The 57,671-nt window shown below is 72.8% G+C and carries 43 protein-coding genes (1 of these 43 running past the window's edge); 20 read left to right on the top strand and 23 right to left on the bottom strand.

The features are described from left to right. Positions 1–364 carry the 5' portion of an aminopeptidase P family protein gene (locus ACFQ53_RS08665; RefSeq protein WP_377858191.1) on the bottom strand. The gene continues 1,235 nt to the left of window position 1, outside the view, so only the first 364 of its 1,599 coding nucleotides appear in the window; the start codon lies at positions 362–364; its stop codon lies beyond the left edge, outside the window. Between the two features lie 94 nt (positions 365–458). On the opposite strand from ACFQ53_RS08665, the gene ACFQ53_RS08660 reads away from it, so the two are divergent. Further along, positions 459–1,346, top strand: coding sequence for a PHP domain-containing protein (locus ACFQ53_RS08660; protein WP_377858188.1), 888 nt, complete (start codon positions 459–461; stop codon positions 1,344–1,346). Further along, positions 1,343–1,975, top strand: coding sequence for a MarC family protein (locus ACFQ53_RS08655; protein ID WP_377858185.1), 633 nt, complete (start codon positions 1,343–1,345; stop codon positions 1,973–1,975). The genes ACFQ53_RS08660 and ACFQ53_RS08655 overlap by 4 nt, the downstream gene beginning before the upstream one ends. Before the next feature lie 170 nt (positions 1,976–2,145). On the opposite strand, the gene ACFQ53_RS08650 is transcribed toward ACFQ53_RS08655, so the two are convergent. The 4 genes from ACFQ53_RS08650 to ACFQ53_RS08635 form a co-directional block, all read right to left on the bottom strand. Further along, positions 2,146–3,129, bottom strand: a complete 984-nt coding sequence (locus tag ACFQ53_RS08650; protein WP_377858183.1) for an NAD-dependent epimerase/dehydratase family protein — start codon at positions 3,127–3,129, stop codon at positions 2,146–2,148. A gap of 10 nt (positions 3,130–3,139) precedes the next feature. Then, positions 3,140–5,023 carry a DEAD/DEAH box helicase gene (locus ACFQ53_RS08645; protein ID WP_377858180.1) on the bottom strand — a complete coding sequence of 628 codons (1,884 nt, stop codon included), beginning with the start codon at positions 5,021–5,023 and terminating at the stop codon, positions 3,140–3,142. Positions 5,024–5,231: 208 nt separating this feature from the next. After that, complete coding sequence (locus tag ACFQ53_RS08640) at positions 5,232–5,453, bottom strand: DUF3107 domain-containing protein (protein WP_152353481.1); 222 nt, start codon at positions 5,451–5,453, stop codon at positions 5,232–5,234. Positions 5,454–5,606: 153 nt separating this feature from the next. Then, entirely contained in the window at positions 5,607–6,311 is a 705-nt protein-coding gene (locus tag ACFQ53_RS08635) for a TetR/AcrR family transcriptional regulator (RefSeq protein WP_377858177.1), read from the bottom strand. A gap of 279 nt (positions 6,312–6,590) precedes the next feature. Here ACFQ53_RS08635 and ACFQ53_RS08630 point away from each other — a divergent pair, with 279 nt between their 5' ends. Further along, positions 6,591–10,100: a PD-(D/E)XK nuclease family protein gene (locus tag ACFQ53_RS08630; RefSeq protein WP_377858174.1), complete on the top strand. Its 3,510-nt coding sequence runs from the start codon at positions 6,591–6,593 to the stop codon at positions 10,098–10,100. Next, positions 10,097–13,708: an ATP-dependent DNA helicase gene (locus ACFQ53_RS08625; protein WP_377858171.1), complete on the top strand. Its 3,612-nt coding sequence runs from the start codon at positions 10,097–10,099 to the stop codon at positions 13,706–13,708. Before ACFQ53_RS08630 ends, ACFQ53_RS08625 begins: the two co-directional genes overlap by 4 nt. A 9-nt stretch (positions 13,709–13,717) precedes the next feature. Here the strand turns inward: ACFQ53_RS08625 and ACFQ53_RS08620 are convergent, their stop codons facing one another. Beyond that, on the bottom strand, positions 13,718–15,175 hold the full coding sequence (locus tag ACFQ53_RS08620) for an FAD-binding protein (RefSeq protein ID WP_377858168.1): 1,458 nt from the start codon (positions 15,173–15,175) through the stop codon (positions 13,718–13,720). A gap of 332 nt (positions 15,176–15,507) precedes the next feature. After that, positions 15,508–16,710, bottom strand: a complete 1,203-nt coding sequence (locus ACFQ53_RS08615; protein ID WP_377858166.1) for a phosphotransferase — start codon at positions 16,708–16,710, stop codon at positions 15,508–15,510. A gap of 123 nt (positions 16,711–16,833) precedes the next feature. On the opposite strand from ACFQ53_RS08615, the gene nudC reads away from it, so the two are divergent. The 3 genes from nudC to ACFQ53_RS08600 all read left to right on the top strand — a co-directional run bounded on the left by nudC (position 16,834) and on the right by ACFQ53_RS08600 (position 20,665). Continuing rightward, positions 16,834–17,754 (top strand): NAD(+) diphosphatase, encoded by a 921-nt coding sequence (gene nudC / locus ACFQ53_RS08610; protein ID WP_249480593.1) that lies wholly within the window; start codon positions 16,834–16,836, stop codon positions 17,752–17,754. A 130-nt stretch (positions 17,755–17,884) separates the two neighbouring features. Then, complete coding sequence (locus ACFQ53_RS08605; RefSeq protein WP_377858161.1) at positions 17,885–20,014, top strand: ATP-dependent DNA helicase UvrD2; 2,130 nt, start codon at positions 17,885–17,887, stop codon at positions 20,012–20,014. A gap of 348 nt (positions 20,015–20,362) precedes the next feature. Further along, a complete protein-coding gene (locus ACFQ53_RS08600; RefSeq protein ID WP_283257967.1) occupies positions 20,363–20,665 on the top strand; it encodes a WhiB family transcriptional regulator in 303 nt (100 codons plus the stop codon). A 171-nt stretch (positions 20,666–20,836) separates the two neighbouring features. Here the strand turns inward: ACFQ53_RS08600 and ACFQ53_RS08595 are convergent, their stop codons facing one another. Continuing rightward, complete coding sequence (locus ACFQ53_RS08595) at positions 20,837–20,995, bottom strand: DUF5679 domain-containing protein (protein ID WP_193636287.1); 159 nt, start codon at positions 20,993–20,995, stop codon at positions 20,837–20,839. A 544-nt stretch (positions 20,996–21,539) separates the two neighbouring features. Here ACFQ53_RS08595 and ACFQ53_RS08590 point away from each other — a divergent pair. Beyond that, complete coding sequence (locus ACFQ53_RS08590; RefSeq protein WP_377858157.1) at positions 21,540–22,190, top strand: SprT-like domain-containing protein; 651 nt, start codon at positions 21,540–21,542, stop codon at positions 22,188–22,190. Positions 22,191–22,228: 38 nt separating this feature from the next. On the opposite strand, the gene ACFQ53_RS08585 is transcribed toward ACFQ53_RS08590, so the two are convergent. Further along, a complete protein-coding gene (locus ACFQ53_RS08585; RefSeq protein ID WP_377858154.1) occupies positions 22,229–22,942 on the bottom strand; it encodes an NUDIX domain-containing protein in 714 nt (237 codons plus the stop codon). Further along, positions 22,926–24,434: a zinc-dependent metalloprotease gene (locus tag ACFQ53_RS08580; protein ID WP_377858152.1), complete on the bottom strand. Its 1,509-nt coding sequence runs from the start codon at positions 24,432–24,434 to the stop codon at positions 22,926–22,928. Before ACFQ53_RS08580 ends, ACFQ53_RS08585 begins: the two co-directional genes overlap by 17 nt. 177 nt (positions 24,435–24,611) lie before the next feature. Here ACFQ53_RS08580 and ACFQ53_RS08575 point away from each other — a divergent pair, with 177 nt between their 5' ends. From ACFQ53_RS08575 to ettA, 3 genes are all read left to right on the top strand, one after another. Then, entirely contained in the window at positions 24,612–25,832 is a 1,221-nt protein-coding gene (locus ACFQ53_RS08575; RefSeq protein ID WP_377858149.1) for a PDZ domain-containing protein, read from the top strand. A gap of 50 nt (positions 25,833–25,882) precedes the next feature. Beyond that, complete coding sequence (locus ACFQ53_RS08570; RefSeq protein WP_377858147.1) at positions 25,883–26,578, top strand: HAD family hydrolase; 696 nt, start codon at positions 25,883–25,885, stop codon at positions 26,576–26,578. 251 nt (positions 26,579–26,829) lie between these two features. Then, entirely contained in the window at positions 26,830–28,509 is a 1,680-nt protein-coding gene (gene ettA / locus ACFQ53_RS08565; protein WP_377858144.1) for an energy-dependent translational throttle protein EttA, read from the top strand. A 152-nt stretch (positions 28,510–28,661) separates the two neighbouring features. On the opposite strand, the gene ACFQ53_RS08560 is transcribed toward ettA, so the two are convergent. Then, on the bottom strand, positions 28,662–29,267 hold the full coding sequence (locus ACFQ53_RS08560) for a GNAT family N-acetyltransferase (protein ID WP_377858141.1): 606 nt from the start codon (positions 29,265–29,267) through the stop codon (positions 28,662–28,664). 183 nt (positions 29,268–29,450) lie between these two features. Here ACFQ53_RS08560 and glgP point away from each other — a divergent pair, with 183 nt between their 5' ends. From glgP to ACFQ53_RS08540, 4 genes are all read left to right on the top strand, one after another. Next, positions 29,451–32,093 (top strand): alpha-glucan family phosphorylase, encoded by a 2,643-nt coding sequence (glgP, locus tag ACFQ53_RS08555; protein WP_377858138.1) that lies wholly within the window; start codon positions 29,451–29,453, stop codon positions 32,091–32,093. A 286-nt stretch (positions 32,094–32,379) separates the two neighbouring features. Then, the gene (locus ACFQ53_RS08550; RefSeq protein ID WP_249480584.1) at positions 32,380–33,243 is read left to right on the top strand and encodes a carbohydrate ABC transporter permease; all 864 of its coding nucleotides are present in this window, start codon (positions 32,380–32,382) and stop codon (positions 33,241–33,243) included. Positions 33,244–33,255: 12 nt separating this feature from the next. Then, complete coding sequence (locus ACFQ53_RS08545) at positions 33,256–34,089, top strand: carbohydrate ABC transporter permease (protein WP_377858134.1); 834 nt, start codon at positions 33,256–33,258, stop codon at positions 34,087–34,089. A 161-nt stretch (positions 34,090–34,250) separates the two neighbouring features. Then, positions 34,251–35,594: an ABC transporter substrate-binding protein gene (locus ACFQ53_RS08540; protein WP_377858131.1), complete on the top strand. Its 1,344-nt coding sequence runs from the start codon at positions 34,251–34,253 to the stop codon at positions 35,592–35,594. Between the two features lie 23 nt (positions 35,595–35,617). On the opposite strand, the gene ACFQ53_RS08535 is transcribed toward ACFQ53_RS08540, so the two are convergent. Then, the gene (locus ACFQ53_RS08535; protein ID WP_377858128.1) at positions 35,618–36,625 is read right to left on the bottom strand and encodes an acyl-CoA thioesterase; all 1,008 of its coding nucleotides are present in this window, start codon (positions 36,623–36,625) and stop codon (positions 35,618–35,620) included. Positions 36,626–36,670: 45 nt separating this feature from the next. Here ACFQ53_RS08535 and ACFQ53_RS08530 point away from each other — a divergent pair, with 45 nt between their 5' ends. After that, positions 36,671–37,153: an acyl-CoA thioesterase gene (locus ACFQ53_RS08530; protein WP_377858125.1), complete on the top strand. Its 483-nt coding sequence runs from the start codon at positions 36,671–36,673 to the stop codon at positions 37,151–37,153. Here ACFQ53_RS08530 and ACFQ53_RS08525 read toward each other — a convergent pair whose 3' ends face one another. Then, positions 37,154–38,545 carry an MFS transporter gene (locus ACFQ53_RS08525; RefSeq protein WP_377858255.1) on the bottom strand — a complete coding sequence of 464 codons (1,392 nt, stop codon included), beginning with the start codon at positions 38,543–38,545 and terminating at the stop codon, positions 37,154–37,156. Positions 38,546–38,980: 435 nt separating this feature from the next. Between ACFQ53_RS08525 and ACFQ53_RS08520 the strand changes: the two genes are divergently transcribed. Next, on the top strand, positions 38,981–39,661 hold the full coding sequence (locus tag ACFQ53_RS08520) for a TetR/AcrR family transcriptional regulator (protein ID WP_377858123.1): 681 nt from the start codon (positions 38,981–38,983) through the stop codon (positions 39,659–39,661). 10 nt (positions 39,662–39,671) lie between these two features. Here ACFQ53_RS08520 and ACFQ53_RS08515 read toward each other — a convergent pair whose 3' ends face one another. The 4 genes from ACFQ53_RS08515 to ACFQ53_RS08500 are packed head-to-tail and all read right to left on the bottom strand — an operon-like array spanning position 39,672 to position 43,569. Then, positions 39,672–40,217: a globin gene (locus ACFQ53_RS08515; protein ID WP_377858120.1), complete on the bottom strand. Its 546-nt coding sequence runs from the start codon at positions 40,215–40,217 to the stop codon at positions 39,672–39,674. Positions 40,218–40,263: 46 nt separating this feature from the next. After that, positions 40,264–41,208: a mechanosensitive ion channel family protein gene (locus ACFQ53_RS08510; protein ID WP_377858117.1), complete on the bottom strand. Its 945-nt coding sequence runs from the start codon at positions 41,206–41,208 to the stop codon at positions 40,264–40,266. Between the two features lie 58 nt (positions 41,209–41,266). Then, positions 41,267–42,394, bottom strand: a complete 1,128-nt coding sequence (locus ACFQ53_RS08505; protein WP_377858247.1) for a FecCD family ABC transporter permease — start codon at positions 42,392–42,394, stop codon at positions 41,267–41,269. A 5-nt stretch (positions 42,395–42,399) separates the two neighbouring features. Further along, positions 42,400–43,569 (bottom strand): FecCD family ABC transporter permease, encoded by a 1,170-nt coding sequence (locus ACFQ53_RS08500; protein ID WP_377858114.1) that lies wholly within the window; start codon positions 43,567–43,569, stop codon positions 42,400–42,402. A 244-nt stretch (positions 43,570–43,813) separates the two neighbouring features. Between ACFQ53_RS08500 and ACFQ53_RS08495 the strand changes: the two genes are divergently transcribed. Beyond that, entirely contained in the window at positions 43,814–44,824 is a 1,011-nt protein-coding gene (locus tag ACFQ53_RS08495; RefSeq protein WP_377858111.1) for an iron-siderophore ABC transporter substrate-binding protein, read from the top strand. A 133-nt stretch (positions 44,825–44,957) separates the two neighbouring features. On the opposite strand, the gene pepN is transcribed toward ACFQ53_RS08495, so the two are convergent. Together pepN and ACFQ53_RS08485 are read right to left on the bottom strand one after the other, a co-directional pair. After that, positions 44,958–47,519, bottom strand: a complete 2,562-nt coding sequence (gene pepN / locus ACFQ53_RS08490; protein ID WP_377858108.1) for an aminopeptidase N — start codon at positions 47,517–47,519, stop codon at positions 44,958–44,960. Between the two features lie 113 nt (positions 47,520–47,632). Continuing rightward, positions 47,633–48,292, bottom strand: coding sequence for a DUF402 domain-containing protein (locus tag ACFQ53_RS08485; RefSeq protein ID WP_249480573.1), 660 nt, complete (start codon positions 48,290–48,292; stop codon positions 47,633–47,635). A gap of 412 nt (positions 48,293–48,704) precedes the next feature. On the opposite strand from ACFQ53_RS08485, the gene ACFQ53_RS08480 reads away from it, so the two are divergent. Beyond that, positions 48,705–50,813: a VWA domain-containing protein gene (locus ACFQ53_RS08480; RefSeq protein ID WP_377858103.1), complete on the top strand. Its 2,109-nt coding sequence runs from the start codon at positions 48,705–48,707 to the stop codon at positions 50,811–50,813. A gap of 81 nt (positions 50,814–50,894) precedes the next feature. Here the strand turns inward: ACFQ53_RS08480 and ACFQ53_RS08475 are convergent, their stop codons facing one another. The 4 genes from ACFQ53_RS08475 to ACFQ53_RS08460 all read right to left on the bottom strand — a co-directional run bounded on the left by ACFQ53_RS08475 (position 50,895) and on the right by ACFQ53_RS08460 (position 56,763). Further along, positions 50,895–51,398, bottom strand: coding sequence for a DNA-binding protein (locus ACFQ53_RS08475; RefSeq protein ID WP_377858100.1), 504 nt, complete (start codon positions 51,396–51,398; stop codon positions 50,895–50,897). After that, a complete protein-coding gene (locus ACFQ53_RS08470; RefSeq protein ID WP_377858097.1) occupies positions 51,395–52,975 on the bottom strand; it encodes a protein kinase in 1,581 nt (526 codons plus the stop codon). The genes ACFQ53_RS08475 and ACFQ53_RS08470 overlap by 4 nt, the downstream gene beginning before the upstream one ends. 117 nt (positions 52,976–53,092) lie before the next feature. Beyond that, positions 53,093–54,931 (bottom strand): ABC transporter ATP-binding protein, encoded by a 1,839-nt coding sequence (locus tag ACFQ53_RS08465; RefSeq protein WP_377858094.1) that lies wholly within the window; start codon positions 54,929–54,931, stop codon positions 53,093–53,095. A gap of 8 nt (positions 54,932–54,939) precedes the next feature. Continuing rightward, positions 54,940–56,763: an ABC transporter transmembrane domain-containing protein gene (locus ACFQ53_RS08460; protein ID WP_377858091.1), complete on the bottom strand. Its 1,824-nt coding sequence runs from the start codon at positions 56,761–56,763 to the stop codon at positions 54,940–54,942. 262 nt (positions 56,764–57,025) lie between these two features. On the opposite strand from ACFQ53_RS08460, the gene ACFQ53_RS08455 reads away from it, so the two are divergent. Next, the gene (locus ACFQ53_RS08455) at positions 57,026–57,634 is read left to right on the top strand and encodes a DsbA family protein (protein WP_377858088.1); all 609 of its coding nucleotides are present in this window, start codon (positions 57,026–57,028) and stop codon (positions 57,632–57,634) included. Positions 57,635–57,671 lie beyond the last annotated feature (37 nt).

The following is a 57,671-nucleotide window of genomic DNA, read 5'->3' as shown; positions in this document are numbered from 1 at the left end:
CCAGGCCGCTGAAGTAGACGAAGCCGGTGTCGGGGCGGAACGGGTAGTCGGTGTCGTTCGCGCGCACCTTGAACACGCCCGCGGGCAGCACCATGCGCGTCGCCGGCAGCTCGTCGACCAGCGCGTCGCGGCGCGCGGGGGTGAAGTCCGCGACCTCACGGCGCTCGGCCGCCGGGACGGTCTCGTCCCAATCGGCGGCGATGAACGCGCGGAAGGCCTCGTTGGTGGGGCGCTCGGAGCGCGAGTCGCCGCGGGAGGCGAGCTCCTCGGCGCTCGGGCCGGGACCGTCGGCCGGGGCCTCCTGGGCCGCCGGAGCGGGGGTCTCGCGCGAGGTGGGACGGGGCACATCGTTGTTCTGGGTCATCACCCGCGCATCGTCTCACGCGGCGCGCGCCGGGGTCGGAGGGCGGCCTGCGGATCAGGTCTCCGCGCGGGCACGGGGCTGGCAGGATGGGCACATGGCCCACCTCCCTTCGGGACTCGCCGCCGAGTCCCGCATCGACCTGCACGCGCACACCCGGTGCTCCGACGGCACCGACGACGTCGACGCGCTCGTGCGGCATGCGGCGGAGGCGGGCCTGGACGTCGTCGCGCTCACGGATCACGACACGACCGCGGGCTGGGACGAGGCCGTCGAGGCATCCCGCCGCCACGGCGTCGCGGTCATCCCCGGCATCGAGGTCTCGACGGAGTGCGAGGACCTCTCGGTGCACGTGCTCGCGCTCCTGCCGAACCCGTCGCCGAGCACGGAGCTGCACTCCCACATGGAGCGCGCCCGCGAGTCGCGCGCCACCCGTGCCCGGCGCATGGTCGAACGTCTCGCCGCCGACCACCCGATCCGCTGGGAGGACGTCGAGGCGCAGGTCGCGGGTGCGAGCACGACCGTCGGACGTCCCCACATCGCCGACGCGCTGGTGGCCCGCGGAGTGGTCGCCGACCGCACCGAGGCCTTCGGCGATCTGCTGAGCTCCTCGAGTCCGTACTACGTGCGCTACTGGGCGCCCGAGCCCGCCCAGGCGGTGCGTGCGATCGTCGCGGCGGGCGGCGTCGCCGTGGTCGCCCATCCCGGCGCGCTCACCCGCGGGAGCACCATCCCCGAGGACCTCCTCGAGGAGATGGTCGCCGCGGGACTGGCCGGCATCGAGGTCGATCACCGCGAGCACGATGATGTCTCGCGGGCGAGACTGCGCGCCTTCGCCCGATCCCACGAGCTCCTGGTCACCGGGGGCAGCGACTACCATGGCGCGGGCAAACCGAACCGGCTGGGCGAGAACCTCACCCGTCCGTCCGTGCTGGCCGCTCTGATCGAGCGCGCCACGAGCAGAACCGAGGTCCTCCTCCCGTGAACGTGGTCGATCTGCGCTTCCTCGCGGGAGTGTTCGTCACGCTGTTCGTGATCGTGGATCCGCCGGGGACGGTGCCGATCTTCCTCTCGCTCACGCGCACGATGACGTCGAAGCAGCGCTCGCGCGCGGCGATGGTCGCCGTGGGAGTCGCGATCCTCATCATCGCGTCCTTCGCCGTGTTCGGCCGCTTCATCCTCGCCTACATGCACATCTCGCTGCCGGCGCTGCAGTTCTCCGGCGGCCTGCTCCTGCTGCTCATCTCCCTGCAGCTGCTGATGGGCAAGGAGGGCGAGCTCGCCCAGAGCAGCGGAGTGAACGTGGCCCTGGTGCCGCTGGGCACCCCACTGCTGGGCGGTCCCGGCGCGATCGTGGCGATGATGCTGTTCGTCGACCAGTCCCACGGCGAGCTCCCGCGCGTGAACGCGCTGATCATCGCGCTCGTGGTGATGGCGGTCGTGCTGTACGTGTTCATGCGCTTCGCGGACGTCATCGCGAAGATCCTGGGCGACGGCGGCGTCACCCTGGTCACCCGGATCTCCGGCGTGCTGCTCGCGGCGATCAGCGTGCAGATGCTCTTCGACTCCGTGCACTCGTTCCTGGAGACCTGGGGCGTGATCGCCGCGTCCTGACGCGCGCGCCGTTCCAGGCCGCGCCGAGTCGTGAGAGGCACGAAACGGTTGCCAAGGAGGGTCTTGGCAACGACTTCGTACCGTTCGTCGCCCCGTCGCCCCGTCGCCCCGTCGCGCTCGATCGGGGTCCGGTCGCGCTCGATCGGCGTCCGGCCCGGCTCGACCGAGGGTCAGTCCCCGTCGAACTGCGCAGGCAGCTCCCAGGTGCCGTCGGTCCCGCGTCGGGCGATCGAGCGCACCCATCGGGCCGTCCGCGTCAGGGTCGCCGTCGGCTCCGGGGGAGTGCCGACGAGAGTGCGCAGCGCGCCGAGGTCGAGCTCCTGCCCGGTGGCCCAGGCCCCCGGGAGCGCGCCCGTCTCGCCGTGCGCAGCGGGGCGCACCTCGACTCCGCTCGTGCGTTCGTCCTCGAGCGCGTCCGCGAGGATCCTGGCCGCCTGGAGGTTCGTCACCGAGGGCGCGTCGCCGACGTTCACGACGCGGTCGGAGGGCCGATGCAGGCAGGCGGCGACGGCCTGTGAGAGCGATGACGTGGAGGTGAGGGTGCCGAGGTCGTCGGCCCGCTCGACGGCCAGCTCCCGCGCCCCCTCGAGCACGGAGCGCACCAGCGGCCACTCGCGCACGCGGCGCGTCGAGGGGCCGTGGACGCGAGCCGCCCGCAGCACGCTGACGCGCTCCCCGTGCGCGGCGAGGACTCGCTCGGCCTCGGCCTTGTTCGCCCCGTAGCCCAGGCGCGAGGCGTACGGCTCGCCGTGGTGCTCCATCGTCGCGGTCGTCTCCGGCGTGGGCCCGGGCCACCGCGGCGCCTCCTCGGAGTTCGCGTGGCTGCCGGCGGCGTCGACGTAGACGGCGCGGGAGGACAGCATGATCGTGCTTCCGCTCGCGTGCGACCAGCGGGCGAGATCGGCCGCATGGCTCGGGGTGAAGCACTGGCCGTCGACGATCCCGTCGACCCCGTCCCCGACGAGCGCATCGATCCCGCGCGCATCGTCGCGGTCGAGCGTCAGCACGCGGATGCCGAGCGCGCACCAGTGCGGCGGGGCGAGCTCGGGACGACGGCAGGTGACGGTGACATCGGCCCCTGAACGTGCGAGATCCTCGGCGGCAGCGGCGAGAGTGCCGGTGCCGCCGAGGATCAGGCAGGCGGGGGAGGTCATCGGAGCCGGGTCAGGACTCCGGGCCGCCCTCGGAGGCGTGGCCCGACTCGGAGCGTCCGCCCGTGCTGCTCTGCTCGCCCTGCTCGCCGTGGCGACGACCGCGGCCGCCGCGGGAGCGCCGACGACGCGGGCGCGAGGACTCCTCGCCGTCGCGGCCGGCCTTGTCGGGACCGTTGTTCGCGGAACCGCCGGACGCGCCGCCGTTCTCGGAGCCGGAGACGACCTCGCCGTTCACGCGACGGGTGCGGGTGCGGCTGCGCGAGCGGCGCGGTCGGTCCTGCGCCGGCTTCTCGGAGTCGGAGCCCTCACCGGAGCCCTCGGTGCGAGCGGGGCGCTCGGAGTCGCCGCGCGAGCGCCCGCCGCGTCCTCCGCGACCGCCCTCGCCACGACCGCCGCTCCGGCCGTCCTCGCGACCGCCGCGACCGCCTCTGTCGCGCCCCCGGCCGCCGCGCGAGGAGTCCTCGCGACGCGACTCGGGACCGCCCAGGTCCTCGATCTCCTCGGCATCGAGGCCCTCGCGGGTGCGCCGCTCCTTGGGGAGGGTGCCCTTCGCGTCGGTCGGGATGTCGAGGTCGGTGAACAGGTGCTCGGAGGTCGAGTACGTCTCGACGGCCTCGGTGGACTCCAGCCCCAGCTGACGGGCGATGAGCGCCCAGCGCGCGAGGTCCTCCCAGTCCACGAAGGTCAGGGCGGTGCCCTTCTTGCCCGCGCGGCCGGTGCGGCCCGTGCGGTGCAGATACGTCTTGTCATCGTCCGGGCAGTTCCAGTTGATGACGTGGGTGACGTCCTCGACGTCGATGCCGCGGGCGGCGACGTCGGTCGCGATCAGCACGTCGATCTTGCCGGTGCGGAACGCGCGCAGCGCCTGCTCGCGGGCGCCCTGACCGAGATCACCGTGCAGCGGCGCCGCGGCGAAGCCGCGGTCCATGAGGTCGGTGGCGACCTTGTCGGCCTGGCGCTTGGTGCGCATGAACACGATCGTCAGGCCGCGGCCGCGGGCCTGCAGGATCCGTGCCAGCACCTCGATCTTGTCGAGCTGGTGGGCGCGGTAGATGACCTGCTTGATGTCGGCCTTGGTGCGCGAGGCGTCGCCCGGGTCGTGGGCGCGGATGTGCGTGGGCCGGCTCATGAAGCGGCGGGCCAGGGCCATGATCGGACCGGGCATCGTCGCGGAGAACAGCATCGTCTGGCGCGTCGTCGGGACGGCCTTGAGGATCTTCTCGATGTCCTCGAGGAAGCCCAGGTCGAGCATCTCGTCGGCCTCGTCGAGGACCGCCGTGCGGACCTGCGACAGGTCCAGGTGGCCCTGTCGCATGAGGTCGATGAGGCGACCGGGCGTGCCGACGACGATCTCGATGCCCTTGTCGAGGGCCTCGATCTGCGGCTCGTAGGCGCGGCCGCCGTAGATCGTGAGCACGCGCACGGGGCGCTTGGCGGAGGCCGCCTGCAGGTCGGACGCGACCTGCACGGCGAGCTCGCGCGTGGGCAGCACGACGAGGCCCTGCGGCTTGCCGACCGGTCGGCTCTGCGGGTTGTCCTCGCCGGGGGCGACGACGCTCTGGAGCATCGGGATGCCGAAGCCCAGGGTCTTGCCGGTGCCGGTCTTCGCCTGGCCGATGATGTCGCGCCCCTTGAGCGCGATCGGCAGGGTCATGGCCTGGATCGGGAACGGGTGGGTGATCCCCTTCGCGGCCAGCGCCTCGACGATGTCCTCGCGGACGTCGAAATCGGCGAAGGTCTGCGTGGGAGCGGTGTCCTCGACGGGTGCGGCCGCGTCGGCCGTCGCCTCGGGATCGGGGGTGCCGGAGCTCTGCTCGACGGCGATGGAGGAGGCCGGGGTGTCGGGCGCGATCGCGCCGGTGGCCTCAGGGGTGTGCGGGGTGGATTCGGGCACAGTTCATCTCTCTGATCAAAGTGGTGCCCCACCATCGTAGCGTTGTGCGCTCCGTCACCCGATGGGGCGGGGCAGGCCGACGCGGCAGGCCGACGCCCGGGCCGGAGCGGAACGGCTCCGGACGCACGACGGCCGACGGCGCGGGCATCTCGCCCTGCTGCCGTCGGCCGTGCCGCTCGACGCGGTCGCCGCGGGGTCAGCCCGGGAATCAGCCCAGGAAGCCGACCCGCTTCTGGGTGGGGCTGGAGATCTCGGCGTAGGCGATCTTCGCGCCCGGCACCAGGACGGTGCCGCCCTTGGAGTCCTTGAGGGTCGCGATCGAACCGTCGCCCAGGGCGGTCTCGAGCGCGGCCTGCACCGACTCGGCGCTCTCCTCGGTCTCGATCACGAGCTCGCGAGGCGCGTGCTGGATGCCGATGCGGATGTCCATGTGAGGTCCTTCCCTCGTGCGTGCGGTCGATCCGGGAGTCTATCGCCGCATGCCCCGCCGCGGGCGGGTCGCGGGGCTCTGCGCGGTGCGCTGTGGGGTGAATCCGCCGTCGGCGGAATCGAGGGCGGGGCCGGCAGGGAGCACCGCGAGGTCTCAGACCAGCTCGCGCGCCCCGTCGGCCGCAGGGGAGTCCTCCTCGAGGCCGGCGATGCCCGAGGCCACGAACCGCGAGAGCAGGTCGAGCTCCGCGGACGACGGGTCCGCCGGTCCGGGCGGTCCTGTCCTCTCCATGGCGGTCCCTTCCATGGCGGTCCCTTCCGCGGCGATCCCCTCCTGGCTCTCGGGGCGCGCTTCCGCGGGACGCAGCACGTCGCCCGCCGCGAGGGCGATCAGGCAGCGACCCAGCAGCACGGCCGTGCGGTCGGGCAGGACGGGGCGGTGCACGAGGGCCTGGGCGAGGGTGCGCGCGAGCTGGGTGCGGAAGACCGAGACCAGGGCGCTCACCGGACGGGACACGGACTCCTCGCTCAGCAGCAGGCGCACGCCCAGGTGGTCGTCGGCCAGACGCTGCACGCGACGGATCGCTCCTCGCGCGCGCTCCTCGGTGTCCCCGGTGAGCGGCGGCAGCGAGCGGGCGGCGGCGACCACGCGGGCGCCCACGCCCTCGACGACCATGAGATACAGCTCTTCCTTCGAGTCGAAGTGCTGGTACAGGACCGGTTTGGTGACGCCCACGGCACGCGCGATGTCCTCCATCGAGGTGCTGCGGAAGCCGTGCGCGACGAAGGCGTCGGTGGCTGTGGCGAGGACCAGCGCACGGCGCTCCGACTTCGGCATCCGCTGCGTGGACCGTGCCATCTGTGGCTCCTCCCGGCAGAGGTCGACCCTCGGCCCTCATGTCGATGCGCGGTCGCGACCCCTCCCGCACGACCTGCACCACTCATTCTAGGGCATTTGTCCGGTACGCCGGGCTTGCCGGGATCGCGCGTCGTCGGGCGGCGCGCGGCGAACGGCGCGAGAGGGGGATGCGGGAGCACGTGCGACACCGCGGGGGCCGAGCTCGAGGAGCGCCCGGACCCGGTCCGCGGACCTCGCGCGTGGTCTCGGATGTCCGGCCGCTGTGGTCCACTGGGTGACGTGCAGAAGACGGAGGCGGGACCAGGGATCGGCGAGCTGCGGGTGCTGCCGCCGGACCCCCGGCGCCTGCCCGCCCTGCTGCGACCGCAGGACCTGGATCCGACGCAGCGCGAGGCGCTGGACGCCTTCCTCGGCGGGAGCGATGTGCTCGTCCACGGCGCACCGGGCACCGGACGCACCGCTCTCGCGCTGGCCGCCGCCCTCGCGCGCACGAGCGCCGACGCGCGCGGAGGAGCGCGCGACGAGGAAAGAGATGCGCGCGGCGGGGAGGGCGCCCACGGCGCGGCCGGCGGCGGTGACCGCGAGAGGGAGATCCTCCTGCTCTCCCCCCGCCGCGCGGCCGCCGATCCGCTGCGCGATGCGGTCGCCCTCGCGGGCGGCGCCTCCGATGCGCGCGGCCCTGCGGTGCGGGTCGCGACCCCTCCGGCCTTCGGGTTCGCCCTGGTGCGCGCCGCCGCCCTCGAGGACGGCAGGGGAGAGCCGACGCTGGTCACCGGCGCGGAGCAGGACGCCCTGCTGGGCGACCTGGTCCTCGACCGCGCGGACTGGTCGCTCGACGTCGACGCCGCCACCCGCACCCTCGCAGGCTTCCGCACCGAGCTGCGCGACCTCATCACCCGCGCCCAGGAGCTGGGCATCGGCCCCTCGGCACTGCGCCGGCTGGGCCACCGTCGGGGCCGCACCGCCTGGCTCGACGCCGCCGACATCCTCCGCGAATATCTCGACGTGCTCGATCTGCAGTCCCAGGCCGCTCTGGACGCCGGGCCGCGCCTGGACTCCGGCGCGCTCGTGCGCCGCGCCGCCGGCCTCGTCGAACGACTCGACCCCCGCCTGCTGCCCTCCGCCGTGATCGTCGACGACGCCCAGGACCTCACCGTCGCCGGCGTCTCCCTCGTGCTCGCGCTGGCCCGGGCCGGCTCCCGCGTGCTCGTGACCACCTGCCCCGACGTGATGGTCGACTCCTTCCGGGGAGCGGTGGCCGACGCGGCGGCACGGATCGAGGCGGGCCTCCCTCGCGCCGCCCGCACGGTCCTGCTCACCTCCGCCCACCGCTCGGCGTCGCCCCGCGCCGCCCTCGACGCCCTGCGCGGACGGCTCCCGCTGGCCGGTGCACCCGCCGAGGTGCGTCGGCCCGCCGCGGAGCCGGCTGCCGAGCCCGCGGAGCGCGTCGTCCCCGCAGGGCTGTCCGTGCTCACCGCGTCGGACCCCGAGGAGGAGGGGCGCGCGATCGCGGGCGCTCTGCGCGATCTGCACCATCGTGGGGACGTCCCCTACGACGAGATGGCCGTGGTCTGCCGCTCGGGCGGGATCGTGCGCGAGGTCGCCGACATGCTCGCCCGCCACGGGCTCGCCGTCACCACCCCGCAGCGCCTGCCCGCCCTGCGGGAGGAGCCCGTGGTCACCGACCTTCTGCGCATCGTCGAGCTCGCTGTGAGCGGCCCGGCGACCGGTGCAGCGAGCGCGCGCGGGACGTCTCCCGCGGCGGACCCCACAGCGGAGGACCTCGCTCCCGCGCTCACGGCGGCCGAGGCCGCGAAGCTCCTGCGCGGTCCCTTCGGCGACGCCGACGATCTGCGCCTGCGCAGGATCCGCCGCGCGCTGCTCGATGCCCGCCGCGCCGACCCCGCCGATCACGAAGCACCTGCGGACCCCGCCGACCCCACGGCCACTGCGGACCCCCCGATGGTCACCGGCTCGAGCGCGCTGCTCGCCCGAGCGCTCGTGGCCGAGGAGACCCCCGCGGGCCTCGAGGACGGCGGCCGCACCGCCACCCCCGTGCTGCGCATCCGCCGCATGATCCGGGCCGTGCGCGACCTCGGGCCCGCCCCCGCCGCGGCCGACGCCCTCTGGGCCGCATGGGAGGCCGCGCACCTGGCCGAGGGCTGGCAGCGCGCGGCCCTCGGCGAGGACGCGGAGGACGTCGACGGCGCTCGCGCCCGTCTCACCTCCCACCGCCTCGACGCGGTCGGGGCCCTGTTCGCCGCCGTCGATCGCTTCACCGAGCGCCGTGGGCAGGCCGATGCGCTCGTCTTCATCGACCAGATCCGCACCCAGGCCGTCGCCGAGGACACTCTCGCGCCGCGCGCCGAGGCCGCCGGGCGCGTCGCGGTGCTCACCCCTGCGCAGCTCGCGGGCGCCGAGCGCGACACGATCGTGCTCGCGCGCGTCCAGGAGGGCACCTGGCCCAACGTCCGCCTGCGCTCGACGCTCTTCGGCGCCGCCGAGCTCAGTCTGCTCGGGTCGAGGCCCGACGGCGAGGAGCTGCCGCTCGAACCCGCGGCCCTGCGCGCCGTCCAGCGCGAGAGCGTCGTGGCCGACGAGGTCCGCCTCGCGCTCAGCGCCCTCACCCGGGCGCGTGAGCGCGTCCTGGTCACCGCGGTGGACGGCGGGGAGCTCGCGCCGTCGGCCCTGGTCCCGCTGCTGCAATCCCGTGCCGGCGAGGGCTGGCTCGATCCCGCCGTCCTCACCGAGGACCCGGGACCCGCGCCCGACGCGCGCCGCCTCGTCGCCGCCCTGCGCCGTCGCCTGCTGGACGCGGAGGAGGCATCGGGGAGCGGGACGAGCGCCCAGGCCGCGGTGCTCCTGGAGAGCCTGCGCGCCGAGGGCGTGCCCGGCACCGACCCGTCGACCTGGTACCACCAGGACCCCAGCGTCGACGAGCCCGTGAGGCAGAGCGGGGCGCAGGTGCGGCTGAGCCCGTCGGCCCTCGAGCGCGCCCACGCATGCCCGCTGGCCTGGCTCCTCGAGCGCTCGGGCGGCTCGAGGCCCTCGGGGCCCGCCCAGCTCGTGGGCACCGCCGTGCACCGCCTCGCCCAGGAGAGCCCCGCCGGCGTCGCCCCGGACCGCGTCGAGGACGTGGTGGTGCGCCTGCACATGCTGCTGCGGCCCCTGCAGCTCGAGGACACCTGGTCCGGACGGCGCACCCTGCGCCGCGCCGAGGACTCCGTGCGCCTGCTCGAGGAATATCTGCGCACCGCGCCGCCCGCGGCCGCGATCGAGGCGCCCTTCGAGGTCACCCTCGGCGACGTCGTGCTGCGCGGCGCGATCGATCGCATCGAGGGCGAGGCGCGCGCGAGCGCCGAGCAGGACACGGGACCGGACGGCGCCGGGCAGAGCCCCGCCCGCAAGGACATCGGCTCGCTGCGCATCGTCGACCTCAAGACGGGACGCGCGGCGAAGAGGGCGGCCGACGTCGAGGAGGACCTGCAGCTGGGCGCCTACCAGAGCGCCGTCGCCTCCGGCGCGCTGGCCGAGACCCTCGGGGTGGACGCCCCGCAGCGACTCGCCGGAGCCCAGCTCGTCTACGTCGGCACCGGAGCCGCGAAGCCGGTGCTGCGCACTCAGAGCGCGCTCGGCGCGGCCGAGGACCCGGACTGGTTCCACGCCATCGTCGAGGACACCGCCCGCGAGGTCTCGGGGGCCCGCGTCACCGCCCGCCGCAACGCCCACTGCGACAACTGCGCGGTGCGCCGCATCTGCCCCCTGTGGGCCGAGGGGGCCGAGCTGTGAACACGCCCCGCCCCAGTGCCGCCCGGCCCAACGCCTCCCGGCCCAGCACGCCCCGCGCCAGCACACCCCGTCTCAGCGCGACCCACCTCGCCGCGCTCATGGACCGCCCCGCGCCGACCGACGAGCAGATCGCCGTCATCGAAGCCCCTCTCGCTCCCATGCTCGTCGTCGCCGGGGCGGGGAGCGGCAAGACCGAGACGATGGCCTCGCGCGTGGTCTGGCTGATCGCGAACGGCCTGGTCGAGCCGCGCCAGGTGCTGGGCCTGACCTTCACGCGCAAGGCCGCCCACGAGCTGGCAGAGCGCATCACCGGGCGCCTCGGCACCCTCGCGACCGCACTGCGCGCCGACGGGCTGCCCGTCCCGCGCGGCCTCGAGCGGGCAGGGGACGACCTGCTGGGTCAGGAGGTCCAGGTCCACACGTACAACGGCTTCGCCCTCGATCTGGTGCGCGAGCACGCGCTGCGCGTCGGGCTGGACCCCGAGTTCTCCATGATGTCGCCCTCGGCCGCCTGGCAGCTCGCCCACGAGCTCGTCGAGGCGGCGGACGACTCCCTGGACCTCGACGCCTCGCCCGCCTCGCTCACCGCGGCCCTCGTCTCGCTCACGTCCTCGCTCGCCGACCACCTCGTCGGACCCGAGGAGCTCGCCGCCGAGCTGCGCGCGATCCGCGACCACCTCAGCCAGATCCCCCTCCAGGTCAGCGGACGTCGACGCACGACGCCCAAGGACGTCGCCGGCGTCATCTCCGCATGCGAGCAGCGTCTCGAGCTGATCCCTCTGCTCGAGCGCTTCGCGGCCATCCGCACCGAGCGCAGCGCCCTGGAGTTCTCGGACCAGGTGCACCTGGCCGCGCGCATCGCCCGCGAGGTGCCCGAGGCCGGCCGCCTGGCCCGCGAACTCCACCCCGTGGTGCTGCTCGACGAGTTCCAGGACACCTCGATCGCCCAGCTGCGCATGCTCGCGGACCTCTTCGGGCCGGGCCACGCCGCCTGCGCCGTCGGCGACCCGCAGCAGGCGATCTACGGATGGCGCGGCGCCTCGGCCGCCTCCCTCGACGGCTTCGCGCGAGCCTTCGCGACGCCGGCCGTCCCGGGCGCCCCGGGCACGCCGGGCGCCCCCGAAGCACCGGTCCTGCAGCGCACCCTGTCGACCTCCTGGCGGAACGACCGTGCCGTCCTCGACGTCGCCAACCGCATCGCCGCCCCGCTGCGCAGCGCCTCGACGGCGATCACCATCCCCGAGCTGCAGGTGCGCCCGGGCGCCGGCGAGGGGACGGTGCACGTCCACGAGGCCGCCGACGAGCGCTCCGAAGCGCGTGCGATCGCCCGCTGGATCCTCGCGCGGCGCGGTCGGGCAGGCGACGCGACGGACGCGAGGGCCCACCCGTCGGGTGCCGCGGGAGAGGGCGGGCCGGCGTCGGAGCCGCTGCCGAGCGCCGCCGTGCTCGTGCGTGCGCGCAAGCAGATCCCTCCGATCGTCGAGGCGCTCGAGGAGGCAGGACTCCCCGTGCAGGTCATGGGCCTGGGCGGTCTCCTGGACCGGCCCGAGGTGGCCGACGTGCGCGCCCTTCTCGAATGCGTCCACGACCCCGGCCGCGGCGACTGGCTCATGCGTCTGCTCGCCGGGCCCCGCTTCCGCCTGGGTGCGCGCGACATGTCCGTGCTCGGCCGCTGGCGCGAGCAGCTCGCGGCGCGCCGGCGTCGCGCCGCAGCGGGTCCGGACGCCGCGGGCGCGGACGCGACGGAACGCAGCGGCGCGGCGGGCGTCGCCGCGACGGGCGTCGGAGCGGCCGACGGGGCGGACGAGATGACCCTCATCGACGCCGTCGACGATCTCCCCGCCCCGGACTGGACCGATCCCGACGGCCGCTCCCTCGGCGTCACCGCCCGCGAGCGCCTGCGCGACCTGCAGGGCATCCTGCGCGGCCTGCGCCGCCGCCTGGCGCTCCCCCTGCCCGACCTCATCCAGGAGGCCGTGCGCGCGCTCGACCTCGACCTCACCCTGCTCTCCCAGTCGCCCACCGACCCGCCCCTCGGCGGGCTCCCGGCGCTGCGCGAGCACGCGGCCGCCTTCGAGCGCACCGCCCAGCGACCGGGCCTGGGCCCCTTCCTCGCGCTGCTCGAGATCAGCGAGGACCAGGAGGCGGGACTCGCCATGGGAGCGGGTCAGGCCGATCCCGACCCCGATGCGATCACGGTGGTCACCATGCACTCCGCCAAGGGCCTCGAATGGGACCTGGTCGCGGTCGCGGGGCTCAGCGAGGGCTCCGTCCCGTCCTACGACCTTCGCCGCGCGAAGACGACCGAGGACGGCAGCGTGCGCGTGGCGGACTCCGGGTGGACCGGGAAGCTCGCCGAGGCCTCGATCCCCAGCTCCCTGCGCGGGGACGCCGACATCCTGCCGCAGCTCGACTGGGCGAGCGCCGACACCCAGGTCGATGCCGAGTCCCTGGTCCAGGAGTTCCGCTTCGCCCAGGGCGAGGAGACGCTGCGCGAGGACCGGCGGCTGATGTACGTCGCGGTCACCCGTGCCCGGGAGGACCTGCTGCTCAGCTCGTGCGCATGGCGCACCGGGGCGGCCAGGCCCCGGCCGCGCTCGCGCTACCTGCGCGAGACGCTGCCCCTGGTGCCCGAGCGCTTCCAGGAGATCGAGGACGTCCCCGAGAAGAACCCGCTGGACGCGCGCCTGTTCGAGGCCTCCTGGCCTCCCGCGCCCGGGGAGGCCGAGCACCGGCGCGCCGACGCCGAGGCGCTCGTGCGCGCCGCGGCCGACGGCCGACTCCCGGAGCTCCCCGACGACGCCGCCCTGGCCGAGCAGACCCGCCGGGTCCTCGCGGATCTCGCGGAGCGCCGTGCACAGCTCACGGTGCGCTCGCCCGCACGGCTCTCGGCCTCCCAGATCGTCGCCCGCGCGCAGGATCCGCAGGCGGCGGCGCGGTCGATGCTGCGGCCGCTGCCCCGTCGGCCCTCGCGCTCGGCCCGCCGCGGCACCGCCTTCCACGCATGGCTCGAGCAGCGACTCGAGGGCGGTGCGCTCCTGGACCTCGAGGACCTCACCGAGCTCGCCGACCTCGAGGACGGCCCGCTCGCGGATGCGGCCGACGGAGACCCCGGAGCCACGGCCGACGGGGACCTCTCGGACGCCGAGGCGCTGGCCCGCATGCGCGAGGCCTTCGAGCGCTCGCCCTATGCCCAGCAGGTGCCGATCGCCGTGGAGGAGCCGGTGACCACGCGCATCGGTCCGCTCGCGATCCGCGGCGTCATCGACGCCGTGTTCCCCGATCCGGACTCCGAGGACGGCGTGGTCATCCTGGACTGGAAGACCGGGGCGCCGCCCAGCGGGGCCCGTCGGCGCGCCCGCGCCCTGCAGCTCTCGGTATACCGCCTGGCCTGGCACGAGCGCACGGGCCTCCCGCTGTCGCGGATCCGCACCGTGTTCTTCTACGTCGCCGCCGGGAAGACCGACGAGGTGCGCCGACACCCGTCGCGCCAGGCCCTCGAGCACATGCTCCTCGCCGAGGGGGACGCGGCGGAGGACTCCCTGCCGGCGGACGCCCCGTCGGCAGACGCCCCGCCGACGGACTCGCCGTCGTCGGGGCGTCCGTAGCCCCCGACGTCACACCTCGAGCCCGCAGGTGATCCTGTGGCTGGGGTCGTAGTGCTCGCGGATCCGCGCGAGCTTCGCGGCGTTCTCGCCGAAGCAGCGCTCCGCGCTGTCACCGGGTTCGAGGTAGTTGACGTACCCGCCGCTGCTGGCGGAGTCGACGCCCTCATGCGAGGCCTCGACCCATGCCCTCGCGTCCTTGAGGCCCGAGGTGGAGGTCAGGCTCGCGTACCACTGCAGCGAAGCGGTCTGCGAGCGCCACGGGAAAGCGGTGCCGGAGCGCTTCACGTCGTGGACGGCGCCGTCGAGAGGATCGAGGATCGCGGCGGTCTTCTGCCCGGCCGTCGAGCGCTTCTTCACGGCCGCGACGATCGCCTCGGCCGTGCTCGAGCCGACACTGCGCAGCACGTCGGTGCCCGCGGCGAAGACCTCGCGGTCCGAGGAGCTCCCGCCGCCCAGATAGTCGACGAGATCCATGTGGGAGCGGGACTTGTACGTCGCGCTGTCGGGGCGTGTGCCCGTGGCCTTCGCGAGCGAGTTCACGGCGTCCCGGGCGTCGTCGGCATCGGCGACGCCGATCACGTTCACCTTCATCGTGCCGTGCCCGTCGGTGCTGATCTTCACGCTCGCCCAGCGGCTGCCGCCGGAGGACTTCAGCCACGACGCCCATCCGGTGATGACCCTCGTCGCGGCCGAGGCGGGGAAGGCCAGGGCGAAGCTGGCCTGCGAATGGATGGGATGCGTGGCGAAGGTGAGGTCGGTGACCACGCCGTTCAGTCCGCCTCCGCCGCCGCGCAGCGCCCAGAACAGGTCCGGACGGGAGTCCGCGGAAGCGGTGACCGTCCTCCCGTCGGGCAGCACCACGTGGGCGGAGACCAGCGAGTCGCTCGTGGTCCCGTACCGGCGGGTGTCGACCCCGATGCCGCCGCCGAGCGCGAGCCCCACGACGCCCACCGTCGGGCAGGTGCCCGTCGGGATCATGCGGTCGTGCGCGGAGAGCGCCTCGTGGACGGAGTACAGGTCCGCGCCCGCCTGGATGGTCACGTGCTTCGAGCTCGAGGAGTAGGAGATGCCGTGGTAGTCGCGCAGGTCGAGGACCACGGTGTCGTCGGCGGCGGACGCGCCGACGTATGAGTGCCCGCCGCCGCGCGCCGAGACCTTCAGGCCGTGGACCCGGACGAACTCCATGACGCGCTCCACGTCGCCGCGGGAGCGGGGCCGGATCACCGCGGTCGGACTGCGGGAGTCGAAGGCGGGGTTGAACACCTTCTTGTCCGTGGCGTAGTCGTCGTCATCGGGCAGCAGCACGCTGCCGCGCAGCTCGTCATCCAGGGCTTCCCAGTTCTTCGGCCCCAGGTCCTTCGCGGAGCCCTCGGCGAGCACCGGGGCGGTGCTCCCGAGCGTGGCGGCGGTCGCGGCGGCGAGCCCGATGCCGCCTCCCAGCAGTTCTCGACGGTTCAGGGATCGCATGATCGTTGTCTGCCTCTCGCGTTCTCGAGGAGTGCGCGGCGCGCACCGGACCCGCCCGTTCGGGCAGGGACAGTCGGCAGGGCCGGATCCCGGGGCGGGACGATCCCCATGACGGAGGATCCCGGGGCAGGAGCGGACGGCGTCGACTGCACGAGTACGAGCACACCACCACGCGGCGCCCGGGGGATCAGACCACGGTCGCGAATGCGTCCGTCGGTGAGCGGAGGCGTCGGGGCCGACGGGTCATGCGGAGGGCGCGTGCGCCCGATCCGGGACGGTGCGCGGTGAGAGGGACCGGGCGGAGCCGGTCGATGAGGACGGTCCGGCCGGGCTCAGAAGGTCCGCGGGTCCTCGGGCTCGGGCGCGTCGCCCGACGGGCCGCCGCGGCGGCCCGGGCGCCCGTCGGCGTCCCACTGCCGGGACCGATCCTCGGGGTCCGCTCCCTCGGGACTCGGCTCCTCGCGGATCGGCTCCTCACGGATCGGTTCCTCGGGGCTCGGCTCCTCCGGGGCCGAGGCCGCGGAGCCGGGATCCGCGGGCGAGGCGGCCGACGACGCGAGAGGGGAGGGCGCGGAGGCGAGGCCGTCGTGCACGTCCAGGGAGTGGTAGGCGGATTCGGCCTGGTCCTTCGCGATCTGCGAGAGGTCGGACTCGAGGTCGCGGAGCATCCCGCGGGCGTCCTCGATGATGACGTCGTCCTCGGCCTCGATGCCGTGCAGCAGCCAGTCGATCACCGCGAACTCGCCCACGGCGTGGGCGCGCTCGAGCAGTCGCGGGTGCACGGGAGCGCCCAGGGCGTTGCGGTAGGCGGAGAACAGGTCGTCGAAGGCCTCCGACTCCAGCGCGGAGGCGAGCCAGGCGAGATCGTCGGCCGGATCGCCGATGCGGGCGGCGTCCCAGCCGCGCACGCCCGTGATCCTCGATCCCTGGAAGAACAGGCTCTCCTCGGAGAGGTCGCCGTGGACGACCACGGGCTGGAGGTCCCAGAGGCCGTCGTCGGCCAGCAGGGTCTCCCAGCGCTGGAGGACGGCGGTGGGGATCGTCTCGAGCTCGCGGGCGCGGGCGAGCTGCGCGCGGTGGGCCTCGCGCAGCGCCTGCGCGGTGTACGCCTCGGCGCCGACGGTCTCGACCACGTGCGAGGGGACGCGGTGGATCCGGGCGATGACCTCGCCGAGCGAGGTGACCAGGGCGCGGTCGCGGTCCAGGAGGTCCAGCAGCAGCGGGGAGCCCTCGTGGACCTCCGTGACGGCGGCGCGGCCGCCCTCGGGCAGCTTCACGGATCCGAGCACGGCGGGCACCAGGTCGCTCAGCGCGTGCTGGGCGAGGGCGCCGGAGATGCTGAGCTCCTTCTCGAGGCGCACGCCGCCGGCCGTGGTGCGCGGGCAGGTCACGAGGACCTTGCGCCCCTCCTGGCTGATGACCCCGGCGACGTCGACGTCGTCCTGCGGGGTCGGGATCGCCACGGTCCGCGCGGGCTCGAAGCCGGGGACCGAGGCGGCGGCGAAGGCTGCCAGGGAGTAGGAGTTGTGGCGCACGGATCCACCGTACCCGGCCGTCGGCTGGGAGCAGCGGCGGGACACACGGTGCACCCTCGATGCGCGCGCACGAGCTCGCGGACGCGTCGGCGCCCGGGTGTGAGATGGCTCTACGCTGATCACATGGTGCGAGTGCGCGGACCCCAGCTGCAGACCCCTCTGACCCGACATGATCTGGATCGTGGTGCGCTGCGCCGCTCCGACCCGCACGTGCTCGACGCGGGGGAGGACGCCTCCTACCTGGTGACCCGCTCGGGCGCGGCCAGCATGATCGAGGACGGCGAGGGCCGCCTGCTCCCCGCCCTCGAGGACGTAGATCCTCGCGGCCACCAGAGCGCCTCGGCCGTCTATCTCGGTGAGCGCGACGGCAGGCGCATCATCGCCGTCGAGCTCCCCGAGCCCAGCGCCGAGCTCGACGATCCGGGTCGCGACATGCGCGACCTGCGGCGCGTGGTCGGCGACCTCGGGCCCGAGGACGCCGCGCTCGCCGTCGCCGCGGCCGCGATGGGCTCCTGGCACCGCTCGATGCGCCACTGCCCCCTGTGCGGGGCGCTGCTCGAGGCGCGACTGGGCGGATGGGTGCTGGTCTGCAGCGAGGACGGCACCGAGCACTTCCCGCGCACCGACCCTGCCGTGATCATGGCGGTCCGGGACGAGCAGGACCGTCTGCTCCTGGCGCGCAACGCGAGCTTCCGCAGCGGGTTCCACTCCGTGCTCGCGGGTTTCGTCGAACCGGGGGAGACGATCGAGGCGGCCGTCTCCCGCGAGGTCGCCGAGGAGGTCTCGCTCGTCGTCGAGGAGGTCGAGTACGTCGGCTCCCAGCCCTGGCCCTTCCCGCGCTCCCTGATGCTCGCCTTCCGCGCCTGGGCGGCCGACGGGCAGGAGATCGTGCTGGCCGACGGCGAGCTCGCCTCCGCCCGCTGGTTCACGCGCGAGGAGCTCACCGCCGCGGTCGCCGCGGGCGAGATCCAGGTGCCGAACGTCGCGTCCGTCGGTCGGGCGCTGGTCGAGGACTGGTACGGCGGGCCCATCGACGAGGGCTGATCCCGGCCGCTCCGTCGACGAGGGCTGATCCCGGACGCTCCCGACGGAGGGTCCCCGCGGTCCCTCCCCAGGGAGTCGCGGTCCACAGCGCGTCCTCGCGCGTCGGTGGGCGCTGGCAGACTGGGAGGCGATGACCGCGCACCAGTCCGACACCGCCACCACGGGCCCCGTGGACGAGTCCGCCTCTCCGCTCACCGCCGAGGCGGTGCTCGAGGCGCTCGACCCCGAGCAGCGGGAGGTCGCCCGCAGCTTCGACGGGCCCGTGTGCGTGCTCGCCGGTGCCGGCACCGGCAAGACCCGCGCGATCACCCACCGCATCGCCTACGGCGTGATGACCGGCCGGCTCAATCCCCGGCACGTGCTCGCGGTGACCTTCACCGCGAAGGCCGCCGCGGAGATGCGCTCGCGCCTGCGCGACCTGGGCGTGCCCGCCGTGCAGGCCCGCACGTTCCACGCCGCGGCACTGCGCCAGCTCCGCCACTTCTGGCCGCGCGTGGTGGGCGGTCCCGTGCCCGAGATCATGGCCAACAAGTACCCGGGCGTCGCGGAGGCCTGCCAGCGCCTGCACATGAGCGTGGACCGTGCCGCCCTGCGCGACATCGTCTCCGAGGTCGAGTGGTCGCGGGTCTCGATGCTCACGCCCGAGAGCTACCCCGAGGCGGCCGCGACGACCCGTCGGCCCGGCGTCGCGGGCTTCGACTCGCGGTCGATCTCACGCATCCTCACCCAGTACGAGGAGGTGAAGAAGGAGAAGGGCGTCATCGACTTCGAGGACGTCCTGCTGCATATGGTCGGCTTCCTCACCGAGAGGCCCGACGTCGCCCGCGAGGTCCACGGCCAGTACAAGCATTTCGTGGTGGACGAGTACCAGGACGTCTCTGCCCTCCAGCACTCCCTGCTGCGCCTGTGGCTGGGGACCAGCGGCGACCTGTGCGTGGTGGGCGACGCGGCCCAGACCATCTACACGTTCGCCGGGGCGCGCGCCTCGTACCTGCTGGACTTCCCCAAGGAGTTCCGCGGCGCGCAGGTGATCCGCCTGGAGCGCAACTACCGCTCCACGCCGCAGATCGTGCGCCTCGCCAACACCGTGCTCGACGGCGCGCGCGGGCGCACGCGCGACCACCGCCTCACCCTCGCCTCCCAGCGCGCGGACGGCCCGCCGCCCGTCATCGAGTCCTACCCCGACGACGTCGCCGAGGCGGAGGGCGTCGCCGAGCGCATCGCCGACCTCGTCTCCCAGGGCCGCAGCGCCGCGGAGGCCGCCGTCCTCTTCCGCACCAACAGCCAGTCCGAGGCGGTCGAGCAGGCCCTCACCGCCCGCGGCATCGGCTACCTCGTGCGCGGGGGCGACAAGTACTTCGAGCGCCAGGAGATCCGCCGCGCCATGGTCGCCCTGCGCGCCGCCGCCCGGGTCCAGCCGGAGGATCCCGCGCGGGCCGTCCGCGACGTGGTGGGCGGGCTGGGCTGGAGCGCGCAGGCGCCGGAGACCACCGGGGCCGTGCGCGAGCGCTGGGACTCGCTGAACGCCCTGGTCAGCCTCACGGATACCATCATCGCCCGCCCCGGTGCCACCCTCGCGGACGTGGTGCGGGAGCTCGAGGAGCGTGCGGAGGCGCAGAGCGCTCCCACGGTCGACGGGGTCACCCTCGCCTCGGTCCACGCCGCCAAGGGCCTCGAATGGCCCATCGTGTTCCTCATCGGCGCGAGCGACGGGCTGCTGCCCATCTCCATGGCGCAGACCGCCGCCGAGGTCGAGGAGGAGCGCCGCCTCTTCTACGTCGCGCTGACGCGCGCGAAGGACCTGCTGACGATCTCCTGGGCCGCCGCCCGCAGCGCCGGCTCCCGCGGCTCCCGCAAGCCCTCGCGCTTCCTCGACGGGCTCCTCGAGCCCGCCGAGAGGACGCCGGCGAAGGGGCCGCAGGCCCGCCGCACCGGCCGCCGCGGCGCGACCACCTTCAGCAGTTGCCGTGCGTGCGGAAAGAGCCTGGATACCCCTGGCGAGCAGCGGCTCGGTCGACATGTCGCCTGCCCGCCGAGCCATGACGAGAGCGTGCTGGACGAACTGCGGCTGTGGCGCCGCCAGCGCAGCGCACAGCTCGGGGTCCCCGCGTACTCGGTGCTCACCGATGCCGCGCTCGCCGCGATCGCCGAGCGCGCGCCGTCGGACCTCGACGCTCTCGTGCACGTCCCCGGTGTCGGTCCGCTGAAGGGCCGGCGCTTCGGCGAGGAGCTCCTGCAGATCCTCGCGAGCCACCGCTGACCAGCACGAAACCGCAGGTCAAAAAATAGGTGTCGTGGATCTCGAGGGCGTGTAGTCTGTTCTCGTTCATCGTCCACGACGTGGTCCGGGAGACCGGGGTGCGCGCACAGGAAGGGGGTGTCGTCAATGACCACATGGAAGACGCAGATCGAGCCGATCAGCTTCACCGGGTCCGACGCCGCCCTTCTCGCGGCGCCCCCTCTCTCGAACGAGCGGGTCTATCGACCCAAGGGGCTGACGGCTTGATCTGATCGGGACCCACCTGTCTCGATCTGCCGCCCCCTCCGGCGAGAGCGCACTGCAGCGCCCGCCCTTCCTCGACCACGACGATTTCGAAGCAGCGAGACGATGACCGACGTCCTCACCCGCAGTGACCTCACGACCATCACCGACACCCGGCACGATGCCGCGCCCTCGGCGACCCTGCCCTGCCAGGACATCGAGGCGGCTGACCTGTTCTTCTCCGAGCGCCCCGCGGATCTCGAGTCCGCGAAGGTGCTCTGCGCCGACTGCCCCCTGCGGGCGGTCTGCCTCGAGGGCGCCCTCGACCGGGGCGAGCCCTGGGGCGTCTGGGGAGGACAGATCCTCGAGAACGGAGCCGTCATCGCGTTCAAGCGCGGACGCGGACGGCCCCGCAAGAACGCCGCCTGAGCAGGCGGCACGCGTGCCGGCCCGGGGAGCGCGCACGGCTGCGAGCCGCTGCGCGGATGCCCCTTCACAGCGTCAGGGGCGGCCCACCAGATGGTGGGCCGCCCCTGAGACGCGAGCGCTGGGCGCTCGCCGCAGGATCCGCGTGGAGTGGATCCCTTCGATCCTGGCTGATCAGGCCTTGCCGAGGATCCGGTTCAGCTTGGTGCCGCAGACCGGGCACACGGCCTTGGCCATGCGACGCTCGTTCGAGACGACGACGTCGCCCGTGGCCTCGCGCTTCTCGCGGCACTTCACGCAGTAGAACTCGCCGCTGTACTTCTCGTCAGCCATGTTCACTCCTTCTCTTGCCCCCGCGACCCCGGCATCGCACATCACGGCCGGGCCCTGCGAGGTCGTCCCCGACACTGTATAGGTCCGGGAGGGCAGGGACGGAATCGACACCAGGGGGTGTCGCACGGCGGTGTCGCGTGCCTCGAACCGCCGACCCGGTGCGTGCCGCGCGCGACGCCGTGGACGCAAAGACGCACCCCCGCGACGACGGGGGATCGCGGGGGTGCGGGAGATGCTCTGCGTCTCTCGTGGAGCCCCGGGGGCGCTCAGCATCGTGTGCACCTTCCCCGTACGCACCATGCCCGTTATCCCGGGGCTCCACTGACGTACGAAACTAGCCGCTGGCCGGGTGCGGGTCAAAGGCAGTCCAGTGGATCCGCTGTGGACAAGCCGCCTCATCGTGTGGACGGACGGTGCATGATCCGCGCCCCTCTGTGGACGACGAGGGGACGCGGGAGCACTGGGGAGGACTGACGTGCACGCTCGTCATGCACAGCTGGGGACGACACGCCGATCCCAGATTTTTTTCTGAGATCCTGTCTCCATGCCAGAGCTCACCGAGCACGAGGGGGTCCGCGGCCCGCAGGGGGAGCGAGTCCTCGTGCGCCGTTCCGCGCGTCGCCGCCGCACCGTCTCCATCACCCGTCGCGAGGGCGATCTCGTGGTCTCGATGCCGGCATCCTTCGGCTCCCGCCAGGAGCGGCACTGGGTGCGCAGCATGATCGAACAGCTCCAGCGCAAGGAGCTCGCCCGCGGACCGGCCCGCAGCAGCGACGAGGACCTCATGCGTCTTGCGCGCCGGCTCTCCGACGCGCACCTGGGCGGTCGCGCCCACCCCGCCTCGGTGTCCTGGTCCACCCGCCAGCAGCACCGCTGGGGATCGTGCACCTCCTCGACGGGGGAGATACGGCTGTCCGCGCGCCTGCGCCCGATGCCCCAGCACGTGCTCGAGTACGTGCTGGTCCATGAGCTCACGCACCTGCTGGTCGACGACCACTCGGCAGAGTTCTGGGCCCTCGTGGACAACTATCCCCGGACCGCCCACGCGCGCGGTTTCCTCGAGGGCGTGTCCTTCGCCCAGCAGTACGGCACCGGCGGCGGGGCGTGGGAAGGCGACGGCGAAGGCACCTCGGAGCAGGGAGCGGACAGCACCCGCCCGACCGGTCGAGATACAGCGGCCGACGGCGTCGACTGATCGGCCGGGCCGACGGAGCTCGATGGGGCCGACGGACCTCAGTCCGAGGCGGGCACGGTGTCCTCCAAGGGCTCGGCGGCGAACTCGTCCAGGTAGGGCACGAGGCGCTCGAGGATCTCGGGCATGTCGGAGGCGGCGTCGGCCGGCAGCGGGACGCGAGGGGAGAAGCCGCCGTGAGGGCCGTCGATCCGCGGCCACGGCACCCACACGGGCGTCGGCGCGCCGGGCTCCTCCGCCCTCAGCGGCAGCTCTGCGGCCGCGGCGTCTGCGCGCAGCACGAGCACGACATCCCAGTGCCCTCCGCGCGCACCGAACGTCGAGGCGAGGTCATGGGCCTCGAGGAGGGCGGGCCCCGGGCCCACCGGACGCAGGCGCGCGTCGGCCCCCGGGCCGGCCTCCGCGCCGAGGCCGGTCTCCTCCGCGATCTCGCGACGCACCGCCGCCTCGAGCGACGCATCGGTCGCCTCGAGGTGGCCGCCGGGCTGCACCCAGCAGCGGCCGCGCGCGTGCCAGACCAGTGCCACGTGCTCGGCCGGCCCGTCGAGGACGACGGCGCTCGCCGTCAGGTGCAGCGACCCGCCCTCGGCGGCCAGCGCGGGCCTGTCGCGCAGCACGGCATCGGGGATCGCCTCGAGCAGACGCACGTAGTCCTCGCGCACGGCCGGATCGATCGCGACCTCCGATGCGGCGCGCAGCTCCTCGAGAGCGCGCGCCGTGAGCGCGGGGGCCGTGGGGTCAGGTGCGCGGGTCATCGTCCGAGGGGGAGTCGTCGGGGGAGGAGCCGTCCGACGCGGGACCGTCCGTCCCGTCCTGCTCTTGCGACCCGTCCGAGCCCGCCTCGTCGAGGAGCTTCGCGAGCTCGGCGTCGATGTCGTCGGGCAGAGCCATCGTCTCCTCCGCGTCCTCGCTCTGGCCGTCGGCCGCGAGAGCGGGAGCGTCGGCGGCGGGAGCCTGCGGGCGACCGCTGAGCACCGCCACGTCGGGCAGCAGATCGGGGTGGGCCCACTTGCCGTCGCGGGCCTGCTCGCCCTCGGTGTCCAGCACGCTCTCCCACCATGCGAGCGCCTCGCGCACGCGGCGCGGGCGCAGCTCGATGCCCACCGTCTTGGAGAGCATCTCCTCGGCCGGCGAGCCGCTCGCGCGACGACGGCGCAGCACTTCGCGCAGGGCGTCGAGCTGCGGGAGCTTCCCGGCCAGGGCCTGCGAGGTGACGTGGTCGACCCAGGCCTCGACGAGCGCGAGCGTCGTCGCGAGCTCCTCGAGGGCGCGCTCCTGGGAGGCGCGGCGGGTGAAGACGAACATCTCCTCGGGCCGACGTGCCTGCAGCGCCGAGGGATCGGAGAGGTCGAGGTCTCGCACCATCTCGTCGAGCGCGTCGAGATCCAGCGTGATGCCGCGCGCGTAGTCCTCGACCGCGGAGAACAGGGCACGCGGCAGCCACGGCGCGGAGGAGAACAGAGCGGTGTGGGCGAGCTCGCGCGAGGCCAGGAAGATCCTCGCCGCCGGTGCGTCCAGGCCGTGGGACTCCACGAGGTCGGCGACATTCGCGGCGACCAGCGCGGGACGTCCCTCGGGCCCCAGCGGCAGCGAGAGGTCCGTGGTGCCGAAGACCTCGCGGGCGAGCGAGCCGATCGCATGGCCGAACTGCACGCCGAACAGGGTGCCGCCCATGCGCTCCATCATCTGGCCCGGGTCCCCGGGCATCTGGAGCTCCGCCTGCTGCATCTGCGCGGTCATGGCCTCACCGATCGCTCCGGCCATGTACTTCGCGACGGGCTCGGCGATCGACTGCCAGCGCTCCTGGGTGCGGTGCAGCCAGGTGCCGCGGGTCCACACCTCGAGCGGGCGGGACGGCAGGTCGAAGGAGATCGCATCCGCCAGCCAGAGGGAGGCGATGTTCGACGCCTCCTCGAGCTCCTTGACCTGCTGGTCGCTCGGCGACGGGTCACCGGGCGTGCCGGCGGGCGCCGGGGCGCCCGGCACCTGGACCGTGCCCTGCGCGGTGCGGCGCGAGAGGTCCTGGGCGAGCGTCCAGTTCACGGGGCCGTCGCCCTGGGCGTTGAGCACGTGCTGCATCTGCGCGGCCGCGGCCTTGAGCATCGCCGGGTCGCTGGGCAGGTTCGCCTGCTTGGCGAGCTCGCTGAGGTCCACGCCGTCCAGGGCGCCCTCGGGGATCGCTCCTCCCAGGGCCTCTTCGAGGAAGCGGCGCAGGGCGTCGTCGTCGGGTGTCGGGTTCTCAGTCATGGGGCACCTCCGGGTGCGGCCGCCCGCGCTCTCGCGGCCGGTGCGGCCTGGATCAACGTCGTGGCCAGCGTACCGAGCAGGATCCAGGACGCATCGGGCGGGCATTCAGTTTCGCTCAGGGCGTCGAACCGGCCTCCCGCCGCGGGGCGGTCAGGGCACGTGCGGCACAATGGTCCGGTGACCTCCCGCCCCCCTGGACCGACGCCCGACGGCGCGCAGCCCTCGCACCCCGCCGCACCCGAGAACGGGACGCAGCCAAGCACCGGTGAGCCGCCGGCCGGCGGGTCGTCGGCCGACGGGACGGCCGACGGCGAGCCGCGCATGGGGCGCGTCACCCGGTTCCTCGGCGGCGAGGCCTTCGCCCACCCGCGGCTCGCGGCCGGCAGCCTGCTGGTGATCTGCGCGATGCTGCTGGGCGCCATGTTCGTGCCCGTGCCCTACGTGGTCGAGCAGCCCGGGCCTGCGATCGACGTCCTCGGGAAGTACGACGACAAGCAGGTGCTCTCCATCGAGGGCCACAAGACCTACCCGACCGACGGCTCGCTGATGATGACCACCGTGTCGGTCGACGGCGGGCCCGGCTACCCGGTGACACCGGTCGAGGTGGTGCGCGCCTGGTTCGACTCCACCCGCTCGGTGCTGCCGCGCGAGCTCGTCTTCCCCGAGGAGCAGACCGCCCAGGAGACCACGCTCGAGAACTCCGTCCAGATGAGCAGCTCCCAGCAGGAGGCCGTCGTCGTCGCCCTCGACGAGCTCGACATCGACCACGAGGACTCCGTGCAGGTCTCGGGCGTCGAGCAGGACTCCCCGGCCGACGGCGTGCTGGAGCCCGGCGACCGCGTCCTGGCGATCGGCGGCACGAGCGCCGACAGCGCGGAGGCCTACCGCGCACTCGCCGCGAAGACCGCCCCGGGGGACGAGGTCGCCATGCGCGTCGAGCGCGACGGCAAGAAGCTCGACCTGCAGGTGCCCACGCGGGAGGTCGACGGCAAGGCCCGCATGGGCATCGTCCTCGCCGACGGCTACGAGTTCCCCTTCGACGTGAACCTGGGCGTCGGCGACGTGGGCGGCCCGAGCGCCGGCACCATGTTCGCCCTGTCCATCTATGACGAGCTCACCCCCGGCGGCCTCACCGGCGGCCAGGACATCGCCGGCACCGGCACCATCGACGAGAAGGGGAAGGTCGGCGCCATCGGCGGGATCCGCCAGAAGATGGTCGGCGCCCGGGACAGCGGCGCCGACTACTTCCTCGCGCCGGCCTCCAACTGCGACGAGGTCGCCGGGCACGTCCCCGACGGGCTGCAGGTGGTGAAGGTCGACGACTTCGACGGGGCCCTGCACGCCGTGCAGACCATCGCGAAGGACCACAGCACCAAGGGCCTGCCCACCTGCGGGTGAGCGCCCGTGCACCCGCATCCGAGCACGAGCCCATCAGAGGAGAGTCGTTCATGAGCAGGAAGAGGCGCGGCACCTCCGCCGCGGACCCCAAGCGCATCACCGTCGTCTTCGACTTCGGCGGTGTGCTCAGCGCCGGGCACGATCCGGTGCCCACCGTCCACGAGCTGCTGGGCGGAGACGCCGAGGCGGTCGGGGAGGCGCTCTGGGAGCACCGCGGCGACTACGACGCCGGCCGCATCGACGCCGCGGAGTACTGGGCGCGCGTGGCCGCCGCCGCGGGCATCGAGAACCTCACCGAGACCGAGGTGCGCGAGCTGCAGAGCGCCGACAACCGCTACTTCCTGCAGCTCGACCAGCGTTCGCGCGAGCTGCTCCACGACCTCGCCCGCAACGGGATGCGGATGGCGCTGCTGTCCAACGCCTCGGCCGCCTTCGGCGAGGACGTGCGCCGCGCCGACTGGTTCGAGGCCTTCACCCTGGCCGTCATCTCCGCCGAGGAGAAGCTCGTCAAGCCGGACGCGGAGATCTACCGGATCCTGCTGGACGTCCTCGCCCACGAGACCGGGGGAGTGGCCCGCCCCGGCGACGTCGTGTTCTTCGACGACCGCGCCGACAACGTCGAGGCGGCCCGCACGCTCGGGATCGACGCGCACCTGTGGCCGCGCAACGGCGAGGACTGCGCCGCCGAGCACGGCGCGACCATGGCCCGGCGCGTGCTCGAGGGACGCGGAGTGCCGCTGTCCTGACGAGCAGGCGGCGGGCCGCTGCGAGAACCGCGCCGCGGCGGTGCACCGATCAGCGATCGCGATGACGGTGCGTGATCCGCCGCCGCTGGGCAGGGCGGGTACCCTGGTGAGGGCATCCAGGGGCTCGACCGCGCACATCCGCGCGCCCGTCGGGCCCGGGAATTCCAGGGACCACCTCACCACCGCACGCGCGCGCCGGTGCACTCCGGCCCGCGCCGTGGCGATATCGACCGTCTACCAGGGAGAACAGCTTGGCAGAGTTCATCTACACCATGTACAAGGCCCGCAAGGCCGTGGGCGACAAGGTCATCCTCGACGACGTCACCATGAGCTTCTACCCGGGCGCGAAGATCGGCATGGTCGGCCCCAACGGCGCCGGCAAGTCCACGATCCTCAAGATCATGGCGGGCCTCGACCAGCCCTCCAACGGCGAGGCGCGCCTGAGCCCCGGTTACAGCGTCGGCATCCTCCTGCAGGAGCCGCCGCTGGACGAGTCCAAGACCGTCCTGGAGAACGTCCAGGAGGGCCTGGGCGAGCTGTTCCGCAAGGTCCAGCGCTTCAACGCCATCGGCGAGGAGATGGGCCAGCCCGACGCGGACTTCGACGCGCTCATGGAGGAGATGGGCAAGCTCCAGACCGAGATCGACAACGCCAACGGCTGGGACCTCGACTCCCAGCTCGAGCAGGCGATGGACGCCCTGCGCTGCCCGCCCGGCGACGAGAAGGTCACCCACCTCTCCGGCGGCGAGAAGCGCCGTGTGGCGCTGTGCAAGCTGCTCCTGGAGAAGCCCGACCTGCTGCTGCTGGACGAGCCCACCAACCACCTCGACGCCGAGAGCGTGCTCTGGCTCGAGAACCACCTCCAGCAGTACGAGGGCGCCGTCATCGCCGTCACCCACGACCGCTACTTCCTGGACCACGTCGCCCAGTGGATCGCCGAGGTCGACCGCGGCCACCTCTACCCCTACGAGGGCAACTACTCCACCTACCTGGAGAAGAAGGAGGAGCGCCTGGCCGTCCAGGGCAGGAAGGACGCGAAGCTCGCCAAGCGCCTCAAGGAGGAGCTCGAGTGGGTGCGGTCCTCCGCGAAGGGCCGGCAGACGAAGTCCAAGGCCCGCCTGGCCCGCTACGAGGAGATGGCCGCCGAGGCCGAGCGCACCCGCAAGCTCGATTTCGAGGAGATCACCATCCCGCCGGGCCCGCGGCTGGGCACCAAGGTCATCGAGGCCGACGATCTGAAGAAGGGCTTCGGCGAGCGCCTGCTCATCGACGGGCTCAGCTTCTCGCTGCCCCCGAACGGCATCGTCGGCGTCATCGGCCCCAACGGCGTCGGCAAGACGACCCTGTTCAAGACGATCGTGGGACTGGAGTCGCTGGACGACGGCGACCTCGAGGTCGGCCAGAGCGTCAAGATCAGCTACGTCGACCAGAACCGCGAGAACATCGACCCGGAGAAGAACCTCTGGGAGGTCGTCTCCGACGGCCTCGACTTCATCCAGGTCGGCAAGGTCGAGATCCCCTCGCGCGCCTATGTCAGCCAGTTCGGCTTCAAGGGCCCCGACCAGCAGAAGAAGGCCGGCGTGCTCTCCGGCGGCGAGCGCAACCGCCTGAACCTCGCGCTCACCCTCAAGCAGGGCGGCAACGTGCTCCTGCTCGACGAGCCGACGAACGACCTGGACGTGCAGACCCTCGGCTCGCTCGAGAACGCGCTGCTGGAGTTCCCCGGCTGCGCCGTCGTGGTCTCGCACGACCGCTGGTTCCTCGACCGCGTCGCCACCCACATCCTGGCCTACGAGGGCACCGAGGAGAACCCCGCGAACTGGTACTGGTTCGAGGGCAACTTCGAGGCCTACGAGAAGAACAAGGTCGAGCGCCTGGGCGAGGAGGCCGCGCGTCCGCACCGCGTGACCCACCGCCGCCTGACCCGCTGAGCGCGGCCGGGCTCGGTCGGACCCGAGCGGAGACCCGGCCCCGCCGGCATGCATGACGCCCCCTGCAGATCGCTCTGCAGGGGGCGTCGTGCATGCGATGCGCGGGCGACGGGCGCACCGCGTGCGCGGGACGCAGGCATCGCCGCCGCGCGTCAGCCCAGGTGCCGGCGCACCCGGTGCTCGAGGGTCGCGCGGACCATCGGCCAGTCCCGGGCGAGCACGCTGAACTGGGCGGTGTCGCGCACGATCCCGAAGCCGTCGCGGGAATCGGCGCGCAGGATCCCCTCGAGCTCCGCGCCCAGACGCTCGATCGCCGCGCGGGACTGCTGGTTCGCCCGATGGGTGCGGAAGCGCACCGCCTCCACCTCCCACTGCTCGAAGGCGTGGGCGAACAGCAGCAGCTTCGAGTCGGGGTTCGTGCCGGTGCCGTGGACGGAGGCGCGGTTCCAGGTCGAGCCGATCTCCACGCGCGGCACCGTGGGGTCGATGTTCATGAACGTGGTCATCCCCAGCACCAGGCCGTCGGCCCGCCGGATCGTCGTGAACGGCAGCATCGTGCCCTCCTCGCGCAGTGCGAGGCGCCGGTCGATCTCCTCGGCCATGTCCTCGGGGCGGGGGATCGGGGTGTACCAGGTGGACCACAGCTCGCCGTCGGCCACCGCGTCCTGCAGACCCGCGAGGTGATCGTGGCTCAGCGGCGCGAGGTCCACGAGCCGACCGTGCAGGGTGAGGGTCGGCAGCGGAAGCGGGATCGACATGGGAGGGGCTCCTTCGGGACTGGAGACTGGGGACTGTGGGCCGGGGAGGCAGGGACGAGAGCCGTCCGGGCGCTCGCGCGGGTGCACGCTCGACGTCCAGTCTCGGTCATGCAGGTGACACGGGGTCGCCGACGCGCTGACGCCTGGTGATCGGTGTCCGATTCCGCCTGTACTCTCGGCCCCATGAAGCCAGCCGCCACCTTCACGGTCGCCTCCGATCTGCCCGCCGCGCTCGAGCCGCTGCGCACCCTCGCGATGAACCTGCGCTGGTCCTGGCGCAGGCAGACCCTCGCCCTCTTCCAGGACCTCGATCCGGAGGCCTTCGCCGCGAGCGGAGGCAGCCCGATCGCGATGCTCCCCCTCGTGCCCGCGGCCCGTCTCGCGCAGATGGCCGGCGACGAGGACTATCTCGCCAGGATGCGCGCCGAGATCGGCGACCTGCGCACCTACCTCGACTCCGGACGCTGGTTCCAGCGCACCGTGCCCACTCAGGGGACCGACGGGGAGCGCACCCCTGCCGTCGCCTACTTCTCCATGGAGTTCGGCATCACGCCCACGCTGCCGATCTACTCGGGCGGTCTCGGGATCCTCGCCGGCGACCACCTGAAGTCGGCGTCGGACCTGGGCGTCCCGCTGGTCGCCGTCGGGCTGCTCTACCAGTGGGGCTACTTCTCCCAGAGCCTGGACCGCGACGGCTGGCAGCGCGAGAGCTACCGCCTGAACGATCCCGCGGACCTTCCGGTCGAGCCCGTCGTCGACGCCGCCGGCGAGCCGCTGACCGTCTCGGTGGCCCTCCCCGGCGGCCGCGAGGTGCGCATCGCCGTGTGGAAGGTGCAGGTGGGACGCGTGCCCCTTCTCCTGCTGGACACCGACGTCGAGGAGAACGACGAGGAGTCGCGGGCGATCACCGACCGTCTCTACGGCGGCGACCACGACCACCGGATCCTCCAGGAGATCGTGCTGGGCGTGGGCGGCGTGCGCGCCGTCGCCGAGTTCGGTGAGACCGGCGCCTTCCCCGCCCCCGAGGTCTTCCACCTCAACGAGGGCCATGCGGGCTTCTCCGGCCTCGAGCGCGTCGGCCGGCTCATGCAGCGCGGCCGCAGCTTCGACGAGGCCCTCACCGAGGTCCGCGCCGGCACCGTCTTCACCACGCACACCCCCGTGCCCGCCGGCATCGACCGCTTCGACGTCGGCGAGCTGCGGCGCGTGCTGGACGCCGACGAGTCCGGCATCTCCCGCCTCGTCGGCGGGCTGCCCGTCGAAGCGGCCCTCGCCCTGGGCCTCGAGGACGGCGGCGAGGTCTTCAACATGGCCCACATGGGCCTGCGCCTCGCCCAGCGCGCCAACGGCGTCGCCAAGCTCCACGGCGCAGTCTCGCGCAGCATGTTCCGCTCGCTCTACCCGGGCTTCGACGTCGCCGAGGTGCCGATCACCTCGATCACCAACGGCGTGCACCGCCGCACCTGGACATCGCGCGCGATGGACGACCTGTACAAGAAGGTCCTCGGGGACGTCGACATCTCGGCGCTGTCGGACTGGAGCCCGCTGGCGACGCTCGGGGACCACGAGCTCACGGCCGTGCGCGACCAGCTGCGCGGCGAGCTGGTGACCATGGTGCGCGAGCGCCTGCGCGCCTCGTGGCTGCAGCGCGGGGCCGACGACGCCGAGCTCGGCTGGACCCAGGAGGTCCTCGACCCCGACGCGCTGACCATCGGCTTCGCCCGCCGCGTCTCCACCTACAAGCGCCTCACCCTCATGCTGCGCGATCCCGAGCGCCTGCGGCGCATCCTCCTGGATCCCGAGCGCCCCGTGCAGTTCGTCATCGCCGGCAAGTCCCATCCGGCCGACATCCCCGGCAAGGAGTTCCTCCAGCAGATGGTGCGCTTCGCCGACGAGGCCGGCGTGCGCCACCGCATCGTCTTCCTTCCCGACTACGACATCACCATGGCCTCCGTGCTCGTGGCCGGCTGCGACGTGTGGCTGAACAACCCCATCCGCCCCGAGGAGGCCTCCGGCACCTCCGGCATGAAGGCGGTGCTCAACGGCGGTCTCACCTTCTCGATCTCCGACGGCTGGTGGGACGAGATGAAGGACGACGAGGCCGGCTGGACGATCCCCACCGCCCACGTCGAGGACCAGGGCGAGCGGGACCGGCTCGAGTCCGACGCCCTCTACGAGATCCTCGAGCACGAGATCGCGCCCCTCTTCCACGACGTCGACGCCGAGGGCATGCGCCACGGCTGGTGCGACCGCGTGCGCACCTCCCTGGTGCGGATCGCCCCGCAGATCACCGCCGCCCGCATGGTCCGCGACTACGTCACCGAGCTGTACCTGCCCGCAGCGGGCGCTGCCGAGGCCTTCGCCGACGACCCCGCGCTCGCCGACGAGTACACGGCCTGGAAGGCCCGCGTCTCCGACGCCTTCGACCGCATCGGCGTGCGCGACGTGCGCATCGAGGGCGGACGCAGCGAGGGCCTCGTGCCCACGGGCGCCGAGATCACGCTCTCGGCAGCCGTCGACCTCGCCGGGCTCGGCGAGCACGACGTCGAGGTCGAGGCGCTCGTGGGTCCCGTCGGCCCGGACGGCGAGATGGAGTCGCCGCAGCTGATCCCGCTGCGCCCGGGGGTCGGCGCAGAAGTGGCAGCAGGGGCGGCGTCGGGTGCCGGGGCGAGCGCAGGAATCGGCGCGGAGGACGGGGGAGCGGCCCGCTGGTCCGCGTCCTTCACCCTCGCCCGCCCGGGCGAGCTGGGCGTGAACGTGCGCGTGGTGCCCCGCCATCGGGTGCTCGCCTCGCCCGCCGAGCTCGGCCTCGTCGTCACCGCCTGAGCCCGGCGGCGACGCCGCGCTTCGCCCGAAGGGGCCGGCCGGCCGAGCTCTGCTCTCTTGGAGGCGGTGCGGCGAGCGGGATCGTGTCACGGAGGGGTGTATAGCGGCTCTCTCCGCCATATGTGGCAGAGAGAGCCGCTATTTGCCGGTCGACGACGACCATGACAACGGGAGCGCCGGCGGCATGCCGGTCGACGACGACCATGACAACGGGAGCGCCGGCGGCATGCCGGTCGACGACGACCATGACAACGGGAGCACCCGCCGCGGGCGTCATACTGGTCCGATGCGTCCCCGTTCGCCCGTGGTCGGCTACCTCCTGCTCGCCCCCAGCCTCATCGGCGTGACTGCCTTCCTGCTGCTGCCGGTGCTGCTCGCCTTCGTCGTCTCCCTGTTCCGCTGGGACCTCATCGGCACCCGCGAGTTCGTGGGGCTGGCGAACTACGCGGATCTGCTCAGCGGCGGAGCACTGCTCAACTCGCTGGTCGTCACGGTGCTCTTCACGGTCATCGCGGTGCCCGTGACGCTCGCCCTGGGCCTCGTGCTCGCCACGCAGCTCGTGCGCGCCGTGCCCGGGTCCACGCTCGTGCGGGTGATCGTGGTGATCCCGTGGGTGTGCGCGCCGCTGGCCCTGGGTGTGGTGTGGAAGTGGATCTTCCAGCCCTCGACGGGTGCGCTGAACGCTCTGCTCGGCGTGCGCGTGGAATGGCTGACCTCGCCGATGCTCGCGCTGCCCGCGGTCGCCTTCGTCGCGATCTGGCAGCAGGTGGGGTACGTGTCCCTGTTCTTCCAGGCCGGGCTCGCCCGCATCCCCGACACCATCTACGAGGCGGCGCGCATCGACGGGGCGAGCCCCTTCCAGCAGCTGCGCTTCATGACGATCCCGCTGCTGCGGCCCACGACCTTCTTCCTGGGCGTCACCCAGGTGGTCGCGAGCTTCCAGGTGTTCGACATGGTCTACGCGCTCACGGGCGGCGGACCCGAGCACCGCACCGAGGTGATCGCTTCCCTCATCTACAACCAGGCCTTCGACTCCTTCGCCGTGGGGAAGGCGAGCGCCGTCGCGGTGGTGCTGTTCCTCCTGCTGGTCGTGATCACCGTCGCCCAGCAGCGGTACTTCGGCCGCCGCATCACCTACGACCTGAGCTGAAGGAGGACCCCGATGCACGCACGCCGAGCCCTGTCCCTGGCCGCGACCTACGCGGTCCTGCTGATCGCTGTCCTGCTCACCCTCGCGCCGTTCGCGCTGTCGGTGATCACGGCCCTGAAGACGCCCCGCCAGTTCGTCCAGGACGGGCCGCTGGCCCTGCCCTCACCGCTCACCCTCGAGAACTTCACCTCCCTGTTCACCACCTCCGAGGGCGGCTTCGTCACCCCGCTCGTGGTCACCGTGCAGATGGTGGCCGTGATCCTCGTGGGGCAGATGGTGTTCTCCGTGCTCGCCGCCTACGCCTTCGCGCTGCTGCGGTTCCCCGGCCGCGACCTGCTGTTCTGGGTGTACGTCGCGACGCTCATGGTGCCGCAGGTCGTGGTGGTGGTGCCGCTGTACCTGATGATGAGCGAGGCGGGGATGCGCAACACGTTCTGGGCGCTCGTGCTGCCCTTCGTGCTGGGGTCCCCGTACGCGATCTTCCTGCTGCGCGAGAACTTCCGCGGCATGTCCACCGAGCTCATGGACGCCATGCGCCTGGACGGCGCGGGCACCCTGCGCCTGCTGTGGAACCTCGTGATCCCGCTGAACCGTCCCATCATCGTCACCCTCGTGCTGATCACGGTCGTCACCCACTGGAACAGCTTCATGTGGCCGCTGATCATCACCTCGGGGCCGACATGGCAGACGGTCACCGTGGCGACCTCGGCCCTGCAGTCGCAGTACTCGAGCAACTGGACCCTGGTGATGGCCGCGACGACCCTCGCGATGCTCCCGCTCATCGCGCTGTTCGTGATCTTCCAGCGCCAGATCACCCGGTCGATCGGCGCGAGCACCCTGCGCTGAGCATGACGCCCGGTGTCCTCGGAGGTCGGAATGGTCCCGGCTCGTCGGCCGGATCGGGGCACAATGGGCGGATCGGCGGGAGACCACCGCGCCCGACCCGTCGGGCGCAGGCCGCGTCCGCCCGCCGAACCGCTCGCGCCCGCCCTCCGGAAGGACCCGCCATGATCAGTCGACGCCGTATGATCTCCGCCCTCGCCGCGACAGGCGCCGTGGGGGCCGCCGCGGCCTGCTCGCCCTCGGGCTCGGGCGACTCAGGATCCGGCTCCGGCTCCGGCAAGGGCGGCAAGAGCCTCACCTTCCGCCTCTGGGACGACACCGCCAAGGCCGCCTACGAGAAGTCCTTCGAGGCCTTCGAGAAGGACTCCGGGTGGAAGGTGAGCATCGACGTCGTGGCCTGGGACGACTACTGGACGAAGCTGCCCCTGGACGTCGCGAGCGGCGACGCCCCGGACGTCTACCTCATGAACTCCGCGAACTACGTGCAGTTCCAGGAGGCCGGGAACCTCGTCGCGATCGACGACGTGGTCGACGGCGCCGACAAGGACCAGTGGCAGAAGGCCGTCGTCGACCTCTACACCCGTGACGGGAAGCTCTGGGGAGTCCCGCAGCTGTGGGACTCGATCGCGCTGTTCTACAACAAGGAGCTGCTGGACGCCGAGAAGATCGATCCGGCGGACCTCTCCTTCGACCCCTCCAAGGACTCCGACCCGCTGCGCGAGGCGGGCAAGGCCCTCACGGTCGACAAGGAGGACCGCCACCCCGGCGACAAGGGCTTCGACGCGGACTCCCGCAGCAGGTTCGGCTTCAACTCCTCGTGCGACCGCCAGGCGATCATCGGCCCGTTCCTGGCCTCGAACGGAGCGGACTGGGAGAACGACGAGGACCAGTACGCCTTCGCCTCCAAGGAGGGCATCGCGACCTTCCAGTACCTCGCGGACCTCGTGAACAAGGACCAGATCGCGCCCGACGCGGCCGACACCAACGAGAACGGCGACCTCTGCCGCGACATGTTCGCCCAGGGCAAGCTCGCCCTGTTCCAGTCCGGCCCCTACAGCCTGAGCGCGATCGACGAGGCCGTGGGCGACAGCTTCGAGTGGGGCATCGCCCCGATGGTCGCCGGCCCGGCGGGCGCGAAGTCCCTGGTCCATGGCGTGGTCGCCGTGGGGAACGCGAAGGCCGACGACGACCAGCAGGAGGGCATCGCGAAGCTGCTGACCTGGCTGGGCAGCGCCGACGGACAGCGGCCCTTCGGCGAGATGGGCGTGTCCTTCCCGGGCAACAGCGACGTCCAGGACACCTTCGTGGACTACTGGAAGGACAAGGGCCAGGACGTGAGCGTCTTCATCGACGCCGCGAAGGACCCGGCCCCGGCCGACACCGGTGCCAAGGCGAACGCCGGGCTCACCGCGGCGATGCCCGTGTTCCAGGAGATCTTCATCGGCCGCAAGAGCGCGGGGGACGGCCTCCCGGAGGCGCAGAAGGCCGGCAACGAGGCGATGAAGTGACGTGCTGAGGTGCGCGCCGCGCGTCAGCGGCGGTCGGCCCCGGTGCGGATCATGCCCTCCTGGGTGATGGTCGCGACCAGGGAGCCGTCGCGCGCGAACATCTCGCCCTGGGTGAGGCCGCGACCGCCCGATGCCGAGGGGGAGCGCTGCACGTACAGCAGCCACTCGCCGGCGTCCACGTGCTGGTGCCACCAGATCGCATGGTCGATCGTCGCCATCCGCAGGCCCGGCGTCACCCAGCTCAGACCCTGGCGGCGCAGGATCGGCTCGAAGGGCGTGTAGTCGCTCGCGAACGCGAGGATCGCGTCGTGCACCAGCGGGTCCGCCTCGATCGGTGTGAGGACCCGCATCCACAGCATCTGGGACTCGGCGCCCGAGCCGTCGGGCCGCAGGTAGATCGGGTCGGTGACGTGGCGGATGTCGATCGGACGCTGGGTCGCCCAGTAGCGGGCCACGGGATGATCGATCCCTGCGAGGACCTCGGCCGTGGTGGGCAGGCCTTCGGGGTCCGGCGCCTCGGGGGCGCGGTCCTGGTGCTGGAGGCCGTCCTGCACCTCCTGGAACGACGCCGTCATCGCGAGGATCGTGCGCTCGCCCTGGGTCGCGAGCACGCGGCGCACCGAGAAGGAGCCGCCGTCCCGCAGCGCGTCGACGCTGAAGCGGATCGGCTGATGCGGATCGCCCGGGGCCAGGAAGTAGGAGTACATCGAGTGGATGTGCCGGGTCTCGGGGACGGTGCGGCCCACGGCGACGACGGCCTGGCCCATCACCTGCCCGCCGAAGACGTGCCCGCCGGGCTGGGGGCGCGTGTCGCCCTCGAAGACGGCCGCGCTGGTACCTCCGGCCGCGCCGGGAGTGCCGGGAACTCCGGAGCCCCCGGTCCCGGTGGACCCGTGGGACCCGTCGGATCCGTCGGCCTCCAGCGTGCGCAGGTCCAGCAGGTCGAGCAGCGCCGCGGAGACCGCGGCGGGATCGGGCGCGCCGGCGCCGGTCGCGGGGCCGGAGAGCGGATCGGGATGCGCGTTCGACATGCGCCGATGGTACGTCGGACCCTCACGGATCCCTACGATGGCCCCATGGCTCATCTCGACATCACAGTCCCTGTCCGCTGGACCGATCTGGACGCCTACGGCCACGTGAACAACGCCGCCGTGGTGCGCCTGCTCGAGGAGGCGCGGATCGCCGCGTTCTGGTCGCCCAGCGATGAGCAGATCGAGCGCGGGGCCGTGCGTCGGCCCTCGCAGCTCGACCTGTTCGACGCGACCTCGCCTCTGCTCACCCTCATCGCCTCCCAGCGTCTGGAGTACCACCGGCCGATCGAGTACCTGCGCGAGGGCGCGCTGGTGCGGATGTGGGTGCCGCGCGTGGGCGGGGCGAGCTTCGACGTGGACTACCGGCTGCTGCGGGCCGACGATCCGGACGGGGCCTACCCCTACGTCAGCGCGCGCACCACGATCGTGGTGGTCGAGCGCGAGCAGGGGCGGGCGTCCCGCCTGAGCGACGAGGTGCGCGTGCTGCTGGACCAGTACACCGACGAGCCGCTCGAGTTCCGCGGCTGATCAGGCCGGGTGCTCGTCGGTCTCGTGGGAGTCGGTGAGCGTGAGCGCGCCGAGGGTCGCGATGATCCCGACGGCGACGGCGAGGATCGCGAAGGTGATCCGCTCGCCGTGGAAGAACGACGCGACGAGTCCGTCGGACCAGGTGCCGGCGGGCAGCGTCGTCGTCACGAGCGCGGCGATGAGGGTGCCCACCACCGCGGTGCCGACGCTGGTGCCGACCTCCTGCGCGGTGTCGTTCAGGGCCGCGCCGATGGAGGTGCGGTCCTCGGGCATGCCGCCGATGAGGGCGACCGCGCAGGTGGTCATGACGATTCTCAGGCCGAAGGACATGATGACCATGGAGATCGCGATCGGCAGGTAGCCGTGCTGCACGCTCCAGGCCATCCCCGCGAGGGAGACGAACATGCTCGCCGCGCCCACGAGGCAGGCGATGCGGTGGCCGAAGCGGGCCACCAGACGCTCCACGAGCGGCGAGGCGACCAGCATCGTGAGGATCATCGGCAGGTTCGCGAGTCCGGCGATCACAGGGGACCAGCCGTAGGCGAACTGGAAGTGCATGACCAGGGCGAACATGACGCCGGCCATGGCGATCGAGGTGCCGATCTGGGCGAGGGCGGCTCCGCGCACGGTGCCGGTCGCGAGCAGGCGCAGATCCAGCATGGGGGAGGCGGCGGTGCGCTCGCGCAGGACGAACAGCACGATCGCGAGCACGCAGCCCACGAGGCAGCCGAGCGTCGCCGGTGAGGTCCAGCCGTTCTCGACGCCGCTGGTGAGCATGTAGCAGCCCAGGCCGATGGCGGCGATGGAGAGGATCGAGCCGGGCAGGTCGAGCTTCTCGGTGGTGAGGTCCTCGGGGCGGTCGGGCGCGACGCCGCGGCGCACGCCGATGAAGGCGATGAGCGCGATCGGGGCGTTGACCATGAGCAGCCACTCCCAGCGCACGTGGGCGAGCGCGGTGCCGCCGAGCAGCGGGCCGAGGATGAAGCCGCTCATGCCCACGATCATCATCACGGTGATGGCGCGCATGCGCACGGTGTCGTCGTCGAACATGCGGAAGACCAGCGAGTTCGTGATCGGCGCCATGGCCGCGGCGGCGATGCCGAGGACGGCCCGAAGCGCGATCAGCTCTCCGGTGGTCTCGACGAAGGCGACCAGCAGGCTGAGCAGGCCGAACACGGCGAGGCCCACGAGCAGCACACGGCGGCGGCCGAGGCGATCGGCCGCGGATCCTGCGGTGAGCAGGAGCCCGCCGAAGGTCAGCGAGTAGGCGCCGGTGATCCACTGCATGGCGGTGGTTCCGCTGCCCAGGTCGCGGCTGAGGGTGGGCAGCGCGATGCTCAGCAGCGTGTTGTCGACCATCTCGACGAAGAAGGCGAGGCACAGGGCGAGCATCGGAAGCCAGGCGGCGCGCAGGCTCGGATAGATGCGGGCCGACGTGGTGGCCGCGGCGGTCGGGGCGGACGGGGACGACGCGTCGGGCGCGTCGGGCGGGACGGACGGTCGGGTGGTGGTCATGGGAGCCTCCTGGGGAGTCGTATCGAACGACGTTCGAGAATGGAACAACGTTCGATAAGGTAGACCTGGAACGTCACGAGCACAAGGCGGAGGGAGGCGATGGGCATGGCTGGTGCGTCACAGGGCCGAGGAGGTCCGGGCGGCCCGGGAGGTCCCGGCGGTCACCAGGGTCCCGGTGATCCGCGAGGCCGACGCGGTCCCGGAGGAGTCCCGGGTCAGGGCCCCGCCGGCGGACGCGGCCCTGGGCGAGCTCCGGCGGCCGGGCGGGCGCCCCAGCGCGGCCGGCAGCGGGCGACGCATTCGCTCGAGGCCGTGCTCACCGAGGCGATCGCCCTGCTCGACGCCGACGGCGAGGGAGCGCTGACCTTCCGCGCGCTCGCCGCGCGGCTCGGCGGCGGCGTCGCGAGCATCTACTGGTACGTCTCCAGCAAGGACGAGCTGCTGGACCGGGCGACCGACCAGGTCATCTCGGAGCACGTCGCGCGCATCGCGGATCTCCCCGGGTCGGAGGATCCGCTCGCGGACCTGCGTGCGCTCGCCGTCGACCTGTTCGACACCATCCGCGAGCACCCCTGGACGGGCCGCTACATGATGCGCGACAGCTCGACCCAGCCGCACGTGGTGCGGGCCTACGAAGCGCTCGGCGAGCAGGTGATGCGGCTGGGGATGGCGCCGCGGGAGACGTTCCATGCGGTCTCCACGGTGCTTGGCTTCGTCATCGGCACCGCGATCGATCTCGGGCAGGAGCCTCCCGCCGAGCTCGCGGCGACCCTCGCGGACCGCGACAGCGGTCTCGAGCAGTACGCGCAGGTCTGGCGGGACCTGGACCCCGAGGAGTTCCCCTACATCCACGCGATCATCGAGGAGTTCGTCGGCCACGACGACGCCGACCAGTTCCGCGCCGGACTCGACCTCATCCTCGAGGGAGTGCGCCAGCAGGCGGGCGGCGCGGCGGAAGCGGACCGAGCCGGGACGCCGGCGGATCCGGACTGAGCCGGGGTGCTCAGTCCATGTGGCCGGGGAGCGAGGCTCCCGGCATCGGCGCCTCGCCGCCGTCCACGGTGTTGACCATCGAGTGCGCGGCGCGCTCGAGATAGTCCCACAGTGGCTCCTCGAGCATCGGCGCGAGCTCGAGGGAGTCGACCGCGACGCGCATGTGCCGCAGCCACGCGTCGCGCGCCGAGGGCGAGACGGCGAAGGGCGCGTGGCGTCTGCGCAGCCGGGGATGGCCGCGGCGCTCGCCGTAGGTCTTCGGGCCGCCCCAGTACTGCTCGAGGAACATCAGCAGGCGCTCCTCGGCCGGCCCCAGGTCCTCCTCGGGGTACATCGCGCGCAGCTCCGCGTCCTCGGCGACGCCCTCGTAGAAGCGGTGGACGAGCCGCGCGAAGGTCTCGTGGCCGCCGACGGCCTCGTAGAACGACTGCCGTGCGGCGGGCTCCGCCGCAGGGGCGGGGGCCGGGCCGCCGCCGGTCGCGGGGGCGGCCGTCGGACCCGCCGAGGGGCCGCGCCGGGACGGATCGGAGGAGGGGCCCTGCAGGGGGATCGTCATGGGTGCTCCAGGTTCTCAGGCGGCCGCGTGCGCACCGGCCATGTTCTCAGGAGGCCGCGGTGACGGCCCCGAAGCGGGGGAGCGCGAAGTCGATATCGGCCTCGCGGAAGGCCAGGCGGATGCGTCGGCGCAGCTCCATCTCGATGGTCCACTGCTGACCGGGCTCGACGCGCACCACGACGCGGCGCTGGTAGCTCGCGCCGTCGACCTCGAGCATGCCCGAGACGGTGACGGGGCCCAGCAGCAACTCCTTCCACTGCTCGTCCTCGCCGAACTCCGCGCCGACCTCGTCGAGGATCTCCGTGACCTTCGTGTAGTCGGCGGCGTGGTCGATGTCGAGGACGACCACGGCGTTGGAGAACCCGCGCGACATGTTGCCCACGCGGATGACCTCGCCGTTGCGCACGGTCCACAGGGAGCCGTCGAGGGCGCGCACCTGCGTGGTGCGCAGGTTGATGTTCTCCACCGTGCCGCTGGCGTACTCGAGGTCCACCACGTCGCCCACGGCCACGAGGTCCTCGAAGAGCATGAGCACGCCGGAGACGACGTCCTTGATGATGTTCTGCGCGCCGATGCCGGCGGCCAGCCCCAGCACGCCGAGCGAGGCGATGACGGGGGCGACGTTCAGCCCCAGCTGGTCCAGGACCATCACCAGGGCGATCGCCCAGACCACCATCGTGAACACGTTGCGCGCGACGTTCGAGAGCGTCGTCGCGCGCTGCGCACGGCGGGCCTGGGCGAGCTTCGCCGAGCGGTCGTCGCGCTTGACGACGGATCCGGCGACGGTCGAGATCTTCGTCGACGAGTCGATCATCGTGTTCACGAAGCGCTTGATCAGCCAGGTGCCGATGGTCGAGATCAGAGCGGCGACGACGATGATCACCAGGATGCGCACACCGTGGCTCAGGAGCCAGTCCACGAGGCTCCCCATGATCGTGGTCGCCTCGTCGGCCGGGGCGGACAGCTGCGGCAGGAGGTCGTCGATGGGCATGGATCCGACCCTAACGATCAGTCCTCCACGTCGTCAGTGAGCGAGCGGGACAGGTGCCTCACACCCGTCGGCGCAGCGAGCGCGTGGACTGCGCGACCAGGAGCACGACGAGGTACACCCCGCCCAGGACCACGGTGACCATGCCCACGGGGACGGTCTGCGGGAGCAGCTGCTGGGAGACGACGTCGGCCGAGGTGAGCAGGAGAGCGCCGACGAGGGCGGCCGGCAGGATCGGGATGCCCGGGCGGCGCACCAGCAGCCGGCCGACCTGCGGCGCGGACAGGGCGACGAAGGCGATCGGGCCGGCGACGGCCGTGCACACCGCCACCAGGGCGACGGCGATCAGCAGCACGATGCGGCGCGCCCGCTCCACCCGCACTCCGTGCATGGCCGCGGTGTCGTCGCCCAGCTCGAGCTGGTGGATCACCGGGACGGACGCGATCACCGCGGGGGTCAGCAGGACGAGCACTGCGAGGGCGGGCAGCAGTGCGGGCCAGGACATGAGGTCGAAGGAGCCGGCGCCCCAGATGCTGGCCGCCATCGCGACCTCCTCCTTCGCGCGCAGCAGCAGGAACGTGTTGACGCTCGAGAGGGTCGCCGCGACCGCGATGCCCACGATGATCAGGCGGAACCCCTGGATCCCGTCGCGATAGGCGAGGACGTACACGACGATCGCCGCGCCGATCCCGCCCAGCAGGGCTCCGCCGGTCTCGCCCAGGGCGGCCGCCGCCTGCGCGAGCCCGCTGTCGCTCGAGGCGAGCCCGCCGGCGCCCAGGAGCACGGTCACGACCAGCACGCCTGTGTAGGAGCCGGTGGAGAAGCCGAGGACGTCGGGCGAGCCCAGGGCGTTGCGCGTGAGGGTCTGGAAGATCGCGCCCGAGGCGCCGAGCGCCGCCCCGAAGGCGAGGCCCGCGACCACCCGCGGCAGACGCCACTCGCGCACGATCATCGCGCGCGGGCCGTCGCCGCGCAGCGCCTCGAGCAGTCCGCCGAGCGTGCCGTGCGGGGTGTCGGAGAAGATCACGGAGGAGCTGCCCAGGTACAGCGCGAGCAGGCCGATCGCCAGCGTCGCGAGGACCAGGGCGGCCAGGACGATGCGGTCGCGGCGGCGCTCGCCGCGTCGGCGTCGTGCGATCAGGTCGTGCGAGGGATCGGCGGTCACGGCCGGGGCGCCGGGGGAGGACATGGTGCTCACAGGCCGCTCGCTCGGGTCCGGCGCACGAGCACGATGAGCACGGGGGCGCCGACGACGGCCGCGACGATCCCGGCGGGCGCCTCGCTCGGCCAGATGATCACGCGCGCCAGCACGTCGGCCACGAGCATCACGCCCGCGGAGATCGCCATCGCGAGCGGCAGCAGCCGGCGCTGATCGGGGCCGACGATCCATCGGGCCACGTGCGGGGCCATCAGGCCGACGAAGGAGATCGGGCCGGCCATCACCGTCGCCGCGCCCGCGAGCAGCGTGATCGCGAGCACCATGAGCACCCGGATCCGCAGCAGATGGGCGCCCGCCGCGACCGCGAGGTCGTCGCCGAGGGCGAGCAGGTTCATGCCCGGTGCGAGCAGCAGGGCCAGGACCACGCCGACCGCGAGGAAAGGCAGCGCGGGCACCACGAGCGACCATCCGCGCTGGGACAGGTCGCCGCTCTCCCAGACCAGCAGGGCCGAGAACCGCTGCGGGTTCGTCAGCCGCATCGCCGAGGTGATGCCGGCGAGGACGGCGCCCAGGGCGACGCCCGCGAGGGTGAGCCGCTCGGGGGAGACGGCCCCGCCCGCCGTGCCGATCAGCCACACCGCGACCGTCCCCACGAAGGCGCCGAGCAGCGCGAACCAGACGAAGCCCGCCGGCGACGTGATCCCCAGGACCGTGATCGCCAGGGCGACCGCGAAGGCCGCGCCGGCGTTCAGCCCGAGGATCCCCGACTCCGCCATCGGATTGCGGGTGAGGGATTGGATGAGCGCCCCGGCGAGGCCCAGCGCGGCCCCCGCGAGCAGGGCGATCGTCGTGCGCGGCAGGCGCAGGTCGCTCACGGCCGCGTAGTCCTGGACGCTCAGGCCGAGGGCTCCCGCCCGGACGCCCGATCCGCCGCCCCGGAGGTGGGTGAGCGCATCGAGCAGGACGCGCAGCACCGTGGTCGGCGGGACCGGACGTGAGCCGATCGCGAGGGAGGCGATGCACAGCGCCAGCAGGATCACGAGCACGGCGGCGATCAGGAGGGCGGGGCGCGCGCCATGGGTCGTGCGGGAGCGTCGGCCCGCGCCGTGGGACGAGTCCCGGCCCGTCTCGTCGGCGGGCCGTGCTGGGGTCCCCGTCCCCGAGCGCTGGGCGCGCACGGAGGGCGCCGCGGCGGGACTGCTCATGGTGCCTCCGGATCGGCGGCGCTCACGCCGGCGGCCGCCGACGCCTCGCGGGAGGCGATCGGGGCGATGCCGTCCCGCGGGGATGCGGGACGCGCGGCGGATGCGCGGGTCGGACTGGATGTGACGTGCGGTAAGTGCGCCGTCTGGGGCTGGGCGCACAGCTGAGGTGAGTCTAACCTTTGTCGTGACGCACGCCCGAGCGCGCGAACGTCCCCTGTGTCCACTCCCACCCGGAGGTCCCTCGATGCTCACACGCCGTTCCCTCTTCGCGACCGGACTCGCCCTGGGGTCCGCCGGCCTGCTCGCCGCCTGCGGCGGGTCCGACGACTCGAGCTCCTCGGGCTCCGGCTCGGGCTCGGATGCCGGCGGAGCCGACGGCGTGTTCCCCGTCACCATCTCCACGCTGTTCGGCGACGTCGAGGTCACCGAGAAGCCCACCCGCGTGGTCGCGCTGGGCTGGGGCGACGCGGAAACGGCGCTCTCGCTCGGCGTGCAGCCGGTGGGCGCCTCCGACTGGATCGCCTTCGGCGGGGAGGGCGTCGGCCCCTGGGCCAAGGGCATGTACGACAAGGCCCCCACGATCATCGAGACCCTCGAGCCCGACTTCGAGGCCATCGCCGCGCTCGAGCCCGACCTGATCCTGGACGTCAAGAGCGCGGGCGACAAGGACCGCTACAAGCGCCTCTCCCAGATCGCGACCACCGTGGGGGTCCCGAAGGACGGCGCGAACTACCTGGTCTCCCCGAAGGACCAGCTCGCGATCATCGGCAAGGCGCTCGGCGCCACCTCGAAGGCCGACGAGCTCCAGAAGGGCCTCGACGAGCAGTTCTCGAAGGTCGCCGATGCGCACTCCGACTGGAAGGGCAAGTCGGTGACGGTCGCGACGAAGACCTCCGAGGGCTGGGGCGCCTACGTCGAGGGCGAGACCCGCCTGGGCTTCCTCGAGAACCTCGGCTTCACCCAGTCGAAGAAGGTCGCGGCGCTGCCCACCGGTGACTCCGGATTCTCCGTCTCGATCTCCGCCGAGCAGCTCGACGAGCTGGACGCCGACCTCATCGTCGCCTTCCCGATCTACATCAAGACCACCGAGATCACCGACGACAAGCAGTGGAAGCAGACCCCCGCGGTGGCCGACGGTCGCGCCGTGGTCGTGGACGGCGATCTCTCCAGCGCCTTCTCCCTGGGCACCGTGCTCGCTCAGGAGTACGCGCTCAAGCAGCTTCCGGGCAAGATCGAGAAGGCCCTGGGGAGCTGACCCGCTGGCGCGCGGCAGCCGACCCGCCCCGCGGCAGCCGGCCCGCCCCGCGGCGCACACGACATGAGCGCCACGAACCAGGATCGGTGAGATCTGGTTCGTGGCGCTCATCTGTTCCGAGGCGCGGCGCGGGTCAGGCCGGGACGTCGGCCTCGCGCACGCGCAGCTGCCGGGCGACGGTGTCGCGTCCCTCGATGACCGGGCGGCGCAGGCCGAGCGGCGCGGAGGTGTGCGAGGAGAGCCATGCGTCGGCCTCCTCGACCACGGACTCCCCGCCGAAGTCGGCGGGGAAGTATCCCTGGATGAGACGGTTGGCGATCTCGCTCGAGCGGTTCTCCCACACGCCGTCGAGCATCGCGAAGTAGCGGGTCTCGTAGGGGGCGATGAGCGCCGGATCGCTCACGCGGCGGAAGCCCACGACCACCGAGCTCAGGGACTCGTTGGGCAGGGCGTCCTCCTCGACCGTGGCCCGCCAGGCCTCGGCCTTGGTCTCCGGCGTCGGCCGCGCGGCCTTCGCGGTGAGGGCCTTCTTGCGCCCGGACTGGGTGTCGTCGGTGGCGAGCACGGTGTCGATCGCCGCGTCGTCCATCCTGCCCAGGGCCGACAGCGCGATCACGAGCGACCAGCGCAGGTCGGTGTCGATCTCGCGACCGGGCAGGGTCACCGTGCCGTCGAGCAGCGACTCGAGGATCCCCGCGTGCTCGTCGTTCGAGGAGAGCAGGGCGAACTCGGTGACGAACTGGAACTGGGCGTCGCTGCCGGCCTCGGCGGCCCGGGTGAGCTCCCAGAGGGCGTCGGCCGCGGAGGTGGTCCGCGCGGCGCGCTCGGCCGGCGCGGCGTACGGACCGGCGACCGACGCCAGCTGCCCGAGCAGCGTGCGCAGCACGCTCGAGGAGTCCTCGCCCGTGATGTTCGCGAGCACGAGCTCCTGGAAGCGGCGGCTGGGCAGCTCGGCGTCGCGCACCATGTCCCACGCCGCCGACCAGATCAGGGTGCGGGCCAGCGGGTCCTCGATGTCACGCAGGTGCTCCATGGCGACGGCCAGGGAGTCCTCGTCCAGGCGGATCTTCGCGTACGCGAGGTCGCCGTCGTTCAGCAGCCAGAGGTCCGCGCGCGTGCCGACGAGCGCATCGACCTCGGTGAGCTCGCCGTCGACGTCGATCTCCACGCTCTCGGTGCGGCGCAGCACGCCGCCCTCCAGGGTGAAGCCGGCGATGCCCAGGCGGTGGGGTCGCAGGGTGGGGTGCTCGGGCGCGGCGGTCTGCGCGATCGCGAAGGAGACGACGGTCCCGTCGGCCTCCCGCTCGATGCGCGGACGCAGGGTGTTCACGCCCGCGGTCTCCAGCCACAGCTGCGACCAGGAGGCGAGGTTGCGCCCGCTGGTCTCGGTGAGCTCGGCCAGCAGGTCCTCGAGCTCGGTGTTGGACCAGGCGTGCTTGCGGAAGTACGCGCGCAGGCCCTCGAAGAACGCGTCCTTGCCGACGTAGGCGACGAGCTGGCGCAGCACCGAGGCGCCCTTGGCGTAGGTGATGCCGTCGAAGTTCGTCTCGACCGCGTCGAAGTCGACCATGTCGGCGACGATCGGATGGGTCGAGGGCAGCTGGTCCTGGCGGTAGGCCCAGGCCTTCTCGGAGCTCGCGAAGGTGGTCCAGGCATCCGTCCACTTCGTGGCCTCGGCGCTCGAGAGCGTCGAGGCGTACTCGGCGAAGGACTCGTTCAGCCAGAGGTCGTCCCACCAGCGCATCGTCACCAGGTCGCCGAACCACATGTGCGCGAGCTCGTGGAGGATCGTGAGGTCGCGGCGCTCGCGGATCGCGTCGGAGACGTCGGAGCGGAACACGTAGGACTCCACGAACGTGATCGCGCCCGGGTTCTCCATCGCGCCCATGTTGTACTCCGGCACGAAGACCTGGTCGTACTTGGGGAACGGGAAGTCGCAGTCGAAGGCCTCCTCGTAGAAGTCGATGCCGGCCTTCGTGATGTCGATGATGTTCTGGGGATCCAGGTGCTCGGCGAGCGAGGCCCGCGCGTACACGCCCATCGGGACGGTGCGGCCGTCGCGCGTGGTCACGGAGCCCTCGCCGCCCTCGTAGGTGCCCGCGATGAGTGCCGTGAGGTAGGTGGAGATCTTCGTGGTGGGCTCGAAGGCCCAGGTCGCGGTGCCCTCGCCGGCCGGGGCCGGCTGCGGGGTGGGGGAGTTGGAGATGACGCGCCAGTGGTCGGGCGCGGTGATCGTGAAGCGGAAGGTCGCCTTGAGGTCGGGCTGCTCAAAGTTCGCGAACATGCGCCGGGCGTCGGAGACCTCGAACTGCGTGTACAGGTAGACCTCGTCGTCGACCGGGTCGACGAAGCGGTGCAGTCCCTCGCCGGTGTTCATGAAGGCGCCGTCGGCCAGGATCCGCACGGTGTTCTCGCCGACGGCGAGCTCGGGCAGCTGCACCCGGGCGCCGTCGAAGCGGGAGGCGGGATCCTCCAGCAGCTCGCCGTTCAGCTCGATCTCGCGCACCGCCGGGGCGATCAGGTCCACGAAGGTGGGCCGGGCCTCGGTCGAGGAGAAGCGGATCGTCGACTCCGTGACGAACGTGGTCGGGCCCGTCGTCAGGTCCAGGCGCACGTCGTAGGAGTCCGTGGAGAGGAACGAGGCGCGCTCGCGCGCCTCGTCACGGGTGAGGTTCTCAGAAGGGTTCACAGGCATGATTCCCATCCTGCCACCGGGGCGCGGGCCGACGGACCGGAACGGGGGACCGGTCTGTGCGGGTCTGCGCGGTGCCCGCACCTTCCGGGATGGGCGACGGGGTCGCCTGTCCCTCAGCGCTTCTGCGTCAGGTCCAGGTCCCAGGAGTAGTGCGCGGGCAGAGGCGGGATCGACCAGCTGGGATCGGGGAAGAAGTGCTCGAAGCCTGCGGAGAACGGGTAGATCCAGTCCTTGATGTCGTGCTCGGCGGTGCGGCCCGCCGCTCGGATCTCGCCGGCCTCGCCGGGGGAGAAGTAGCCGACGCTCTCGGCGCCCTCGAGCTCGTCCTCGTCCTTGTAGTGCCAGTCGCGGCGCGGCAGCACCACGAGATCGAGGACCAGGTCGCGCGTGCGGACGCCCTCCTCGGTGCGCTCGAAGGGGGTCTCGAGGTTCACGTAGTAGCAGCCCAGCGAGCCGTCGTCCTTGTAGAACAGCCACACGGAATAGGGGCGGCCGGGCAGGCCGATCATGAGGATGCCGTTGCCCGTCCACAGCTGCTTGGACTGGACGCGCGGGCGGGTGAACATGCCTTCGTCGCCCGCGCGGCGCAGCGGCGCGCCGTTCTCGAGGACGGGCAGCAGCACCTCGGTGCCGGGCGCGATCCAGACCACCAGGCCGCGTTCGTCGTCGTCGAGGACCACGGTGCCGGGGCGGACGGTGCGGGTGGGGTGCTGGAGGGTGTAGTAGGTCCAGGTCACCTGATCGCCGGGTGACCAGTGTGCAGTGGAGGACATGACGTCTCCTGGCCGGGTAGGCCCCACGGGGACCCGGGACGACCGGCCCGCCGGCCCAGGATCTTCACCCCGCGAGGGGAAGGAGTATGAGCCGACCATACCGCGCGGTACACGTGGTGCAGGGGAGGAGCCGGGGCCGAATGCGAGATCGGCGGACGACGGGTGTGCTGGTCGTGCGCGGGGCGAGGGGAGGGCGCCGCCCCGCGCCGCGGGGGCTCGGCGTGTCGTGGAGGGGCGGCCGTGTCCGTGGCGCCGGGACGGGCAGTGCTGGACCGGGAGATGCTGGGAGGCGATCCTGCTTGACACTTGTGTTCGCATTTGCAAACATCTTCGCGTGGCCGGACAGCACCCGCCGGCACGGATCACTCGATCATCGGGTCCCGCACAGCAGCGGGCCGAGGGGAGAACGGCGATGAGCACGAGAACCTGGAGCATGGCGAACCGAGCCCTCCGTCTGCTGGCGGCGCTGCTGCTGGTGCAGGGCCTCTGGGCCCTGGCGGCGACCGGCGCCGGTGCCGAGGGCGGTGGCGGGACCGGCGCGAAGGGCGACGACGCCGACGCGACCGTCCCCACGATGCTCATCCTCGACGCCTCCGGTTCGATGGCAGCGAAGGACGGGGATTCCTCGGGCGCGACGCGGATGAGCGTCGCGAAGAAGGCGGCGGATTCCCTCGTCGACGATCTGCCCGATGGCGCGAAGCTCGGGCTCGAGGTCTACGGCGCGCACACCGGGAACAGCGCCTCCGACAAGGAGAAGGGGTGCAAGGACGTCGAGGTCGTCGCGGACGTCGGCACCGACAACCAGAAGGCCCTCCACACGGGGATCGACGGCGTCGACGCCTCCGGCTACACCCCCATCGGGACGGCCCTGAAGACGGCGGCGAAGAAGCTCCCATCGAAGGGGCAGCGCTCGATCGTGCTGGTGAGCGACGGCATCGACTCGTGCGCCCCACCGGACCCCTGCGCGGTCGCCAAGGACCTCAAGAAGCAGGGCGTCGACCTCGCCGTCCATGCGATCGGCTTCAAGGTCGACGCCGCCGCCCGCAAGAGCCTGCAGTGCGTGGCCGACGCGACCGGCGGCACCTACACCGACGTCTCCGACGGCGACCAGCTCTCCTCTCAGCTCACAGCCCGCACCACGCGCGCCCTGCAGGGGTACCAGGTCGAGGGTGCAGCGGTGAGCGGCGGCAAGAGCACCGGAGAGGCGCCCGCCATTGATGCCGGCGCCTACCTCGACACCTTCGCGCACGGCTCGAAGGAGGACCTCGGTGACGACGGCCTCACGAAGTACTACCGGATCCCGGTGACCGAGGGGGAGCGCGTGCACGCCTCCGCGGCCAGCGTCCCGCCGCCCGGCGACCGCGGGTGGGAGACCGACGACGATGAATCCCACGTCATGTCCCTCGATGCGCACCTGGTGACGGCAGACGGCGAGGACTGCGACGCCGCCTCCGCCGACAGCGTCGGCAACCTCACCGACTCCGAGTCCCCGGTACGGGCATCGGTCGATTCGCAGGTCGCAGGCGGGGACGGGTGCGACGGAGCGGACGGCGCCGTGTACCTCGCCGTCGAGCGATCGGGCGCGAAGCTCGCAGATCAGCCGCTGCCCGTCGAGATCCGCGTGGGCGTCCAGAAGGCGAGCGACGGCTCCCTGCCGAAGGCCGAGAAGCCGTCCGACGCCCCCAGCGTGAAGGAGAAGTCGCCCGCGAAGGGCACGCTCGAGCTGGGGCGCTCCGCGGCCCAGGCGCCCGCGCTCACCCCCGGCACCTATCGGGTGAAGATGGTCCCCGGCGACGTCGGTCTCGTGAAGGTCCGCGCCGAGGAGGGCCAGCGCCTGAGCTGGCATCTGAGCACCGAGCACGCGGTCGACAAGGTCGGCGGCGATGGCGCGACGCCTGATGTGGAGACCGCGAGCATGGTCATGCTCAATCCGCTGCTGCAGCCGGTCCCCGCCGCCGACGTCGGCAATGTCGACGAGATGGTCGTGAGCGAGGACCCGCAGTACGCGGAGACCGGCAGCATGTCTGCCCCCGTCCATCTCTCCGTCCTCGACGGCGACTTCTTCACCGGCGACGAGCCCTGGATGGGCGGCGATCAGTACCTCCAGCTCGGCCTGGGCTCCGGGGGCGGCTCAGCGGACGACCAGAAGGCATCCGAGCCCAGCACCTTCCTGCTCACGGTGCAGGTCAACGGCACGGCGCAGAAGACACCGGAGCTGGTGCGCACCGAGGCGCCGCACAAGGATGGCGCGACCGTCACGGACCAGGACGTCTCCGCGGCCGGCTCGACGGGCGACGGGGGCGGCGACTCCGCGTCCGACGGCGGCGGCGCGAGCAGCGGGCCGGGAGACACTTCGTCCGACGGCGGCGGGGCCTCCGGTGCGGCGGACTCGCCGCGCGCCTCGGGGGCGCACGACGGCGGCGCACGCACGGCGCTCGTCATCGGCGCGGTCGGCGCCGGGATCGTCGCCCTGGTGGCGATCGCGGTCGGCGTGGTCCTGCTGCGCAGGCGTCGCGGCTGACGCCGCTGACCGGGCTGGGAACGTCAGACCCGGCCCGGCGTCCGGCTGACCCGGCCCGGCGCCCGGCTGGCCCGGCCGGGCTCAGCGAGCTGCCGACTCCCCGAGCGCGGTCTCGAGCAGCTCCCTCAACCGCGGCGCCGTGCCGGCGGTGAGAGCGTGAAGTGCTGCGCTCAGCTCGTCCTCGCCCACGTCGTCGCGCAGCATCGCGGCGAGCACCTCGGCACGGCGATCACCGTCCGGGGTCTCGCCGCGTCGTGCGTCGGTGCGCATCTGCGTGGTGGTCGCGACGTCGGATGCGCCCACGGCCTCGAGGATCTCCTCGGCGCGCGCGGGGGTATCGGCCTCGTCGGCGCGCTGCTCGAGGACGGCCATGCGCTCGTGCGCGAGGGGGTTGCCCATCTTCACGCGCTTGGCCGAGATCAGCTGCGAGAGCATCGGCGCGCTGATCCCGAGGGCGCGGGCCAGGCGGCGCTGCGAGATCCCGTAGGCAAGGGTGATCGCCCCGAGTCGGGTCTCGAGGGTCTCGCCGTACAGGGCGCGCTGTGCCACGCGGTTCGCGTCGAGCTCGTCGGCGGCGGGGGTCATCGTTCCTCCCAGGTGAAGGTGTCGTCGCCGCTGCGGCGGCAGGTCACGGCGGTGCCATCGGATGTCGTGCCCTTCTCGCCCTCCAGGTTCCAGGCGCAGGCACGGCCTGCGACGGGTGCGGTGGAGGACTCCGGGGCCGATGGGGCGCTCGAGTCGGCGGACGGGGATCCGTCGGTACTGTCGGTGCTGTCGGTGGCGTGTTCCGACGCTGTCGGGGGATCGGTGGCCGAGGCCGACGGAGAGGCGCTCCGTCCTCCCGTCTCGCCCTGCCGGCCCGAGCTATCGGATCCGGCGCGGATCGCGAGCACGCCGAGCACCACGGCGACCACCAGGGCGAGCGCCGCGAGCGCGGCCAGCAGGATCACAGGGCGCAGGCCGGTGCGGGACGGGGTGCCGGGGGAGTGGGTGGGCTCCTCGCTCGATTCCGGAGGGGCCGCGCGGGTGGGCCGCCCGTCGAGCTGGCCCGCGTCCTGGCCGTCGTCCTGGCCGTCGCCTCCGTCGGGCCCCGGGCTGTCGTCCCGATGATCGCGTCCGCGCGTCTCGTCGCGCCTGTGCGTCTCGTCGTGATCGGTGCGCTCGACACGATCCGTGGACGGGGTTCCGCGCTGGGCGCGCTCGCTGATCCGCTCGTGCAGGCTCGTGCTGCGCGGCGAGAGGACGCTCGGGCCGTCCGCGGGGATCTCGGGCAGGTCGCGTGCGGGGGAGCCCTGCGGGAGCGGGTCCAGCAGGTCGAACACCTCGAACGGGTCGCCGTCGGCCGTGAGGACCCATGCCGAGGGGGTGTGCGGCGCCTCGGGGAGGGCGTCGCGCGCCGCGCTCGCCGTCGGACGCCGCGAGGGATCGTCCTCGAGCATCGCGCGCAGCGTCTCCTGCAGGCGTGGATGGGTCCCGTCGAGAGCCCTGGCGAGCAGCGCCTGCGGGTCCTCGCCCGCCTCGAGGTCGGCGCGCACGCCGAGGCCGCGCAGCGCCACGGCCCCGGCGGCCCAGACGTCCTGCGCGGCGCTCGCGCCCTCGCCTCGCAGCCGCTCGGGTGACATGAAGCCGGGCGTGCCGTGGACGAACCCGGTCTCCGTGAGCCGGGCGTCGTCCTCGTGCAGGGCGATGCCGAAATCGGCGAGCCGCAGGTGCGGCGGCTCGGTGCCCGTGACCTGCAGCAGGAGGTTCGCGGGCTTCACGTCCCGGTGCAGCCAGCGCTTCTCGTGCATCGCCGCGAGGGCGTCGAGCAGCTGGCGGGTGAGCTCGGCGACCAGAAGGGGGTGCAGTGTGCCGTGATCGGCGAGCGACTGGCCCAGCGTGCCGCCGCGGATCAGCGGCATCGCGAGCACCACCGCATCGTCCTCGGCGACCCACGTGTAGGGCGGCAGGAGGTGCGGATGCGCGCCGAGCGCACGCGGCCCGTGCGCCCCGACGGACTGCTCGCGCACGAAGCGCAGCACGTCCGCCCCGTCCCTCTGGCGCATCACCTTCGCGGCGCAGATCGCCTCGAAGCGCAGGTCCACGGCGCGCCACAGCGCCCCCGAGGCGCCGCGCGCGAGGGGATCCAGGAGGTCGATGCGACCGGCGATGACGTCGGACATGGCATGGTCATCGTACGGCCGCCGCCCGTCTCGACCTGCGCTTCGCGACCCACCACGGCTGTGCGCGCGCTCCGTGCCCGAGTGGTCGGATCGGCATTGCCGCCGGCGCGGAACCGCTCAGTCGTTCCCGCTCCAGGCGGCCCAGAGCTCGGCGTAGACGCCGCCGTGGTCCACGAGGTCCGCGTGGGGGCCCTGCTCGACGACGCGGCCGTCGGCCATCACCAGGATCCGGTCGGCCTCCTTCGCCTGGGACAGGCGGTGGGCGACGATCACCGTGGTGCGGTCGCGGGCCACCTCGGTCGCGGCGCGCTCGAGCACACGGGCGCCGGAGGAGCCCTCGTCGGCCGTGGCCTCGTCGAGCACCAGCACCGCCGGATCGCGCAGGGCGACACGGGCGAGCGCCAGCTGCTGGGACTGCTCGGCCGTCAGCCGCTCGCCCTTCTCGCCGACCTCGGTGTCCAGGCCGCGGGGGAGCAGCTCGGCCCAGGCGTCGGCCTCGACCTCGCACAGTGCCGCCCAGAGCTCCTCGTCGGTCGCCTCGGGGCGGGCCAGTCGCAGGTCCTCGGCGAGCGTCCCGCGGAACACGTGGACGTCCTGCGAGACGATCACCGCGTGGTGGCGCACCGACTCGAGGTCCGCGTGCGCGAGGTCGGCGCCGCCGTGGAGCACGGAGCCGTGGCGCGGGGTGAGGGTGCCCGTGATGATCGCGGCGAGAGTCGACTTGCCGGCGCCGGAGGCGCCCACCAGGGCGATCGACTCGCCCGGGGCGATGTCCAGGTCGATGGGCTGCAGCACGGTCCGCTCGGTGCCGTCCGCGTCCTCGCCGTAGGCGTGGGAGACGTCGCGCAGACGGATCGAGGCGTCCGCCGGCACCTCCTCGCCGGGGGAGGACGCCGGATCGATCGACTCGATGACACCCACCATGCGGGTGAGGCTGGCGACCGCCGACTGGACGTCGTCGAGGCTGAACAGCAGATTCATCATCGGCCAGAGCAGCGAGATGAGGTAGAGGGCGGCCGCGGTCACGAGGCCCACGGGCGCCCCGCCCACGTGCACCATCGCGTAGCCGAGGATCAGCACCAGGGCGATCGACAGGTTCTCGGGCCACACGACGATCTTCACGACCTTCGTGACCAGACCCATCACGCGCATGGCCAGCACCGCGGCGGTCTCCGAGAGCACCGCGACGTGGCGGGTCTCCCGACGCTCGATGCCGTAGGCGTGGACGGTGGGGATGCCGTGGATCGCCGAGAGCAGGCCCTGGGCGCGGGCGCCCATCGCGACGCGCTCGCGCCGGTAGATGGGGGCGGTGCGCCGCAGGTACCACACGCCCGTGGCCGCGTACATCGGCACCACCACGACCACGAGGATCAGCAGCCACGGCGAGAGCGTCGCCATGCCGATCAGCGTGACCACCACGTAGAACCCCATCTGGATGAGGTTCGGGACCACGTTGTTGACGGCGCGCGCGGTGACGTCGACGTCGTCGGCGACCCGCGACAGGGCGTCGCCGATGCCGGTGACCTCCATGGTCTGCGCGGGAAGGTCCAGGGCGCGGTCGATGACGTCCTCGCGCATGGCGGCGAGCACCCGCTGTCCCATGCTGCTCACGAGCGCCCAGCCGAGCGCCGAGAGCACGGCCTGCAGCACGCCGGCGAGCATGATCAGCCCGCCCTGGCGCCACACGGCGGCGGAGCCCTCGCGGTCCTGGACGATGTCGACGGCCCCGCCGATCAGGCGCGGCATCCACGCTGCGGCGATGGCGCCGCCGATCACCACCAGCAGGGTGAGCAGGGTCGAGGGCCAGTGCGCGAGAAGGCGCCGGCCCACGTGCGAGAAGGACGTGCCGACCGAGGCGATGGGCAGGATCTGGGCGTGCTCGTCGAGCTGGCGGCGCGCGGTCGCGTCGGACTCGAGCACGTCCTCGGCCTCGTGGTCCCACCGGACGGCTGCCATGTCGGGGATCATCGGCGCACCATCTCCCTGTAGTCGTCGCGGTCCATGAGGTCCTGGTGGTCGGCGCGGGCGGTGATCCGGCCCCCGCGCACGTAGAGCACCTCGTCGGCCTCGCGCAGGAGCGCGGGAGCCCGGGTGACCAGCAGCGTCGCCCGATCGGGGACGCGGCGGGCGGCCACCAGCGCCTCGGCGATGTGCTGTTCGGTGACGGCGTCGACCGCGGTGGTCGGATCCTGCAGCACGAGCACCGGGGCGTCGGAGGCGACGGCGCGCGCGAGCGCGATCCGCTGGCGCTGACCGCCGGAGAGGTTCGCGCCGCGATCCAGGATGCGGGTGTCGTAGCCCTCGGGCAGGATCCGCAGCAGGTCGTCGGCGCCCGCGGCGTGCAGGGCGGCGTCGGCCCAGGAGTCGTCGCTGCCGTCGGTCGGGTCGCTCGCCGGGGCCCGCGTGGCGAGCTGCTCGCGCACCGTGCCGTCGAAGAGGTCGACGACATGGGGCTCGACGAGCAGGTCCGCGCGGGTCTCGAAGCGGGTCGAGGAGGTGACCTCGGTGTCGCCGAGGTGGACGCCGGTGTGCTCGGCGCGGCCGCTCACGGCCTCCACGACCGCGTCGGCGTCGCGCGCGTCCGCACAGGCGAGGGCGATGACGCGCCCGTCGGGCACCTCCATGTCCAGGCCCTGCAGGCTGCCGGCGCCCACGCCCCGCAGGTGCAGGCCGCCCGTGCCGGCGCGGCGCTCGCCGGGGCGCGCCTCGCCGCGCTCGTCGCGCGCGGTGGCGAGGTGGCCGATGGTCAGCGTCGGGTCGTCGACCGTGCGACCGAGGTCCGCGAGCAGGCGCCGCACGCGGTCGGCGGAGGTGGACATGCTGGCCCACCAGATCGGGATCCCCGAGAGCCCCTGCAGCATGCCCATGTTCGAGCGCGCCACGCCCACGACCGCGATCAGGGTGCCGATGGTCATGTCCCCGGCGACGGTGCGCTGGGCGGCGATGATCACGACGGCCGCCATCATCGCGGCGGTCACGAGCGTGGTGAGGCCGCTCGAGACGCCCGAGTAGCGGGCGTTCACGAGCGCCGCGTCCAGGGCGATCCGCGAGCGGCGGCGGTACTGGGTGCGGGCGCGGGACTGCACGCCCAGGCCCTGCAGCACGCGCAGGCCGTGGACGAGGTCGGTCGCGGTCGCGGCGGCGTCGGCCGCACGGGACTGCTGGGCGTCGTAGCGGGCGGAGAGGACGGGGCTGATCACGCGGATCACCAGCACCATCACGGCGATGCCGATGAGGGTCGCCAGCCCCAGCCAGAGGTCGAGCACCGCGAGCCAGACGCCGCTGCCGATGACCACCGCGGAGGCGGGGAAGGCCCAGGGCAGCATGTCCATGATGTCCGAGGCCTTGTCCGCGTCCGAGGTCGCGATCGAGAGCACCTCGCCGGCGGGGCGCTCGATCGGCCGCGAGCGCGGGTCGAGCACGGCGCCGGTGACAGCGACCCGCAGCCGATGGCGCTCAAACAGGCGCGCCCGCTGCGAGGCGGAGAACATGAGCGTCCAGACCCAGGTGCTGATCAGACGCATCACGAAGATGCCCGCGGCGCCCAGCAGGGTGATCGCGAGGCTGCCGCGGACGATGCCGACGTCGATGATGATGCCCACGAGGATCGGGACCAGCATGTCGACGGCCTCCACGAACGCGGAGGTCGCCATGATCCAGGGGATCGAGCGGCGGTGGTTGCGCACGATCGACCGCATGACGGAGACACGCGGGACCGCCGTCGTGGCGGGGTCCGCGGCGGTCGGGACGGCCTGCTCGCCGGAGGAGGGGGAGGGGGAATCGTGCACTCGTGAATCCCATCCCATCCGCGCGCCGGTGGCAATGTCTTTTCGTGCCCCATCGAGGCCCTGCGCGCGCCCTCGTCCCGTCCTCCGGATCAGCGGGGTCGACGCTCGGTTCCCCCGGGTTATCGATCCGCCCGGGCGGCCGGTCCCGTGACGGCCGCAGCGCCCGGCCCCGTGACAGCCGCGGCGCACGGTCTGGTGACAGAATGGGGGAGGTCGACGCCCGCTCGGGCCCGGCCGATCCCCGACGCGAGAGGAAGACTCCGTGACCGCACCGCATGTCGAACTGTTCTTCGATCCGATCTGCCCGTGGGCGTGGATGACCAGCCGCTGGCTGCTGAACGCCTCGCAGGTCCGCGACGTGGAGATCACGTTCTCGCTCATGTCCCTCGCCGCGCTCAACGAGGGCCGCGACCTCGATGCCGGCTACCGCCGCAGCATGGACGACGCCTGGGGCCCGGCCCGTGTTGCGCTCGCCGTCGAGAACGCCGGCGGCAACCAGGACCTCGCCGACTTCTACACCGCCTTCGGCCAGGCGTACCACGTGGGCGGCCAGCAGGACCGCCGCGACGCCGCGAGGACCGCCCTCGAGCAGGCGGGTCTGGACCCGTCGCTGCTCGAGTCCTACCAGGACTCCTCCCTGGACGACACCCTGCGCACGAAGCAGAAGGCCGTGGTCGAGCTCGTCGGCGACGAGGTCGGCACCCCGGTGATCTCCTTCGGCGACGGCCGCGCCTACTTCGGCCCCGTGATCTCCCCGGCCCCCAAGGGCGAGGAGGCCGGCACCCTGTTCGACGGCCTCGAGGCGATGAGCCGCGTCGACGGCTTCTTCGAGCTCAAGCGCAGCCGCACCGTCGGCCCCATCTTCGACTGATCCAGGACCGGGCGGGCAGGGGCCGAGCGCCCCTGCC

The sequence above is a fragment of the Brachybacterium sp. NPDC056505 genome, assembly GCF_042794925.1.
Taxonomy (GTDB): Bacteria; Actinomycetota; Actinomycetes; order Actinomycetales; family Dermabacteraceae; genus Brachybacterium; species Brachybacterium kimchii.
The sequence above is the reverse complement of the archived record's forward strand: the minus strand, read 5'-3'. Positions and strand labels throughout refer to the sequence as shown.

Bases quoted from the DNA above. Each gene is read 5' to 3' on its own strand.
- ACFQ53_RS08660 (WP_377858188.1), top strand. From the start codon at position 459: ATGGCCCACCTCCCTTCGGGACTCGCCGCCGAGTCCCGCATCGACCTG.
- ACFQ53_RS08530 (WP_377858125.1), top strand. From the start codon at position 36,671: ATGGCTCATCTCGACATCACAGTCCCTGTCCGCTGGACCGATCTGGAC.
- ACFQ53_RS08560 (WP_377858141.1), bottom strand. From the start codon at position 29,267: ATGTCGATCCCGCTTCCGCTGCCGACCCTCACCCTGCACGGTCGGCTC.
- ACFQ53_RS08550 (WP_249480584.1), top strand. From the start codon at position 32,380: ATGCGTCCCCGTTCGCCCGTGGTCGGCTACCTCCTGCTCGCCCCCAGC.
- ACFQ53_RS08595 (WP_193636287.1), bottom strand. From the start codon at position 20,995: ATGGCTGACGAGAAGTACAGCGGCGAGTTCTACTGCGTGAAGTGCCGC.
- ACFQ53_RS08475 (WP_377858100.1), bottom strand. From the start codon at position 51,398: ATGACCCCCGCCGCCGACGAGCTCGACGCGAACCGCGTGGCACAGCGC.
- ACFQ53_RS08535 (WP_377858128.1), bottom strand. From the start codon at position 36,625: ATGTCGAACGCGCATCCCGATCCGCTCTCCGGCCCCGCGACCGGCGCC.
- ACFQ53_RS08585 (WP_377858154.1), bottom strand. From the start codon at position 22,942: ATGACCCGCGCACCTGACCCCACGGCCCCCGCGCTCACGGCGCGCGCT.
- ACFQ53_RS08495 (WP_377858111.1), top strand. From the start codon at position 43,814: ATGCTCACACGCCGTTCCCTCTTCGCGACCGGACTCGCCCTGGGGTCC.
- nudC (WP_249480593.1), top strand. From the start codon at position 16,834: ATGGTGCGAGTGCGCGGACCCCAGCTGCAGACCCCTCTGACCCGACAT.
- ACFQ53_RS08605 (WP_377858161.1), top strand. From the start codon at position 17,885: ATGACCGCGCACCAGTCCGACACCGCCACCACGGGCCCCGTGGACGAG.
- ACFQ53_RS08640 (WP_152353481.1), bottom strand. From the start codon at position 5,453: ATGGACATCCGCATCGGCATCCAGCACGCGCCTCGCGAGCTCGTGATC.
- ACFQ53_RS08600 (WP_283257967.1), top strand. From the start codon at position 20,363: ATGACCGACGTCCTCACCCGCAGTGACCTCACGACCATCACCGACACC.
- ACFQ53_RS08650 (WP_377858183.1), bottom strand. From the start codon at position 3,129: ATGACCTCCCCCGCCTGCCTGATCCTCGGCGGCACCGGCACTCTCGCC.
- ACFQ53_RS08525 (WP_377858255.1), bottom strand. From the start codon at position 38,545: ATGCTCGCCCTGTGCCTCGCCTTCTTCGTCGAGATGGTCGACAACACG.
- ACFQ53_RS08540 (WP_377858131.1), top strand. From the start codon at position 34,251: ATGATCAGTCGACGCCGTATGATCTCCGCCCTCGCCGCGACAGGCGCC.
- ACFQ53_RS08470 (WP_377858097.1), bottom strand. From the start codon at position 52,975: ATGTCCGACGTCATCGCCGGTCGCATCGACCTCCTGGATCCCCTCGCG.
- ACFQ53_RS08500 (WP_377858114.1), bottom strand. From the start codon at position 43,569: ATGAGCAGTCCCGCCGCGGCGCCCTCCGTGCGCGCCCAGCGCTCGGGG.
- ACFQ53_RS08485 (WP_249480573.1), bottom strand. From the start codon at position 48,292: ATGTCCTCCACTGCACACTGGTCACCCGGCGATCAGGTGACCTGGACC.
- ACFQ53_RS08545 (WP_377858134.1), top strand. From the start codon at position 33,256: ATGCACGCACGCCGAGCCCTGTCCCTGGCCGCGACCTACGCGGTCCTG.
- ACFQ53_RS08480 (WP_377858103.1), top strand. From the start codon at position 48,705: ATGAGCACGAGAACCTGGAGCATGGCGAACCGAGCCCTCCGTCTGCTG.
- ACFQ53_RS08590 (WP_377858157.1), top strand. From the start codon at position 21,540: ATGCCAGAGCTCACCGAGCACGAGGGGGTCCGCGGCCCGCAGGGGGAG.
- ACFQ53_RS08465 (WP_377858094.1), bottom strand. From the start codon at position 54,931: ATGGCAGCCGTCCGGTGGGACCACGAGGCCGAGGACGTGCTCGAGTCC.
- pepN (WP_377858108.1), bottom strand. From the start codon at position 47,519: ATGCCTGTGAACCCTTCTGAGAACCTCACCCGTGACGAGGCGCGCGAG.
- ACFQ53_RS08505 (WP_377858247.1), bottom strand. From the start codon at position 42,394: ATGTCCTCCCCCGGCGCCCCGGCCGTGACCGCCGATCCCTCGCACGAC.
- ACFQ53_RS08515 (WP_377858120.1), bottom strand. From the start codon at position 40,217: ATGACGATCCCCCTGCAGGGCCCCTCCTCCGATCCGTCCCGGCGCGGC.
- ACFQ53_RS08620 (WP_377858168.1), bottom strand. From the start codon at position 15,175: ATGCGATCCCTGAACCGTCGAGAACTGCTGGGAGGCGGCATCGGGCTC.
- ACFQ53_RS08635 (WP_377858177.1), bottom strand. From the start codon at position 6,311: ATGGCACGGTCCACGCAGCGGATGCCGAAGTCGGAGCGCCGTGCGCTG.
- glgP (WP_377858138.1), top strand. From the start codon at position 29,451: ATGAAGCCAGCCGCCACCTTCACGGTCGCCTCCGATCTGCCCGCCGCG.
- ACFQ53_RS08570 (WP_377858147.1), top strand. From the start codon at position 25,883: ATGAGCAGGAAGAGGCGCGGCACCTCCGCCGCGGACCCCAAGCGCATC.
- ACFQ53_RS08510 (WP_377858117.1), bottom strand. From the start codon at position 41,208: ATGCCCATCGACGACCTCCTGCCGCAGCTGTCCGCCCCGGCCGACGAG.
- ACFQ53_RS08580 (WP_377858152.1), bottom strand. From the start codon at position 24,434: ATGACTGAGAACCCGACACCCGACGACGACGCCCTGCGCCGCTTCCTC.